The 43,357-nt window shown below is 67.6% G+C and carries 41 protein-coding genes and 2 pseudogenes; 14 read left to right on the top strand and 29 right to left on the bottom strand.

Translation table 11 applies throughout. The features are described from left to right. Positions 1–1,004 precede the first annotated feature (1,004 nt). From ACH4DZ_RS41310 to ACH4DZ_RS41300, 3 genes are all read left to right on the top strand, one after another. Positions 1,005–1,478 carry a transcriptional regulator gene (locus tag ACH4DZ_RS41310; protein WP_398294414.1) on the top strand — a complete coding sequence of 158 codons (474 nt, stop codon included), beginning with the start codon at positions 1,005–1,007 and terminating at the stop codon, positions 1,476–1,478. Beyond that, positions 1,475–1,852 (top strand): hypothetical protein, encoded by a 378-nt coding sequence (locus ACH4DZ_RS41305; protein ID WP_398294412.1) that lies wholly within the window; start codon positions 1,475–1,477, stop codon positions 1,850–1,852. Before ACH4DZ_RS41310 ends, ACH4DZ_RS41305 begins: the two co-directional genes overlap by 4 nt. A 630-nt stretch (positions 1,853–2,482) precedes the next feature. Continuing rightward, entirely contained in the window at positions 2,483–2,842 is a 360-nt protein-coding gene (locus ACH4DZ_RS41300; protein WP_398294410.1) for a hypothetical protein, read from the top strand. Positions 2,843–3,671: 829 nt separating this feature from the next. On the opposite strand, the gene ACH4DZ_RS41295 is transcribed toward ACH4DZ_RS41300, so the two are convergent. Genes ACH4DZ_RS41295 through ACH4DZ_RS41285 form a run of 3 tightly spaced genes read right to left on the bottom strand, consistent with a single transcriptional unit; the run spans position 3,672 to position 4,738 of the window. Then, positions 3,672–4,214: a hypothetical protein gene (locus ACH4DZ_RS41295; protein ID WP_398294409.1), complete on the bottom strand. Its 543-nt coding sequence runs from the start codon at positions 4,212–4,214 to the stop codon at positions 3,672–3,674. Positions 4,215–4,232: 18 nt separating this feature from the next. Continuing rightward, complete coding sequence (locus ACH4DZ_RS41290; RefSeq protein ID WP_398294407.1) at positions 4,233–4,505, bottom strand: hypothetical protein; 273 nt, start codon at positions 4,503–4,505, stop codon at positions 4,233–4,235. After that, positions 4,505–4,738, bottom strand: coding sequence for a hypothetical protein (locus ACH4DZ_RS41285; RefSeq protein ID WP_398294405.1), 234 nt, complete (start codon positions 4,736–4,738; stop codon positions 4,505–4,507). The genes ACH4DZ_RS41290 and ACH4DZ_RS41285 overlap by 1 nt, the downstream gene beginning before the upstream one ends. Before the next feature lie 257 nt (positions 4,739–4,995). On the opposite strand from ACH4DZ_RS41285, the gene ACH4DZ_RS41280 reads away from it, so the two are divergent. Beyond that, the gene (locus ACH4DZ_RS41280; RefSeq protein WP_398294403.1) at positions 4,996–5,406 is read left to right on the top strand and encodes a hypothetical protein; all 411 of its coding nucleotides are present in this window, start codon (positions 4,996–4,998) and stop codon (positions 5,404–5,406) included. On the opposite strand, the gene ACH4DZ_RS41275 is transcribed toward ACH4DZ_RS41280, so the two are convergent. From ACH4DZ_RS41275 to tpg (ACH4DZ_RS41255), 5 genes are all read right to left on the bottom strand, one after another. Continuing rightward, positions 5,403–5,690, bottom strand: a complete 288-nt coding sequence (locus ACH4DZ_RS41275) for a hypothetical protein (RefSeq protein WP_398294401.1) — start codon at positions 5,688–5,690, stop codon at positions 5,403–5,405. The two genes, ACH4DZ_RS41280 and ACH4DZ_RS41275, sit on opposite strands and share 4 nt — an antisense overlap. A 16-nt stretch (positions 5,691–5,706) precedes the next feature. Further along, complete coding sequence (locus ACH4DZ_RS41270; protein WP_398294399.1) at positions 5,707–6,045, bottom strand: hypothetical protein; 339 nt, start codon at positions 6,043–6,045, stop codon at positions 5,707–5,709. Positions 6,046–7,078: 1,033 nt separating this feature from the next. After that, entirely contained in the window at positions 7,079–7,519 is a 441-nt protein-coding gene (locus ACH4DZ_RS41265; RefSeq protein WP_398294397.1) for a hypothetical protein, read from the bottom strand. 340 nt (positions 7,520–7,859) lie between these two features. Beyond that, entirely contained in the window at positions 7,860–8,618 is a 759-nt protein-coding gene (locus tag ACH4DZ_RS41260; RefSeq protein WP_398294395.1) for a hypothetical protein, read from the bottom strand. Positions 8,619–8,721: 103 nt separating this feature from the next. Further along, positions 8,722–9,315 carry a telomere-protecting terminal protein Tpg gene (gene tpg, locus ACH4DZ_RS41255; RefSeq protein WP_398294393.1) on the bottom strand — a complete coding sequence of 198 codons (594 nt, stop codon included), beginning with the start codon at positions 9,313–9,315 and terminating at the stop codon, positions 8,722–8,724. Between the two features lie 129 nt (positions 9,316–9,444). Between tpg (ACH4DZ_RS41255) and ACH4DZ_RS41250 the strand changes: the two genes are divergently transcribed. From ACH4DZ_RS41250 to ACH4DZ_RS41240, 3 genes are all read left to right on the top strand, one after another. After that, positions 9,445–9,753, top strand: coding sequence for a DUF6300 family protein (locus ACH4DZ_RS41250; protein ID WP_398294391.1), 309 nt, complete (start codon positions 9,445–9,447; stop codon positions 9,751–9,753). Between the two features lie 86 nt (positions 9,754–9,839). After that, the gene (locus tag ACH4DZ_RS41245; RefSeq protein WP_398294389.1) at positions 9,840–10,202 is read left to right on the top strand and encodes a nucleic acid-binding protein; all 363 of its coding nucleotides are present in this window, start codon (positions 9,840–9,842) and stop codon (positions 10,200–10,202) included. Positions 10,203–10,204: 2 nt separating this feature from the next. Then, a complete protein-coding gene (locus tag ACH4DZ_RS41240) occupies positions 10,205–10,726 on the top strand; it encodes a DUF6233 domain-containing protein (protein WP_398294387.1) in 522 nt (173 codons plus the stop codon). Here ACH4DZ_RS41240 and ACH4DZ_RS41235 read toward each other — a convergent pair. Beyond that, positions 10,695–11,867: a hypothetical protein gene (locus ACH4DZ_RS41235; RefSeq protein WP_398294385.1), complete on the bottom strand. Its 1,173-nt coding sequence runs from the start codon at positions 11,865–11,867 to the stop codon at positions 10,695–10,697. The two genes, ACH4DZ_RS41240 and ACH4DZ_RS41235, sit on opposite strands and share 32 nt — an antisense overlap. Before the next feature lie 194 nt (positions 11,868–12,061). Here ACH4DZ_RS41235 and ACH4DZ_RS41230 point away from each other — a divergent pair, with 194 nt between their 5' ends. Then, positions 12,062–13,633: a hypothetical protein gene (locus ACH4DZ_RS41230; protein ID WP_398294383.1), complete on the top strand. Its 1,572-nt coding sequence runs from the start codon at positions 12,062–12,064 to the stop codon at positions 13,631–13,633. Here the strand turns inward: ACH4DZ_RS41230 and ACH4DZ_RS41225 are convergent. The 4 genes from ACH4DZ_RS41225 to tap all read right to left on the bottom strand — a co-directional run bounded on the left by ACH4DZ_RS41225 (position 13,630) and on the right by tap (position 18,496). Beyond that, positions 13,630–14,343: a TIGR02391 family protein gene (locus ACH4DZ_RS41225; protein ID WP_398294381.1), complete on the bottom strand. Its 714-nt coding sequence runs from the start codon at positions 14,341–14,343 to the stop codon at positions 13,630–13,632. The genes ACH4DZ_RS41230 and ACH4DZ_RS41225 overlap by 4 nt on opposite strands. Before the next feature lie 83 nt (positions 14,344–14,426). After that, positions 14,427–15,110, bottom strand: a complete 684-nt coding sequence (locus tag ACH4DZ_RS41220; protein WP_398294379.1) for a hypothetical protein — start codon at positions 15,108–15,110, stop codon at positions 14,427–14,429. Between the two features lie 568 nt (positions 15,111–15,678). Beyond that, entirely contained in the window at positions 15,679–16,236 is a 558-nt protein-coding gene (gene tpg / locus ACH4DZ_RS41215; protein WP_398294377.1) for a telomere-protecting terminal protein Tpg, read from the bottom strand. Between the two features lie 7 nt (positions 16,237–16,243). Then, positions 16,244–18,496 carry a telomere-associated protein Tap gene (gene tap / locus ACH4DZ_RS41210; RefSeq protein WP_398294376.1) on the bottom strand — a complete coding sequence of 751 codons (2,253 nt, stop codon included), beginning with the start codon at positions 18,494–18,496 and terminating at the stop codon, positions 16,244–16,246. Between the two features lie 190 nt (positions 18,497–18,686). On the opposite strand from tap, the gene ACH4DZ_RS41205 reads away from it, so the two are divergent. The 3 genes from ACH4DZ_RS41205 to ACH4DZ_RS41195 all read left to right on the top strand — a co-directional run bounded on the left by ACH4DZ_RS41205 (position 18,687) and on the right by ACH4DZ_RS41195 (position 21,128). Beyond that, positions 18,687–18,947 (top strand): type II toxin-antitoxin system Phd/YefM family antitoxin, encoded by a 261-nt coding sequence (locus ACH4DZ_RS41205; RefSeq protein ID WP_398294374.1) that lies wholly within the window; start codon positions 18,687–18,689, stop codon positions 18,945–18,947. Beyond that, positions 18,944–19,189 (top strand): type II toxin-antitoxin system RelE/ParE family toxin, encoded by a 246-nt coding sequence (locus ACH4DZ_RS41200; protein ID WP_398294372.1) that lies wholly within the window; start codon positions 18,944–18,946, stop codon positions 19,187–19,189. The genes ACH4DZ_RS41205 and ACH4DZ_RS41200 overlap by 4 nt, the downstream gene beginning before the upstream one ends. A 103-nt stretch (positions 19,190–19,292) precedes the next feature. Next, entirely contained in the window at positions 19,293–21,128 is a 1,836-nt protein-coding gene (locus ACH4DZ_RS41195) for a zeta toxin family protein (protein ID WP_398294370.1), read from the top strand. On the opposite strand, the gene ACH4DZ_RS41190 is transcribed toward ACH4DZ_RS41195, so the two are convergent. Further along, a complete protein-coding gene (locus ACH4DZ_RS41190; RefSeq protein WP_398294368.1) occupies positions 21,092–21,370 on the bottom strand; it encodes a hypothetical protein in 279 nt (92 codons plus the stop codon). The two genes, ACH4DZ_RS41195 and ACH4DZ_RS41190, sit on opposite strands and share 37 nt — an antisense overlap. A gap of 124 nt (positions 21,371–21,494) precedes the next feature. On the opposite strand from ACH4DZ_RS41190, the gene ACH4DZ_RS41185 reads away from it, so the two are divergent. From ACH4DZ_RS41185 to ACH4DZ_RS41175, 3 genes are all read left to right on the top strand, one after another. Then, positions 21,495–22,010 (top strand): hypothetical protein, encoded by a 516-nt coding sequence (locus tag ACH4DZ_RS41185; protein ID WP_398294366.1) that lies wholly within the window; start codon positions 21,495–21,497, stop codon positions 22,008–22,010. A 150-nt stretch (positions 22,011–22,160) separates the two neighbouring features. Further along, positions 22,161–24,824 (top strand): ATP/GTP-binding protein, encoded by a 2,664-nt coding sequence (locus ACH4DZ_RS41180; protein ID WP_398294420.1) that lies wholly within the window; start codon positions 22,161–22,163, stop codon positions 24,822–24,824. Positions 24,825–24,827: 3 nt separating this feature from the next. Further along, positions 24,828–25,412 (top strand): hypothetical protein, encoded by a 585-nt coding sequence (locus tag ACH4DZ_RS41175; RefSeq protein WP_398294365.1) that lies wholly within the window; start codon positions 24,828–24,830, stop codon positions 25,410–25,412. A gap of 388 nt (positions 25,413–25,800) precedes the next feature. Here the strand turns inward: ACH4DZ_RS41175 and ACH4DZ_RS41170 are convergent, their stop codons facing one another. The 15 genes and pseudogenes from ACH4DZ_RS41170 to ACH4DZ_RS41100 all read right to left on the bottom strand — a co-directional run bounded on the left by ACH4DZ_RS41170 (position 25,801) and on the right by ACH4DZ_RS41100 (position 43,144). Next, on the bottom strand, positions 25,801–26,409 hold the full coding sequence (locus ACH4DZ_RS41170) for a hypothetical protein (RefSeq protein WP_398294363.1): 609 nt from the start codon (positions 26,407–26,409) through the stop codon (positions 25,801–25,803). Positions 26,410–26,443: 34 nt separating this feature from the next. After that, entirely contained in the window at positions 26,444–26,983 is a 540-nt protein-coding gene (locus tag ACH4DZ_RS41165; RefSeq protein ID WP_398294361.1) for an RNA polymerase sigma factor, read from the bottom strand. An 8-nt stretch (positions 26,984–26,991) separates the two neighbouring features. Then, positions 26,992–27,228, bottom strand: coding sequence for a hypothetical protein (locus ACH4DZ_RS41160; protein ID WP_398294359.1), 237 nt, complete (start codon positions 27,226–27,228; stop codon positions 26,992–26,994). A 155-nt stretch (positions 27,229–27,383) separates the two neighbouring features. Next, positions 27,384–27,563, bottom strand: a complete 180-nt coding sequence (locus ACH4DZ_RS41155; protein WP_398294357.1) for a hypothetical protein — start codon at positions 27,561–27,563, stop codon at positions 27,384–27,386. Between the two features lie 110 nt (positions 27,564–27,673). Further along, positions 27,674–27,889, bottom strand: a pseudogene (locus ACH4DZ_RS41150) (HNH endonuclease); the annotation flags it as partial. 320 nt (positions 27,890–28,209) lie between these two features. Then, a pseudogene (locus tag ACH4DZ_RS41145) lies at positions 28,210–31,550 on the bottom strand (RHS repeat-associated core domain-containing protein). 466 nt (positions 31,551–32,016) lie between these two features. Continuing rightward, a complete protein-coding gene (locus ACH4DZ_RS41140) occupies positions 32,017–32,169 on the bottom strand; it encodes a hypothetical protein (RefSeq protein ID WP_398294355.1) in 153 nt (50 codons plus the stop codon). An 83-nt stretch (positions 32,170–32,252) separates the two neighbouring features. Beyond that, positions 32,253–32,918 carry an HNH endonuclease family protein gene (locus tag ACH4DZ_RS41135; RefSeq protein WP_398294353.1) on the bottom strand — a complete coding sequence of 222 codons (666 nt, stop codon included), beginning with the start codon at positions 32,916–32,918 and terminating at the stop codon, positions 32,253–32,255. Between the two features lie 297 nt (positions 32,919–33,215). Beyond that, complete coding sequence (locus tag ACH4DZ_RS41130; protein WP_398294351.1) at positions 33,216–34,457, bottom strand: lanthionine synthetase LanC family protein; 1,242 nt, start codon at positions 34,455–34,457, stop codon at positions 33,216–33,218. A gap of 254 nt (positions 34,458–34,711) precedes the next feature. After that, positions 34,712–34,846 carry a hypothetical protein gene (locus tag ACH4DZ_RS41125; protein ID WP_398294349.1) on the bottom strand — a complete coding sequence of 45 codons (135 nt, stop codon included), beginning with the start codon at positions 34,844–34,846 and terminating at the stop codon, positions 34,712–34,714. Positions 34,847–35,130: 284 nt separating this feature from the next. Then, complete coding sequence (locus ACH4DZ_RS41120; protein WP_398294347.1) at positions 35,131–36,060, bottom strand: LD-carboxypeptidase; 930 nt, start codon at positions 36,058–36,060, stop codon at positions 35,131–35,133. Between the two features lie 580 nt (positions 36,061–36,640). Continuing rightward, positions 36,641–37,840: an ATP-grasp domain-containing protein gene (locus ACH4DZ_RS41115; protein WP_398294345.1), complete on the bottom strand. Its 1,200-nt coding sequence runs from the start codon at positions 37,838–37,840 to the stop codon at positions 36,641–36,643. 87 nt (positions 37,841–37,927) lie between these two features. After that, entirely contained in the window at positions 37,928–38,809 is an 882-nt protein-coding gene (locus ACH4DZ_RS41110; RefSeq protein ID WP_398294343.1) for a PhzF family phenazine biosynthesis protein, read from the bottom strand. Further along, positions 38,806–41,682 carry an AMP-binding protein gene (locus tag ACH4DZ_RS41105; protein WP_398294341.1) on the bottom strand — a complete coding sequence of 959 codons (2,877 nt, stop codon included), beginning with the start codon at positions 41,680–41,682 and terminating at the stop codon, positions 38,806–38,808. The genes ACH4DZ_RS41110 and ACH4DZ_RS41105 overlap by 4 nt, the downstream gene beginning before the upstream one ends. A gap of 202 nt (positions 41,683–41,884) precedes the next feature. Continuing rightward, positions 41,885–43,144 (bottom strand): MFS transporter, encoded by a 1,260-nt coding sequence (locus ACH4DZ_RS41100; RefSeq protein WP_398294339.1) that lies wholly within the window; start codon positions 43,142–43,144, stop codon positions 41,885–41,887. Positions 43,145–43,357 lie beyond the last annotated feature (213 nt).

The following is a 43,357-nucleotide window of genomic DNA, read 5'->3' as shown; positions in this document are numbered from 1 at the left end:
CCCGCGGAGCGGGTACCACATCGCTGCGCGATGTGCAAGGGAGGCGGTCGCTGCCCTCCCGCCGCCCACGCGGCGCGTGGGCGGATCCCTTCGCTGCGCTTCGGGATCTGGTGGGGCCGACCGCTGCGCGGCACGGCGGGCCGCGCGGTGCGCGCGCCCGATTGAGGGGGTACCGGGTGCGGCTAGTCGGGTGCGCAGTTGGGGAGTTGGGGAGTCCTGCGGACTCCGGGGCGGGTCCGCTGCGCTCCCCCGCCTGACGGTCCTTCCGGCTGCGCCTCCAGAACCTTGAGGCCCGCTAGCGCGGGCGGGCTGGCCGAGAGGGGTGGGGGTCGCTCGTTCGTGTGGGTTCCAGTGTAGCGCGTGCATCACGTTGATGCAGCATGTACCGTTGGGGGAAATACGGGACACCCACCAACCACCCGGTCAGGGCGCCTGCTTTTTGAAAAGACGTCGGCGTGTGTATTCGGTCCATCAATCCACGCGAGGGAACACGAATTGGGAAGCTGCGGACTTCAGTCGAGGAACGGAACCTCGGATAGCGGAAACGCAGAATTCCGGCGTGCGGAGGTACCGGAGCCGAACGGCCCCTCGGGCCGGGCGGCGGAACCCACCACGGACGCTAGCCCCGCCTGTTGGTGCTTCTTGTCCGTCACGGTCGGCACCACCCGAGACTCAGAGCCGCTGGTGCCCTCCACGGCCCGCACGGAGCCCACTGAGCCGCACGCGAAGCCGCCTCAGCCACGTCGTGTCAGCCGGCACGTTGCGGCGGCGGGATGAGTGCGTATAGAGCGATCTTGAATCGTCGCAGCTCAGCGGCCATGTGATGTATCGCTGCGGGCTAGTTGAGTATCAATCCGGACGCATCTTTCCCCTGGAGGGGAAATGATCGTGTGCTGATCCGGGTGAAGTTCGGCGTGGCGGGTTCCCCTCCAGGGGAAACGCCCACTACGGTCAGGGCGCGTACATCGTTCCCCTCTAGGGGAAAGCCCGAGGTGAGGAGCGGTATGGGCCGGGCAAGGCCAGCAGCCAACACGAACACCGGCGAGTACCTCCAGCTGGAGCTGCTCGACAAGGACGACAAGGCCTTCTCGTGGAGCGGCGGCGGCCGGCACGTGAACGCCAGCAAGAAGCTGGGCGCGGCGCTGTACAAGAAGGACAGCGGGTACACGAAGAACGACAAGCTGGTGTGGAGCTACTACCTGTTCCACTCGCCGCCCGGAGACGAGCCGCTGCGGGAGAGTTTCCGCGAGATCGGCATCAACCTGGAGCTGCGTCCGAACGCGGTGAGCACGTCAGTGGGTAACCTGCATCGAGGGGGCTACCTCCTGGAGGCGGAGATGGTGGGCCGGGTGAAGTTCTACAAGATGAACCCCCGGGCGGCCTACGACGGCACCTCGGGGCAGCAGCGCAACGCCACGAAGCACGCGCGCCACCCGTCGACCACCTGCCCGCCGGAGAAGAAGAAGGAGGCGTCATGACCTCGCCGATGGCTGAGCCGTTCGCCCCGCGCTTCATGGAGGCCCCCGAGCTCAACGACCTCCTCCTGCGGTCCCAGCTCAAGCAGGGCGCCGACCTCAAGGTCCTCATGTTCTACGCCACCGCCGTCCCGATCGGGGACCCGGTGCGCAGCACGGCCACGGACATCGGCAAGCTGGTCGGCCTGAGCACCACGAGCGCCTCTCGCAGCATCGGCCGGCTCGCCGAGAACGGCTGGCTGCAGCTCGCCTACACCGCCGTCGGTGTGAAGTTCTACCGACTCGGCACCAAGGCGACCGGCCTACCGCCCACGTCCGACCCTGCGGACGATGCCGACGCGCCCCTGGCGACCGTCAGGCAGCTTCACGCCTCCTGACCCGGCCGGCCGCCCGGCCGGGTGACATGGCGCTGCACCCCACGGTGCGGCGCCGTAGCTGTGTCTGGGGCAGGTGGTGCGCGTACATCGTTCCCCCAGAAGGGAAGTTGCTGGTGGGCATGCCCTTCTGGCCGGTTCCGAGGACTGCGGCACACGCGCTGACCTGCATCGCCTGGACAGTCTCACCGGGGCTGTGAACACCGTTCCCCTCGAAGGGAAAGCCGCTGCTGGTGGCCGATCGGCAGTACCCAGCCGTATCGCTGCGTTCCTGCGTTCCGAGGTGCTGTAGCCGCGTACAACGTTCCCCCAGAGGGGAAACCCGCAGGTGGGAAGGGTGCAGCACGCGGGTAGCGCCGTGCAGCAGCCCTCTCTGCTGCACGAGCAGCGAACGGCCGCCGCCGAGCCGGGCGCGGGTCGGCTCCCCGCCAGCTGCAGCGGCGCGGTCCCGGGTGCTGCAGTACGCGTACAACGTTCCCCTGGAGGGGAAAGCAGCAGGCGAGCGGGGTGCGGCGCACGGTCGTCCTGCCGATCCTCACAGTTGCGTGGCGGGAGCGGATCACAGATTGCTGCCCGCGTGGCGGGAGCGGCGGTCTATCTCGGGGCGTACGGGCCTGCGGGACTCCAGGGTCGGTGAGGCTGCTGGCACTGCCGACCCGTACCCCGCTGGAGGAGACCGTGCTGGACCCCGAGGCGGAGATGCTGATCGAGACGGACTCCGACGCGTACGCGCTGTGGAAGGCGCTGAGCACGGTGGTGGCCACCCACCCGCTCGCACCCAGGCCGGTACGAGAGGACACCGCGACGGTCTTCCTGTCCATGCTGGACGCCGACGACCTCGGGTACCGCACCCGTGTCCCGCTCACCGGGCGCCAGCCCTCCGAGGCCCTGCTGATACAGCTGGTCGCTGCGGAGCTCCCCGCGGCGGCCGCACTGCACACCGGTGGACGAACAGGACACTTGGTGCGCTTCTTACGCAGGCGGAAGCCCTGATCGAGGCGGAGCTCGCGGGGTACGGACCCGAACCCAACTACACGGTGTCGATCGGCCGGGACGTCGGCACGCTGCCGCTCGACACACGGCTCGTGTCCGGGTCGCGGCGGTCGGCAGTCCCGTTGCAGCGCGTGGGGGGCGGAAACTTGCCGGGGCCCGCTGCTGTCCGATCGAGGCCGGCCTGCTGCCCGTGCAGCACCCTTGTGCGACACGGGTCGTGCGAATACTGCGCCACAGTCCCCGACCCCGAGCAGCAATCGGCCTTGCACCCTTCACCGCCAGGAGCAGCAGCCCGTTGCGCAACCTCGCTGCACCCTGCAGGCCGGAAAGGGTGCAAGGGCGCTGCACATGGCAACCGGTAGCAACGGCGGGCTTCACCAGGAGCACCGGAGCCCCTCGAAGGACGGGGTCATCGGTGCCGAATCTTGCACCCCAATAGTGGTTAGTACAGATAGTGCTTCTGGTGCGGGTTGTAGATCCTTCCCCCTGAGAGCAGAGCTCGGTCCGGGAGCAGCCAAGAGCACCAGCGCGAAGGACGACGACGGCACGACGATCGTGGAGCGGCTCCGATGGGATCAGTAGGGCCTCGGGCCCTCGAAGCGCTGTGCGGCGCTGTGGGGGCCTCCGGCAGCCTTGATCACCGCCTCGGCAGCCCGGAGGGCCTCAGAATGCCGCAGACGGCCGTACGGGGCCGGGAAGGATCATGCGGGCGGAACGCTGCCGGGGCGTCGTCACAGGCGAGAGCAGATCATCGGGTCCCGTTCTGCGAGTTCCGCTCTCAGAGGGAAGGATCTACAACCCGCACCAGAAGCACTATCTGTACTAACCACTATTGGGGTGCAAGGCCGGGCCGCGGCAACAGCTCCTGGGAGACGGTCTCGCAGTACGCGAGCGGGACCAGTGATTGGAAGAGGTTCCCCTCGGAGGCGTTCTGGACGGCCATGCCCAGCATCATCGAGAGGCTCTGGAGCGGTCCGTCCTCGCCGCCGTCTTCCTCCAGGCGGGCGAGGACCACGCGGTTGCTCTGGTCCAGGACGTCGTACCAGAAGTGCTTGAGGGTCTGCGGGTCCACCCCGGTCAGGGGTGTGAGCCACAGGTCGGCGTGCGACTGCAACACCTGCTCGGTGGGCCGGTAGTCCAGGACAACCCCACAGCCCAGGCGCGAATCACCGCCGATGGCGCCGGCTGCGCCCGGCCATCCGGGCAGGTCCTCGGTGTGCGCGGGGCACAGGTACGCGAACCAGGCCGGGTCCGTCCCGGCCTGAACGGCCGGTCCCTGCCGGATGGAGGTTGCCGTGGTGGAGCATTCCAGCGCGATGCGCATCGAGGTGATCTGACGGCCAGCGGACAGCTGCTGCAATACGGACGGCACGTTGGGCTCCTTCGGCGGCTAGACCTCGATGTACGCGACGACCACGACGGTGCGCAAAGCACTCACCCAGTACAGGAGGCGTACGCGCTCAACTTCGTCGGCGTACTGGCGCAGTTGGGGGCCGGCGGCGTCGCCGGGGATCGGCTCGCCGACGTCCGGGTCGACGGAGACGACAACCAGGGCGCGGTCCAGGGCGTGGAGTTCCGCCTCGCTGCTGATGTTCTCCAGCTGTTTCGCGGCGGAGTCGGAGAAGACGATCCGGGCGCGGCGGGGCCCGTGCACCGACGGCATCAGGCGACGGCCGGGCGCTGGGCAGCGAGCCGGGCGAGGTGGCTCTCGCGCAGCTCCTCCCATGGCGTGCAGTCCTCCACCGAGGGCAGCCCGTTTTCTGCGATCTCCTCCAGGACGGCGGCGAACTGGTCGGCGCTCTCGCGGGTCCTGGCCGCGTACGCGCGCAACCCGTCAGCGGCGCCGGGCTCCAGCTGCTGCCGGGCGTGGTCGGCGGGGGCCGGCTTCTCGCTCATTCGAGGGCTCCAGAGGGCAGAACTGGCGTGTCTCACCACGGTATCGCTGGGCAACCGAGCATGGGACCGCTCCGGAAGAACTCAGCCCACGGCTACGTTCCCTGCTGCTTGCGAGTGCGCGCGAGGCGGGCTCCTACGGGGCTCCGGTGAACGGTGGGTGTGTAGGGATGAGGCGCCCACACCAGGCCGTGTGCTGCGGGCGGCCTGGTCGGTGAAGGCCTGCGGGTCCCAGCGAACTCGTCCTAGGCTCCCCAGCCATGGATGACGCAACTCGCGATCGCACTGACCTTCACCAGCTCCTCCGCCTGATCGGCATGCTCGGGAACCCCAACGAAGCTGGTTTCTGGGATTCCTGGCGCACCAATCTCGACGGGTACTCCTTCAAGAAGATGAAAACAGGCATTGCCCTTGCAGCCCGCCCTGACACTGCACCCCGCACCGTCCATACGTTCGCCGGGTACGTCCTCAAGTTCTTCTCCCGCAGCACCCCAGAGGAGGAAGAAGAGCTGATCAGGCACGTCGGTGTCTACCTGTCCGGGCATCGGGAGGTCGAGCTGTCCGTCCAGTTTCTCGCTGACATCCGTGCCACGGCCTGGCGTGTCTACCGGGACTACGGTGGCTACGACCCGCAGGTCGTAGCCACTCGGTGGGCCGAGGCAGAGCTTTAGTCAGGCACGGGGCGCGCGGCAGCGGCTTCCTCCACCTTCAGGCACCAGGGTTCGCTGGCACACTGCCCGCCGAATCCGGGGGTGGCGCAGGTGCACTCCGGGTCGCGTTCCGTCACCTGCGTGATGCGGTAGAGCCCCGAAGCCATCTTGGCCAGGCGCAGCGCCTGGACCTTCGCCGCGGCCTTCTCGATCGAGGTGGCGTGGGTGGTGTAGATCAGGGTGGTGGCGCCCGGGTGGGACGGGTCGGTGCACCGGGCCACGACCTGGTATTCGTGCTTCGTCATCGCGCTTCCCGGGTGCTCAGGCGGGCAGGCCGGGGAGGACCTGGCCGTCGGTGATCTGGGTGCGGGCGGTCAGGGCGTGGCCGTCGCAGACCACGTAGCAGTCGCCGTTGTCGGCCTGGACGGTGTGAGTGGCCGGCTCGGTGCAGGCCGCGTCCAGCCGGTCGTACGGCCAGACGTTGAAGCACGTGAAGTCCGTGCACCAGGAGTCGAAGCCCGCGGTGGCTCGCGCACGGGCCTTGAGAGTGCCGCCGTGCTCGGGGCACACGCCCCACGGCACGGTGCACCGGCTCGGGTCGGCGGCGGTGCTCTGCAGGGCCTGGGCGTAGAACGCGGCGGTGGCGCTGTCGACGGTCACCCCGGCGATTCTTCCGCACTCCCCGGGCGCCCAGGGACGATCCCGGCGGCTCGTACGAGGGCGCGGCTCCGGGCGCCAGAAACCTCGGTCCCGGGGTGCTGCCGAGGTGGCGGTCCTGTCCGCTGTCCGATGACACAGATCGGCCCACTGTTCAGGCGGGCGAGTGTCCTGTACCAAGTTTGAGTGGCGTCGGGGGCGAAGCATTAGGGGCCACTGCGGCAGCCGTCCGAATGCGGTGTCGGTCTTCTGAGCAGCTGTTGTCGGCCCGGCGCGCCTGCGAGCGAGGAGCGCTTCGCAGGGCGAGTTTCAGCCGTTTCAGCAGAACTGAACGTGAACTGCGTGGATTGGCGCGAGAAAGCCGCAGGTCAGCGCTCTGCAGCCCTACCCCATAACTGGGGTACGAAGCTTAACCACGCAGGTGAGGACCCGAATTGGTCTAGTGGCCGATGCCCGCTCCATGTCGACATCAGGCTCAGTGGCCACGGCATACCGTCGTCCACAACGCGGAAGGGGATCGCCCCTGCCAGGGCGATCCCCGAAACGTCCGCACGGTACGAGAGCTATCGCACGAAGGACATCACCATGCAACCACAGCGCTGGAAGCCCGTCAGGCTCCAGTATCGTCTCCCCGAGTGGCAGGATGCGTTCAACACCGTCATCGCTGGCACCATGCTCTACCTACTTCCGCAGGTCCCGCTTGGAATGACCAGCTTGGCGTTCATACCGCTCCTCCGCTGCATCCGCTTCCGGCGCACTGTCTGAATCGGAACCCCTTAAAGCCCCCTGGCCGCGCTCAGCGGCCGGGGGCTCCGCGTTTTGCGGAAAGCCTCCGCACACACTGCCCTGCTGTCAGTGCCGACGCGCCCCGTATGGCTGTGGGCCCGAAGTTCAGTGTCCGCATTGACGCCCCTCAGGGGCGCCGGTGCTCGTGATCTGGTCGGTGCAGCCCCAGATCGGCCCGAGGAGCTCCCCCTGTTCAGGCGGGCGAGGGATCGCCGGATGGCTGGTGTCACTGAACTTTGACGGGTGGCATTCAGCTGCCCCGGAGGATTTCGTTGCGCAGTCCGTGCAGCAGGGTCAGGGCGTCGGAGTCGTCGGCGTCGGTGAACGCGTGGACCGCACCCAGGACCGAGATCCCGATCCGCTTGGCCGTGGCCAGGTCGTCGTCGGCCAAAGCCGCCTGCTGGCGCAGGGCCTCGGTCAGGAGGAAGGTGAGGCGGGCCTGCGGGCTGGCGTTCAGCTCCGTGACCAGCCGACTGGATTCGCCGCTGTCCGTGCTCGCGGTGATGCCGAACGCCGCGACCAGGATCCGCTCCAGCGTGTGCCTCCCGTACGCGGCCAAGAGCGCGGGCAGCGGCCGCTCTCCTTCACTCCCCATCCCCAGGGCTGCGAGGCCCGCGTCGTTGTTGCCGACGATGGCCTCCAGCGCCGCCAGGGCCCGCAGATGGTCATCGTCAGTCAGCTCGATCTCCATGGCATCGCACGGTAGGCCGGTCCTCGGGAGGCGCGACAGCGTTCGCGCGAAACAACCCATTTCAGGACCGGCAAGGGGCAGCCGCGGGTCAAAGACAAGTGGCAAACGGTCAAAGCTCTTCGGCGGGGCGGCATAAGGCACCGGATGCGGACCGTAGTCGCTTCGGGTGGGACGTCACGCTGATCGGCGAGGTGGCCCAGGCCCGGATCCGGGGCCGGGCCCGTGGTTCCGGGCCGGATCGTCAGCGTGACACCCCGACGTGACAGCCGGATCCGGGTGCGTGACACCGGTCGGCGTGACAGCGTGACAGTCACCCTCGGTGATCACGACGGATGCGGTGCTACGGCCGGGCGCGGGTGAGGAACGCGGCGAGCGCACCGGCGGCTTCGGGCTCGGTGGTGGCGAGCCGGGCCGCGAACGCCAGCTGGTCGACGTCGGCCCCGGGGACCAGGCGGGCGAGTTCGGCGAGCAGCGCGGCGTGCGCGAGGACCGGCGGTGTAAGAAGGTCGGCGGCTTCCTCGCGAGCGGCCGGATCGCGGTAGTGCCCGAGGTGCGCGGCCAGAGCGTGCGCGAGCCAGCCGTCGACGTCGGCCTGGACGTACCCGCCGGCTCGCCGGGTGAGTTCGTCCCGGACGGCTTCGTCCCCGGTGCGAGGTTCGATCTGTTCCAGCGTGCCCAGCTCGCGAAGCGCCTGGAACTCATCGGCGCGGGCGGCGATCCGGGCGGCTTCGCGCAGCTCGGCTTCCCGGGCGGCGGCGGCCGCGGCGTCGACGGCGAGCTCCGCCTGGACGACGTCGTCGGCGTCCGGGTCGTACACCGCGTCCGGGCCCGCGTCGGCGAGCAACTGCCCGAGGCGCTCCCACTCCGCGAGCTCCGCGCGACCGCGTTCGTTGTCGGCCAGGTGCTCGTACCGCGAGTCCTGGCGCGCGTCGAAGCGGGCGTCATCGAGGGCCGACGCGACGTCGGCCGCCGACATCCCCGTCGCCCGGCGACGCACGACCCGCCGTCCGATGCGTGCGGGGTCGGCTGGCTCGCGGGGCGCCGCCACGCGAGCGGCGAGAGGCCGGCGGACACTGCGCCGGGTCCAGGGGGTACTCATCAGGGCCTCGCATTCGGGGTGCGGAGTAAGGAGCGGGCCGCCGCCAGAGCGCTGCGCGGCTGCCCGTGAATAAGGTTTATAGCAGGCCCAGAATTACGTGTGGTCAGAACTCGATCTCTATCGACCGCACGTGCGTGAAATCTGCTCGGAGACCCTGGGCTCGGGATCCCCATTCCGTGAAATAGGACTCGGTGATGGCCTCCGCGACGACCGGATGGAGGTCTTCCTCCGTCGCACCGGCCTCCTGGAGATGGAGAATCTCAGCGGCGTAGGCAGGCGAGATCGCCGTGCTGATGAACCGCTCGCGGCCGTCGTCCGAGCTCCCCGTGCACTCGAATCCGAAGTAGGCGTAGACCTCCACCTGCATACCGCCAGTCGTCGCCGCACGCTCCCGCGCCTGCGCTCTGACCTGCGGTTGCCACTGGGATTCGGTCTCCTCCACCAGGGCTGCCTGGAGCCTCTTCTGAGGCTTCGTCTGCTGTCCGGCGCGGTAGCGCTGCACGGTGCGGGGCGAGACGCCCAGCTGTTCGGCGAGGGCCTTCGTCGACCGCTTGGCCCGCGTGTAGAGGAATTCGATCTGAGCCTTCGCGGATTTCGGCGCGGACCGGGTGAACACCTTGCGCTCCGCCCGCTTGAGGGCGTCCAGGAAGCTGTTGCGGCGCGGGGCCGGCTGCTGCGTGTCGTCGCTGTCGATCATTCATCCAGCAGACACCCGTGCCCCTGTGGACAGACTCCGTGGCGGGCGCCCCACCGTTGCGGGAAGGGTTGACGGCGTAGGTCAGCGGGTCTTGGGTGGAGGGCCACGTCCAGATCAAGGGGGCTGGCCATGGCGTTGCTGGAGTTCTCAGACCGGCTGCCGCAGTGTTCACGCTGCCGGGGCGACCTCATCATGAGCGGGGTGGCGCCGCAGAACGACGAACACGGGCGGCCGATCCACCTGGAGCTGTGCCCGGTGTGCGACACCGGCGACGTGGACCGCCCGGCGGCCGGCCTTCTCGTCCAGTGGTTCGCCAACGACTGCGGCCACGACCTGAGCCGTGTCAAAGAGGGCTCACACCTGCTGATGAAGTGGACGAAGGAGTGCATGGCCACCCACGGCTGGTACTTGCACGACACCCCGCCTGACCAGCCCTGAGCCGTCATCAGCAGAAGCTGCCGGGCGCGCAGTGCCGCTGCGTCGTACGAGCAGTGCAGCCGCCGGGTCGAACTACTGTTTGGGCCGTGGCGACAACGTACGACTACCCCGGCGACCTCATCGCAGCGCAGCAGGAACTCACCCAGATGCGGGCCGACCTCACCGCCCTGCACAAGCGGCTGCCCTACTCCGCCGAACCGACGCAGGCCTGGCAGCGCCCCGAGGGCTACTGGCTCACCACCTCCCGCGCGTACCCGGACTCGCCGGGCTGGACGGAGCAGGAGCAGCAGGAAGCCGCCGCGCTGCGCGAGCGGGTACGCGACCTCACCGCCGCGATCGTCACGCACACCTTCTGGAACGACGTCGCCGGACCCGAACGGCTCAATGCCCGCTCCCAGCTCAAGCACGCCCTCGCACGTGAGGACCGCGAGGGCCAGGAGGCGGCGTAGCCGTGGCGGACACGCCACCCGAGCCGGAGCCGCCGCCCATCATCGTGGTCCTGCCCGACGGCCAGGAGGTCACCGGCCGCCTCACGGAGCGCCAACAGGTCCCGGGCGTCTGGCGGTACAAGGTGGCCGTCCCGTCCTGGCAGAACACGCCTACGGGGACTGTGGAGCCCGTCTGGTACGTGGTGTGGGTACAGGTCCCCGACCATGTGAAGCCTGTGTCCGGTGTCTCGTACGACGACGTCCCCACGACCTGGCTGCCGCCGCCATCGACGGAGCAGCAGATCCTCGGGGAGCGCCGGCCGTCGGGCTGGGTCCTGCAGATGCTGGACGGCGGCCGCGGCCCCGGCCGGGGTGTCATCCATGCCGTCGACTGCGAGGAAGCACCCGCCGGGGCCCCGAAGCTGACCCTGGACCAGGCGCTGGACGCCGCAGAGCATCCCGGCACCCGGTTGTGCTCACTGTGTAGTGCGGTGGTTGAACTCGATCCCGTGCTCAAGGGTTTCGAACACGGCTTTCAAGATTGATCCGCAGGGCTGAGGCGGGGGTCCGTGACGCGATCAGCCGGTTGGTCAGTTCCACCGTGGCCAGGTACCACCAGAAGATCCAGTCGAGGAACGCTTCGTCGTACTCGCGTTGCTGACCGGCATTGCTGTGTCGCAGATCGAAGTTGTTGGCGATCTGGAACAGGGCGCCTTCGTCCTTCGTGTGGAGGTGCTCTTTGATCAGCGCGCGGCGTTCCTCGAGGATGCGGGCGAGGTTGAAGATCGCCGATCTCTTGCCCTCAGCCGATGTGTCGCGGCTGCGGAAGAGCGCGATGGCGTGGCGAACGCCGGCGGTGGTGTCGGACGGGCTGTCGGTGAGGGTGCGGTGTACCAGCTGGCTGCGAGCATCGTCAGTGACGGCGACCAGGCGCCCGAGGTCCTCGCCTTCCGTGGCGAGTTCGTACTCGATGCCAGCCGAGCGCAGGAGCTGGTTGACCTTCCACCGGTACAGGACGCGTGCCGGACCGTTGTGGAACTCCCCGTAGTGATGTCCACAGTCGCTGTAGCGGTGATAGCGCCGCATGCGGGGACGGCTCACCAGGTCGTGGAACACCTCGATCAGCCCGTAGAAGGTGTCTTCGTCCCACGTCTCCGGTGCCAGAGGCCACAGATCAGGGATGCCCAAGCGCCTGTCGATCACCTCGCAAGCATCCGGGAGCTCACTGTGATCGTCGACGCATTCCTCGCCGAACACCTCAACCAGATAGCCCTTGTCCTCGAACTCACCCACGATCTGTGCGAAGTCACGCCGTGTGTCTCGTGTAGTGCTGCCGTCGTGCGACAGCCCACTGCCTCGGCGCTGCGGCCAGTAGGGCCGCGGGGCTGTCGCATGCCGGAGCTCGCCCGCCCGGTTGACCAGTCCGGTGAACCACTCCCGTTTCCCCATCCCGGCCCGGCCGCCCCAGCCCGGAGTGGTCGACAACCAGGGGTCGTCCGTGGGCGGATCATGGTCTGGCAGTTCCTTGAAGTCCGCGACCGCGGTGGTGCCGGCCAGGGCCTCGGTGATGAGCCAGGTCGCTCGGTCCGCCCATGAAGAGTCCGAGGTGCGAAGGATGCGCTCGCCTTCGGACGCGAGCAGCTCTGCGGGCCACAGGAGTTCGTAGTTACTCAGGTCCAGACTCACCGCAACATCATCACCCATCAGGGATGCGTCCCGCCTCTGAGTAACAGATACCCCTCTCAGTCCCGGAGGAGGTCCTGAAAACTGCGGACATTTGATCACGTGAAGCCCATGCCCGGCGCCTCGTACGACGACGCCCTACGACCCGGCTGCCGCCGCCGATACCGGAGCAGCAGATCCTCGGGGAGCGCCAGCCGATGGGATGGGTCCTGCAGAAGCTGGACGGCGGCCGCGGCACCGGCCGGGGTGTCATCCACGCCGTCGACTGCGAGGAAGCACCCGCCGGGGCCCCGAAGCTGACCCTGGACCAGGCGCTGGACGCCTCGAACATGGCTTCGGCGGTTCGGAAAACCACAGCAGCGGAACGCAGTGATCGCCACACTTGCACGATGAGCCTGTTCCACGCCGACTCCTACAGCCCCGACGACATGGTGATGCACCCTCGCCATCAGGCGATGCAGCCGGTCCTGGTCCAGCTCATTCAGCAACTCCGCGAGTGCGAGACGATGGAGGATGGGGTCGTCTTTCAACGGGACCTGCTCGATCGCCTGCTGGACGTGGAAAAGGACCGTGCCGGGTTCAAGCGTGTCGTCAAGCGGATGGGCGGCGGCAAGGGGCCGCACCCAGAGGCACCGGAGCCCCAGTCCGGCCGTGACCTCGCCGCCGTGACGACCTGGCGGTTCGAGCTAGAGGTGTGCGACCGTCTGGCCCGTCAGCTGCGCTCGGTGGGTGACGCGCTGGCCTGGCGCGCCTTCAACTTCCACCGCCCGTTCATCCTTGCTCTGTGTCGCAACCAATCGCCCGGGCTGATGTACGGCAAGACGGGGTTGAAGGCGGAACGCGAACGCATCGAGCGAGCCTTCAAAGAGGACGGGGCTTTCGCACTCATGCACGACCTGACGAACTGCCTGCGCATCGGCGACATCACTGTCTGGGACGGTGTGCACTCACCCCGCACGGAAGAGATCAAGACCAACGAGAAGAACAGCAGGAGCGCGCAGCTACGGCGGATCAACCAGGCCCGCGCTGCGGTGCTGGACGGCGGCCCGCTGCCAGGGAACAACGCCTCGGAACTCCTGTACGACCTGGACCTGCCGCTGCGCACCCACCTGGACGTGCTGCGCGACGCCCTGGAACGGGCCGCAACCGATGGCATCTACGCCACGCCGGTGCCCGGCAGCCGGGCCCTGTTCGTTGTCGACCAGTACGCATGCGCCCAGCAAGGCATGTCCTCCGAGCAGTTCAACGAACGTCATCAGCACGCCGTCGACGGCGCCTTGCAACGGGCAGGGATCCCGGCCGGCCGGGAGGACTACAACATCCACGTCACCAGCCTGGACAGCACGGCACGCGACCCGCTGCGGGTGCCCTGGGCGAACTACCCGCTGCACCCGGTGACCTGCGCCCGGCTGATCGGCGACTACGCCGTGGCGACCGTGGAGACCTCCGGTCCCGTACTGACCCGCCTGCTCCAAGCCACCGGCCTGGACGCGCGCTGGGTCCGCCCGCCGGGCAAAGCGAACCTCCAGCAGGGCGAGGTCATCATGGAGATCCACCAGCAGGAACGCTTGCGGTCCGTGACACTGCCGGGCGGTCTGACGATGACACCTGGCTGGACACTGCAGATGCGCCGCTCTGAGCTGGACCGCTATCTGATGGAGCTCCTGCAACCAGGCTCGTGGGCCGCGGGCATCAAACACGTCCTCGCCGCACGGCAGGCCGGGCAGCCGTGGCCGCACTACCGCAACGAGCACGAGATCTGGGTCTAGGCCGCGCGCTCCACCACGCACTGCTCGATCCAGCGGGCCAGGACGCTCAGGGTCGCCAGGTGCTCCAACGCCTCCTGTTCGGTCCAGGTCACCGCATCCTCGTGAGCAGCAACGTTCCGCAGGGCGAGGAAGGCGCCGGCCGCGAGGTACTTGGCGCCGTCCTGGCGGGCGCGCCATGTAGGTGTGTTGCGGTCGCCGTCGAACCGCAGGCGCGGCTTCCCTGCGACGGGGTCCTTCATGTCGAAGGCCTGCATGCACAAGTCTGTCTCGCCGATGTCGTGGCGCCCCAGCTTCTGCTGGAGTCGGCGGTTGACGGTGCGGGCAGCAGCCAGGACGGCGTCCTGCCGGGCCTCTGCGCCCCACAGCGGGGCGGCCGGTTCCCATACCCAGGGGTGGAACTGGTCGGCGGGCAGAGCGGGTGCATCCGGTACGAGCCGGGCGGCCCATTCGTCCATGTCGGCCAGAATGCCCAGGCCCCGATGAACCTCATTGCGGGCCATGGCCTCGCCCGCCATCTGATCGAGGTTGATCTTTTCGGCAAGCCGCGGGTCCAGGAGCCGCAGGATCTGCTTGACCGTGGGCTCTGCGCGGTGCAACTGCTCCCACAGCGTCGGATCACCCACGTAGTCGCCCGGCCTTGTACTACGTTCGTAGCGCAGGGCCAGGTCGACGAACGCCTCAAGCTGCTGCCGCATCCAGTCTCGATCCACGGACCGCATCCTAGGAGTGAGGTCTGACAATCTCTGCTTCAGGGAAGCCTGGCACTACCAGGAGCTGCAGCAAGCCCTCTATTTCATGGAAGGAAGAGGAGTAAGACGGCCGTGTAGAGGCTCACAGCCACGGTTGTGCCATACGCCTCGGGCCACCTGATCGCTTTCTGCTGGTCGTTTTGGAACGCGTGCGCGGTTCGCTGAACTCCCAGGAAGATGCACGCCATGGCCAGTAGGAGTCCGGCCCCAACCACGATGTTGACATTCAGCGCGGTCGGCTTGAAGTGAACATCGTAGACGCGAAAGACCATGGCAGGCACCGGGGGAATCACCCCCAAAATGGCCAGCCAGTAAGCCTGCCGGTAGGCATCCTCGGGTGTCTTGATCCATTGATTGGCCAACCACGGAGTACGCACGGCTAGGTCTGTGGGACCTGTGCGCCAACTGTCCCCCACCGCAAAAGACGTGAAGTATGCGCCCGCGATTCCGCCTACTCCAGTGATCAGGGAAAAGAGCAGCCGGGAATCGGGCACATAGATCGCTGCAAGGACTTCGAAGGCACCAAGAACGGAGACGATCGACACGACCACGGCCACCGCTATGTACATCACTGCTGGTGGCAGGTTTGCGGTTTCATGCTGTTCCGCACCTATGGCCGCCAAGCCGATTGATCCCGTGAGACTGGCCATCGTGGCGATCACGAGCAGCCCTGTCGCCAACGTGACGAGTGTTTTGTCGCCCGGATTCGGTGAGGTGAAGAGGACCATGACCGTGGGGATGGCGAGGGCCCCAAACGCGCCAACAATCGGCGCGTAGGCGGCAGCCCCTTTGCGCACGTCGTAGTGCCCATCAGGGAGTAGCCCAGGGCTTAGACCAGGGGGTGGATCCGGGGGTTCTTCTCCTGCCATAACGGAAGACTAAACACTCCTGCCGGTGGGAGTGATTGAGAACGTCAACTGCGTTACAGACACGGGATATTCCGACGCCTCGTTTCGCAGTTCCCAGGCGGTGGACACACCCGAGCCGCAGGGAGCCCTCTTTCAAGTTGAGCGCGGGAGCAGAGGGCGCGTACAGGTTGCACCTTCTCACGCAGGAAGAACGCGGCCATCTCCGGCGGGGAGACGATGAAACCCCCCTCTCGTACATGTGCGCCAGATCCTCGTCCCACATGTAGCCGGTCGGCATCCGGCGGTCTCGCGACGCTCGATGTCCGCGGCTGCCCGGACCAGCTGCTGGCCGATGCCCTGCCCAATTAGGTGTCGGCATCAGGTCCATGCGGGCGAGGCCCGGACCACAATGTGGTCCGGGCCTCGCGGGCTGTTCGGGCAACGGCCCCTAAAGATCGAACTCCAGATGCTCGATGTCTGTGAGGCGCACTTCCTCCAGCTGTCCGGCGCGGCGGCCGTTGTCCTGGAAGTACACCTCCTTGAGTGCTTCGGCCGCGATCTCCTTGAGCTCCTGGTCGGTGGCGCCTGCCTCCTGGGCATCGAAGAGGCGTGCGGCGTAGTGGGGCGGCAGCGCGATGGTCAGGTGCCGGATGCGGTCCTGGTCCGTCGATCCGATCGGTGCGGTGTAGCCCATGCGGGCGCGGGTGTCGATGACGATGCCGCCCGTCGTCGCCGCCTTCTCCCGGGCCTTCGCCCGGATCTGCGGCTGCCACCGTGCCTTCACCTCGCGCTCCAGGCGGGCGGCGAGGTCCGGGCGCGGCTTCTTGATCTGGTCCTTCACGTACCGCTCCACGGTGCGCTGGGAGACCCGCAGCATCTTAGCCACCGCCTTGGTGCCCCCCAGCTGCTTGACCAGGTACCGCATCTGCGCGCCCGCGCTCTTGGGCGCCGGGCGGGTGAACGCCTTCTGCACCGCGGCGTCCAGGCCGTCCCCGAACAGGCTCATCTCCTACCTACTCCCCGTTGTCGACGTTGGTGACGGTGCCGTCCTTGATGTACCGGGCGAGGTTGAGTTCCGGCGCGTTGAACTGCTCGCGGACGCCTTCGCCCCATAGCAGCTCCTGGGTGCCCTCCCACTTGACCAGGCCCGGGTTGATGCCGAGCTTGAATCCGCCCGGCAGCGGCTTGCCGTCCTTGTAGGGCAGGAAGTCCAGCGGCGATTCGCCGTCGACCGCGTACACGACGCAGTCGGAGAGGATCGCCACCGGGTACTGCCCGGTGAACGCCGCATGCCGGATCATCTTGCGGTGCAGGTTGATGCGGGTGCGGGAGATGACCGCCGCGCGGATGTCCGGCCGCCACGTCGGGCGGGACAGCGCCCGCCACGGCTCGCCGGACTTCCAGCCCTCGCCCCGGGGCCGCTCGCGCAGTTTGCCCAGGCCGCCCTTGACGGTCCCTTTGACCGCGTCCACGACGATCGCCAGCTCCGGGTCGCGCTGGCGCCAGCCGGACATCGCCGCCAGGAAGTCGGCCGGCTCCGTGTCCGCGTGGACGCCGAGGTCGGCCATGGTGGCGAGGAAGGCGTCGCGCAGGCGGTTGTACCAGGAGTCCAGGTAGCGGCCGGAGTCGTAGCGCACCCACGCCTCAAGCGGTGTGACGTCGTAGCCGAGCTCCACCGCGTACGCCACGGTCGGCGTCGCGTACCAGGCCGGGCCCGTCGGGCGCTCGCCCGACGGTGTGAACGGGCTCGGCAGCAGACTGCCGTCCAGGTCCACCAACTTGTCCTTGCCGACCTTCACCCTCGACAGGTCGACATGGGACAGGTCGACCAGCCACGCACCGGGCAGCTTCGCATCGAACACCGGAGCCTTCACCTGCGTCGGCGCACCGAGACCGACGGTCAGTCCGTTGGCTCCGGCGGCGAACGCCATGTTCACGTCGATGCCCACCAGGTGCCGCCGGGTGTATTCGGCGTCGGTGAACGGCCGCGCCCAGTCGTACGCCTCCTCGAACAGCTTCTCCGCCGGGGTCCGCGTGTGGAAGCGCGGCAGATCCTTCAGGAGCGGGTGCCCGTCCGGCGCCTCGCACGGTGCGCAGTCCACCGGGTCCTTGCCCAGCGAGCCGGGGTTGTGCTCGGAGTGCCGCTTACCGTCGGCGTCCGGTTCCGAGGCGCGGGTCGGCGGGTGGAAGCCGGTCATCAGCTCCAGGCTGGTGACGGCGGTGGAACCGCGCGGTGTCATCACCCGGGTCGCGTACACACCCAGGAGCCGGGCGAGGTCCGCCGGCGCCAACTGCCCGGCGTGGCCCCAGCTGCGGGGATCGAGCGCGTTCCACGACGGGATGCACAGCTGCACGCAGGCCCGCTCCGAACCGGTGGCCGGGCGGTAGATCCGCGCCCACGGCCCGAACCCCCGCTTCGTCAGCTTCCACTCCGCGCGGACCAGCTGCTTGATGACCTTGTGGCCCTCGGGGATCCGCCCGGCGAGGCGCTCCTCATCCGTGAGGGTGGCCGGGAGACCGTAGCGTTCCAGCGCGGACTCGGTGAGGACGATCAGTGGGTCGGCGTCCTTGCCCGGGCCGGACAGCTTCGGCTGACCGAGCAGGGCCTCCTTCAGCGTCCAATCGACCAGAGACGGGAGGGACTTGGCGGGCACGTCCAGGACCAGGCCGCCGACGCAGTACGCGAGGACCTGCCCGTCGTCGTCGTCGTCGACGTCGACGACGGCGAGCGGACCGTTGGCGAAGCGCGGGTCGGCGCCAGCCGGGGTGTTCGCCGGGGCCGCCTTCCTTGATGCCGGGCGACGCGACGTCGACGACGGCCTGGCGGCGGGCGCCGGACGCGATGCGGCGGCCGGAGCGGTGGCGGGACTGGGCTGGGTGTTCTGTTCGGTCGTCATGACCGCAGCCTCAGGCGCCGGACCTGTGGACAGAGTCCGCGCTTCCGGCGCCGGGGCGGGAGCGCCCGCGAACGTTGCGGGAACGGCCGTGTCCTGGCTGGGCGTTGGGGCGTTGACATCAGCAGCGGGGTAGAGCTCCGCGAGCTGTTTGAGCAGTCGTGCGTACGCCTCACGCTCCGGGCCGCGCGGCTCCGTCGGCTTCTTCACCGACTCCCAGGCGGACACCGTGGCCCGCCGCACCTTCAGAGCGCCGGCCACGTCGTCCAGCGTCAGGCCGTGCGCGACCCGCAGCCGCTTGCGCTCCTCCGCCGACGGCAGAGCAGAGCGGGACGCAACCAGCGCGTCGACCGCATCGAACATCTCGGACATGGAACACCTCCTGACCCACACCCTACCCTATGAACCGTAAGAATCGCGTACTTCGACCGTACGAATACCGTACGGGCCCTTCTGTCGGGTGAGGCGACGTGTCAGGCTGGCGTTCACAGTGGGGCCTGCTGCGGCACTGCCGCCACTATTCCGGTCTGTGCGAGGTGCACACTTATGTAAGGTGGTGTGCATGACGGAGACGACTTACTCGATCGTGGAAGCCCGCGCCCGCCTGGGCGCCATCGCACGCGAAGTCAGCGCCACCCGTGAACCGGTCGCCATCACCGACCACGGGCAGACCATCGCGATACTGGTCTCCCCCGCCGATGCCCTCGAACTGCAGGAGATGCGGGCCCTGGCCGCCTACCATGCGCGCCAGGCCCGCGGCGACGATGCCGGCGTCCCGCATGACGAGGCGTACCGCCGCGTGTTCGGCGGAGCTGAGGCGTGAGCTACGAGGTCATCTGGGAGCCCGAGGCCCTCGCTCAGGCGGAGCGGCTCGCCAAAGACGACCCGGCCGGGGTGCGTCAGGTGTTCACCGCCGTCGACCGCCTCACCGACGAACCGCGTCCCGACGGTGCGTTCGGCAGCGCCGACCTGCTGCGTATCCATGTCGGGATCTACCGCGTGATGTACGAGATCAGCGACCAGCAGGTCCGTGTCAGTGTGATCCACCTCGGACGCGTTCGCTGAACAGAGGGGGTGCGCTGACCGGCCCGGAGCTTCCCCGGGGCTGGTCAGCGTTCGTACGGCGGTGACAGGTGACGATCGGTACGGGCGAGTTCGAGGGGTTGCAGTGAAGGACGCGGACGTCATCCCGGTCGTGCTGGCAGCAGACCAGCACACGGAGATCTTGGCATCCCAGATCCTGCCGGCCTGGACCAGCGGCGCTGTCCCTCAGGAACGGCCCGTGGTGGTACTCGTCGCCGGGCAGCCCGGGGCCGGAAAGACCGAGATCGCCGACCTCGTCCAGGCGGTCCTGGAGCGCCGCGGCGGACCGGCCCGGGTCGGCCGGGACCTGTACAGGCCCTTCCACCGCCACTACGCCGACGCCCTGGCGGCCGACGTCCGTACAGCCGGAGCCCTGGTACGCCCCGACACCGCACGGTGGCAGGCCGCCGTCGAAGCCCACGTGCGCGAGATGGGCTTGGACGCCGTGGTGGAGTCGGCGCTCGCCGACCCGGACGAATTCCGCGCTTCCTCCCGCGCCTACCGCGCGGCCGGCCACCGCATCGAGGTGGTGGCGCTGGCCACCGCGGAGGCGCTGAGCCAGCTCGGGATCGTGGACCGCTTCCTCAGTGACGCCGCCGTCGGCGGCGGCCGGTACGTGTCATGGGAGAACCACGACACCTGCGCGAAGGGCCTGCTCGCCACGCTGGCCGTCATCGAGACCGAGCAGCTCGCCGACCGTGTCACCGTCCTACGGCGCGACAACACGGTTCTGTACGCCAACGAGCTCACCCCCGAGGGCAACTGGCGGCGCCGGCCGGCGGCGGACCGGGCCGTGCGGGTGGAGCGGGCACGGCCGTGGACCGCGCCCGAGACCGCCGCCTTCCGCCGCGACCTGGCCCGTACCGACCGGCGCGTGCACACCGAACAGGTAGGCGAGGACCGGCGCCTGGCGGTGCAGCGCGACAGCGAGCGCGCGGCCGCCTGGTCCGAGCCGGTCCGCCGCACCGCCCAGCCCACCGCGAGGCCGCCCGGGGTCGCCTACCACCGGCTGTCGGCCGATGAACACCGCTGGGTCTTCGACGAACTGATCACCCCGACGGTCCTGGCAGGCATCACGCCCCAGGACGACCCGCGCGCCGTGTACGTGATCGGTCAGCCCGGGGCGGGGAAGCTGCTGGCCGCCAGGATGGTCCGGCGGGCGATGCGGACCGGCACGGCACGACTGGTCGGCGACGACTTCAAAGCCTCGCACCCCGACTACTTCCAGTTGCTGCGCGACGATCCCCGCAGTGCAGGGGCGGCCATCCGCAGCGACTACCGGGCGTGGTTCTCCCAGGCGGAGCAGTACGTACGCCACCGCCGCGGCGATGTCCTGATCGAGGCGGCCCCCGGCAGCGTTCAGGAGTTCCTCGACAGCGCCCTGCCCTTCGCGGCCGACGGCTATCCGGTGGAGCTCGTCGTGCTGGCCGTACGGGCGGCCGACAGCCGGCTGGCTACCGCACTGCGCTACGCCCGGGCACTTCAAGTCGGCGGCACCGGCCGGTTCACCACGCACTTGGGGCACGACACCTGCTTCCAAGCGCTTGCCGATATCGTCACCGTCGCCGAGCGGCACCCGCAGATCGCGGCCATCACCGTGATTCGCCGGGACGGGCAGGCCCTGCTGCGCCACGAAACCGACGGCTCCCACCGGGCATCGTGGGCACTCGCCGCGGAACGGCTGCGCCCCTACACCGAGCAGGAAGCCATGGCATTCCTCCAGCTCCACCACGCGCTGCGCCGGGCGCTGCCCCGCCACCGGGCCGAACTGGACGACATCGCCGCGCTCGCACGGCCTCTGATGCCGCCCCGAATGCAGCCGGCCAGCATCGACCGGTCGCACCCGCCTGTCGGGCTCCTGCCCGTACGGCGGCAGACCTTGGGCTACGACTCCTTGAGGTCCCTCAGCCAGGCCGCGTAGACACTGGCGATCCGGGCCTCCTCCGCCGGACCGGCGGTCGCCAGCCGCTCCTGGTCGGCAAGCGCGGCCGCACGGCCGGCCTTCAGCGCGTCGATCCGTTCATCGTCGGGCACCGGAGCGCGGCGTTCCGTGACGATCTGCGCGTTGTACCAGCCCACCACCTCCCGCACGATGTCGTCAGCCTGCTGGTCCTCACCTCCGCCCAGGCCGGAGAAGTCGGGCTCATCTGGTGTACCGGGCATGGCACTCCTCCTTAACGATCATTACGAAAGCGTCATTGTCTCCTTCTGCCGTGACACGGCGATGACCATCCGAGGCGGGATCAACCACATACTCTGGGTGACTAGTTGCTGCCAGAATTGCCCCATGACCGACTGGGGAAGCTTGATCGGCGCAGGTAGCACGGCAGTGGTCGGGATCGCCGGCATCGTGGCGGCATATAAGGCTGGAACACGCCAGCAGGAGGCGACCCTGCAGGTAGCACGCCTCCAAGTGGAGAGCCAAGAGCGACTGGTCCGGGAGGAGCGTCATCAGGCCAGGCTGGAGAAGGCCTATATGCCGCTGCTCCACTACCTGTCGTCGGAACAGGCGGACCAGAGCCTCACCTTCGAGGATGTTCTCCGCCAGGCGTGCCCGACGGAAAACGTCGTGTTCCTCGCCTCGTGCGCCAGCCATAGCGTCAAGACAACGTATGACGAGTGGCGCGATGAACCCGACTCACTCGCCCGCCAGACGTTGGTGGCAGGCATTCATGCTCAGGTCAGGCGGGAGCTTTTGAACATCGATAACGATAACGGCGTCCCGACCGTGCGCAATCTACTTCCGCAGGTCCTGCGACTGCCTGATCCCCGTCGTACCACACGAGACAACACCGGCCACTGAACTGAAGGACAGTTTGCAGGCTGCCGCTACCGCCGGTCTAGCGAGAGGCCGGATACCAGCGGTCCGCAGGGGCGGATCACGTGTGGTCTCTCTCGTTGGGATGGGCCCCAAGTAGGTTGAACCCTAGGTGATCATCTTTCGGGGGTGGATGTGGCAGGCCGGGATCTCAGGGCCCTGTTCAGTACGAACGACCGCAGCGTGCAGGCCGCGGAGGCGTTCACGAACCGGTCCTCGCAGTGGGAGACGGTCGCAGCCGCGCTCACCGAGCACCTCCGGCACGTCAGCGCCCCCGGCTTCGACCCGGAGGACCTCGAGGCGCCCCGCAGCCATCTGCTCGTCTTCCACGGAGTGGGCGGGATCGGCAAGACGACTCTGTCGAGGACGCTAGAGGCGGCGCTCGCCGACGCCGGACGGCGGCCCTCCCAGTGGGGCGCACCGGGCTGGCCGGCCGACCGGATCCTGCCCGTACGCATCGACCTCGCCCGCTCCGCCGGCACCGACTTCGAGCAGGTCGTGCTGACGATTAGGGCCGCCCTCACCCGGATCGGGCGCGCGCTGCCCGCCTTCGACCTGGCATTGCGCCGCTACTGGGAGGCCAACCACCCCGGCGAGCCGTTGGAGGAGTATCTGCGCCGCGCCGGGCTCGGCTCCCGGTTCGGGCAGGCGCTGCCGCAGCAGATGCAGTCCGCGCTCGCCGACGTCGCCCAGGCGCTCATGCTGCCCGGCACCATCGGCTCGGTCGTCGGCCAGGTCACCGGCGCCCTCATCGGCGCGCTGCGCGAACGCCGCCAGACCGTACGGGCCCTGGCGGGCTGTGCCCGGCTGGCGGACCTGCTGGAGGCCGAACCCGACCTGGACGCCCTGTCCTTCTACCCGCACCTGCTGGCGTGGGAGCTCGCCCGCCTCCCCGAAGGCAAGAAGGTCGTGCCGGTCATCCTGCTCGACACGTTCGAGGACATCGGCGACCGCACCCGACGCGACCTGGAACGGCTGATCCAGCGAACGGTGTGGCTGATGCCGAACGCCTTCTGGGTGATCACCGGCCGCTCCCGCCTGCAGTGGGCCGACTCGGCTCTGCAGGGACAGCTCGACTACACCGGCCCCGCCGCCTGGCCCGGCCTCGCCCACACAGCCGTGCCCGCCGCCCGCACCCCCGCCCGGGCCCCCACCGGACGGCAGGTGCTGATCGGCGACTTCTCCCCCGAGGACTGCGACGACTACCTCGCCCGCCGCCTCACCCGCAACGGACAGCCACTGATCGGCGAGAACATCCGGCAGGTCATCACCGCCCGCTCACACGGCCTGCCCCTCTACCTCGATCTGTCCGTCGCCCGGTTCATCGAGCTGCGTCGGAGTAACAGCACCCCGCAGCCCGGCGACTTCGACCACGACTTCCCCGCGCTGATCGCCCGCACCCTGTCTGACCTCACCCCCGACGAACGCCACGTCCTGCGCTCGGTGAGCCTGCTGGACGCCTTCGACGTGCCCCTCGCTACGCGCGCTGCCGGCCTCGCTCACGAGGGGCCCGCCCTGCGGCTGACCGAACGGCCCTTCGTCCGCGACACCCCCTTCGGCCTGTGGCCCTTCCACCTCCACGGTCTGATCCGCTCCGCCGTACGCAACGCCGACGACACCACCGACGACCGCTGGACCGACAGCGACTGGCAGCAGGCCGCCCAGCGCGCCTTCACCACCCTGGGCGAACAGCACCAGACCGCCGACGGCCCCGGCCGGCTGCTGCTGATCGCCTGCCTGCGACAGGGCCTGCGCCTGGCCCGCGACCACCGCCTGAACCTCAGCTGGCTCACCCCCGCTGCCTGGACGTATGTCAGCGACTCCGTGTGGGAGCCCCTCGCCCCACCCGACACCGACACCTCAGCAGGACTCGATACGGCAGCCGACGCCCTGGTCGAACTCCTCAGCGCGCTCGCCCGCCGCCAGCACGAACACCGTGCTCACACCGTCAGCCGGCTCACCGCCGTCCTCGATGCCGGCCTGCTCCCCGCCGACCTGCAGCACATGGCCCTCTACTACCGGGCCAAGTCCCTGCGCGACACCGGCCGGGCCGCCCAATCCCGCCGCGACTACCAGCAGGTTGCCGACCAGGGCGGCCGCCTCGCCCCAGCCGCCCGCCGCGGCCTGGCCCACGTCGCACGCCTGGCCGGCGACTTCCCCACCGCCCTCGCCGCCGCCCAGACCCTCGGCTGGGAGGGACGCCACCAACGCGTGCTGGGCGACCTGCACTGGCTCCAAGGCCAACCCGAGCGTGCCGCCGCCTACCTCGCCGGACGCACCGAAGCCGAACAGCACGGCAAGGCCGGCGAGGCCGCCCACAACCAGGCCCTGCGCGCATTCGCCGTCGCGCTCTACGCCCCCGACCAGGCCACCGCAGAAATCGACCTCGCCCACCAGCTCCTGGCCGGCCTCAACCTGCGCGCAACCACCCTCAACGTCCTCCGGGCCGAACTCGTCCGCGACGCCGGCAGCGACAGCGTCGACCACCAGATCGCCACGCTGCGCACCGAACTCGACATCGCGGGCCTCACCTCGCTCTCACCCGCAATCGAGCTGGCCGGCGCCTTCCACCAGGCCGTCCTCGACGACCACACCGCACTGAACGCGACCCTCACCCGGCTACGCGAACAGACCTCCGCTGAAGAGCACGCCTACTTCGTCGACATCGCCCACTTCATGGCCGGCCTCCCGCTTCCGGCCGGGCATCACCCGCCAACCTGGCTCGATGGCGAGCAAGCCACCCGAGACCGGTGGCGTGCACTCGTCACCGCCCGCCGCGACTCGCGCACCACGAGGTGACCCATGGATGCCGGACTGGCGGGTCTTCTCGGTGGTGTCATCGGTGCGGCGGTGGGAGCCCTCGGGGCAGCCGGAGCGGCCTGCATCACTGCACGCAAAGCTGAGCAGCAGGCACGCGTGCAGGCCCAAACCCATTTGGTCCAAGCGCAGTTGCAGCTCCGGCTGGAACACTTGAACCAGCGGCGTGAACCCCGGGCTCAGTCCTACACCGCCGTGCTGTCCCTCGCCACCGAGATGCTGCAGCTACTGGAACGGGCGCTGGGCTGCCAGGAGATGAACGATGAGATCGGATTCCACGCTCTCGCCCAGGAAATGGAGGAGAAACTGAAGGGGTTCCAGCCCCTCTACACCCGGGTGCTCGTAGAGGGACCGGACTCCATGATCGAGCCGACTCGCGGCATGGAATACGCCCTCCACGAGATCCTCCACCCCATCGAGGACCCGTTCGGAGACTTCCACGACGGCGACGTCTCCGAATTTCGCAACACCGCCCAGCAAGCCGTCTGGGTGTTCACCGAAGCCGCCCGGAAGGCACTGAACGACGATGATCTGACGGCTCGCCTCACCGCACCGCTCGACCGGCCGTAGCGGCACCCTGCCCCCTGGTTGAGCGCAGACAGCCCGATGACCGCGGAAGGTCAGACGCTTGATCACGATGCTGCCGTTTGGGTCGCTGCCTCGTCCCGCATCGACACCGTGCTCAGCCAGCGACCCTGACTGCGGGGCCCGGTCCGTCAGGCGACCTCATCGGCCTGCACCAGGTGCAGCCTCGTACCGCGGTGTCGGGGGCGGTGGCATTCCCGTACCTCCTGGGACGTACGTGCTGGCGGTTCCTGATGGTCTTCGTCGTCGCCATGCTGCTGGCCGTAAGGGTCACGGTCAGCAGCATCGCGGGTGGCCCGCAGGGTGTGCGGCATCGTGCGGGCCGGGTCAGCACGGCCCGCTTTGGTGCACGGGCCGGCTGCAGTGCAGCTGGTCAGTTGGCCACGTTATCGCCGACGCCCCTGAACAGGCACCAGACAGCACGCTCCACGCGCTGGAGGCAGCCCGTTGCCCGGAGCCATTCCTCGACAAGATGCTGTGGCAGCTGAGTGCGCCCTTCCAGCATCGATGTGCCGATGCGTGCGGTCTGCTCCCGTAGTTCCCGGAATAGTGCGCGGACCTGCTCTCGGGTCAGGTTTCGCGCTTGCAGTCCGGTGTGCAGGCGTTGCAGTGCAGCGAGCACACTCTGCGCCCCGGCATGGACATCAGCGGACGGATCAGCACCGGACTGGACCCTTTCCACCATCAGCCTGATGTCTCGGAGCTGGGCGAGCGCCCGTTCAAGCCGAGCCCCCGGAGGTGTGGAACCAGGAGTGTCAGGGCTTGTCGTGCAGCCAGTAGATGCGGTCAGCTTGAGGGGTTGGAGGCCGTGGAAAAGCTCGCGGCACAAAGGAGCCAGGGCCGCGCTTCCGGCGCTGGTGTCGAGAGCGCCGACAACAGCACTCGTCAACTCGGTACGGTGACGGGCCAGCAGCTGGTCCAGGCGCTGTTCGGGATCGTCGCGGCCGCCCTCGCGGAAAGCGCGGTCGACGTGGCTGTTCATGTGCATCCCCCTTTGTGGAGGTTGAGGACGACGGTCAGAGGCCGAGGAGAGTGATCAGCCGTTTGCGGGCGCGGCTGATGTTCTGACGTACGGCGGCGGGGCTCATATCCAGATGTGTGGCGATTTCCGCGTAGGTGAATCCGTCGATGTCCCAGGCCATGACAGTGCGCATCGTGGGCGGTAACTGTCGCAGGGCGTCAAGAACACTCTGCTGGAACTCGGACACGGTCACGGTAGTCAGAGGGCACGTGCCGCCGGGGCGCTCAGGTACCGCATCCGTGGGCGTGATACGGGTATTGCTCTGGCGCCAGTAGCAGCGTTGGGCGGTCACACGTAACCAGGCCCGCGGATGCTCCAGCGTGCGCCACAGATCCGGCAGGAGTTTGGCGATAGCCTCGTGGGCGGCATCGGCCGCCTCGTAAGCGGTAGCGCCCTGATGCATGAGAAACACTGTGACCGTGTGCATCTCCTGCGTGTAAAAGACGCTGAAGTCTTCACGCCGGAAAGGGACAGGAGCGGCGCGGGTTTCCTCGGCCGCGGTGTCGACGGGTGAAGGCGGTTGCTCGACGGCCATGTCGCACCTCACCTCCCGGACTGGCCGGCAGTTGCGCCGCCGATCACGATGTCGATGTCGTGTTGCGCGGTCTTCTCGGTGAGCCGGCTGCCCGGTGGCAGCGACCGGGCCCGCTCTGACAGCCCCTGCTGGTTGAGTTCCGCACGCCGGACCTGCGCGCGCAAGGTGATCCAACGGTGGCCAAGACTGAGGATGTACCCGCCCGCGGCAAGTCCCGCCGTGGCCGCTGTCGTCAAGAGATCCATACCCCCACCTGAGCTCGATGAGACGGCGTCCGTCACGCCGCGTTCCCTCTATAAGCGGCCAGAGCACCTTGTTGTGACACGGAAGCCCAGAGGCTGCGCACTGATTCGCCTTGGCCCCGCCATCATGTTCGTGGCGGTGGTCGTGCCGCAGCCGCCTACAGGCGGCTCTGCACCCAGAACGTGGCGAGGCCGGCCGCGCCGGAGCCCAGGCCGTAGCAGGCGCCGCGCAGCAGGAGGCTGACGGCGGCCCGCCGCCGCGGCCGGGCCCATCGCACGAAGCGGTGAAGGATCGTCGGGTCCTTGCGTGCGGGGCGGCTCTCGGGGCTATCGTGCATAGCAGGTGTTCCTTTCATCGGGTGCATCGTTGCGAGGAGCCCTTTTCGACCGTGGCCTAGGAACCGTGGGGTCGGAGCGGGGCTCCTTTGCTTTGCGCCTGGGCTGGTCACTCGCGGCGCTGCGCCGTCCAGGCGGAGGCCCCGCTGTCCCAGGTTTCTGCCAGGGGCACCATGCGGTCGATGTCCAGGCCCGACCCGGACGTCACTCACATCGCGTCGTAGTAGGACCACCAGCTGCCGCCCCGGAGCCAGCAGTTAGGCCCGATTCGGGGTGCTTCGACAGCTTCCGCGATGAGCACTTCCGCACGCGTGGTGCACCGGTCGGTTCAACAACAGTGACTGCGTGGGCAAAATTCTGCACCACGACGTGCGTGTGCCCCGGACCAACGAGTCCGGGGCACACGGGCTGTCGTGAGTGCTGTCTGAAGTAGCGCTCAGCGGTTTGAGCGTCGCGAGAATGAGGCGATCAGCAGTCCTGCGACAGCGCCCGCAGCTCCAAAAATTACGACGGCGCCGAGCACGGTGCCGTTGAGAAGGCCACTTGCAGTGGCCACAGCCCCGAGTGTTGCTGCGACAGCGGCTGTGCCGAGGGCGGATGTCATAAATCGAACTGCCGGACTCATTTCGCCTCCAGGCTCATCATCTGTTATCCGAAAAGCAGGGAACCGACCGGTCCTGCGAGCCCACCCGTCAGTCCTCCGAGCGTTCCATTCACTCGTTCCGCCTGAGTTCCCCCGGCGATGGTTGCTCCTGCCGCCCCCGCGCCCGCGCCCCAGAGGCCAGATGTGACGACTCCTGCAGCTACACAGCCGATACCGGCTGTGCCGGCACAGGCCAGGCCGACGGCAGCAAAAGCTGCAGCGCCCGCCAATGTGCCCGCCACTATGCCGACAGTGTCGGCGAACGAGAACAGTCCGCTGGGGTCGATGCGGTTGACGGGGTCGCCTTCGGCGTAGAGGTAGGGGTTCTTCTCCTGGCCGGAGGGGTCGGGCTGGGTGAAGCGGCCGATGTTGGGGTCGTAGTATCGGGCGCCGAGGTGGTACATGCCGGTGGGGTCCTGGTGGCCGCCGGCGAACCGGTAGGGCTGGGAGGCCCCGGCCTTCTCGGTGGTTTCGGCGCGGGTGACGCCGCGAGGGCTGTAGGAGTACGTGTTCACCTTCGTGCCGCTCTCGTCGGCGAGCGCGACGACGGAACCGAGGGCGTCGGTGAGGTAGTAGTACGCCTTGCCGTCACGGGTCATGGAATTGAGCGTGCCCTCGGCTTCGCGGACAAATCCCGTGTCGACACCGGCGGTCGTCTCCGCGGCCAGGCCGATGGGGCCGGGGTGGTAGTAGGTGTCGCCCAGGCGCAGGCGTTCGCTGGAGTCGGTGGAGCCGTATTCACCCGAGTAGGTCTTGCCGCCGACGGTGAGGGAGGTGAGCTGGGAGAAGTCCGACCACGTCTCGGCAGTACGCGTGCCCTCGGGGGTGGAGGCGCCCGCGGTCTCGTTGCCGGCCTTGTCGTAGGACCAGTTGGTGGTCGAGCCGTTCTTGCTGGTCAACTGGGAGGCGTCGTCGTAGGTGTAGGTGGTGCCGCGGGGGCAGCCAGGCTCGACACCCTGGGAGGTGAGGTTGCCGGCGGCGTCGTAGCAGTACTGCCAGGAGGAGTTGAGAGTGGTGCCCTTCTCCTCCTTCGCGTAGGAGAAGCGGCCCGCGCTGTCGTAGCTGTAGGTCGTCTTCATCCCCGAGACCGCATCCGTGCTGGTGCGGATCTTCGCTCCGTCCTTGCCCGCGTTGGCGTAGCTGTAGGCGAGGCTGACCAGGGTGCCCTTCGACGAGGTGGCCTTGATCGTCTTAGGTCGGCCCGACTCGTCCGGGTCCATCGTCTGTACGGTGCCGCCCGGATAGGTGGTCTTCGTGCGCGCGTCGTTGCTGTTGTACTCGTAGGACGTGATCCGTCCGGCCGGGTCTTTGAGGGTGTCCAGGCGGTTGGCCTCGTCCCAGGTGTAGTCGACCGTGCCCTGCGGATCGGTGTAGGTGTCGACGTTGCCGGCCGGAGTGTAGGCCAGCACCGTCTGGGAACCGTCCTGCAGGGTGCGGACCCTCTCGCGCGAGAGCGGGTCGAAGTCGTACGCGATGGTCCCGATGTCGTCGGTGCGCTGCTTGAGGTTGCCGTCGCCGTCGTAGGTGTAGGTGACGGTCGTGTTAGTGGTGGAGACTTCCTTGACGCGGTCGCGGTGGTCGTAGGTGTAGACGCTCTTGATGCCGCGGCCGTCGATGGCCGTCTCCGTGCGCCCCAGCGCGTCGTAGGTGTAGGTGACCGGGTTCGCGTTCAGAGGTGCTGGCGGGGTGACCTTGGTGAGGTTGCCCTTGGCGTCGTACTGGAACGAGGTCACCTTGGAGCGGGCGTCCTTGGCCGTGCAGCGCTGGCCCTCGAAGCCTCCGCAGGTGGGGGTGGCCGGGTTGTAGGTGAAGGACCGCGTGCCGCCGCCCGTTCCGGTCACCGCCACCGACATGGTGTTGCCGGCCGTGTCGTACTTGTAGTCCGACTTCTCGCCGTCGGCCGTGGTCATGCTGCCGGGCAGGTCGGAACCGGCGATCGTCTGGTAGCCGGTCACCGTCGAGGTGGCGCCGGTGGGCAGCTTGGCGGACGTGGGATTGTTGCGTCCGTCCCACCCGTAGGTCGTGACGTTGCCGCCCACACCGCCCACGCCCATCGCGTCGGTGGCTGTCTGCACGTTGTTGTTCGCTTCGTACGTGCGCGAACGCTCGTGCCCCAGCGGGTCGGTGACCTTGGAGACTCTGCCCTCATTGTCGTGTTCGTACTTCGTGGCGTTGCTCTCGGGGTCGGTGACCGTGGTGGTGCCCGCCGCGAAGGGGTCGGTGGCGCTGTAGGCGTAGCGGTAGGTGGGGCCGGTGTGGCCGGTGTCGTTGAACTCGGTGGCGCGCAGCATGCTGGTGACGCGGTTGGCGGCGTCGTAGGTGAAGACGGTGACGCGGCCCTCGGGTGTCGTGATCTTCGTCAGGCGGCGGGAGGAGTCGTAGTCGAAGAGGGTGGCCTTGCCCTCGGTGTCGGCCGTCTTAACAAGGTCGCCGGCGGGGTTGAGGTCGAAGACGGCGGTGCGGCCGGTGTGGTCCTTGGCCTGCCACTGCGAGGCGTCCGTCTTGACCAGGTCGACGGAGCGGCCGGAGCGGGTCTCGGTGAGCTTGAAGCCCTTGTTCTCACCGCCCTCGTCGTGCTGGGTGACGGTGATGACACCGTTGTTCTTGTCCGTGACCTTCGTCAGCGTCCCGTACTGGTTGTAGGTGTCCTTCGATCCTGACTTGCGGTCGGTGAGGGTGAAGGTGCCGTCCGCGTTCTTCTTCAGGTCTTTGGAGTACCCGGTGGGCGTCTTGAACGTGCCGTCGGTGTTCTTCGTGAACGTCCACGACGCGCCGGTGGAGTCGTAGTGCACGAACTCCGTGTCGCTGACCTGCGCGTAACGCTCGTACGTCTGCCACCAGCGCTGGGAGACCTTGCCCCAGGGGGCGTCCAGCGAGTTGTAGGTGCGGGCCAGCTGAAGTTTCTGCCCGATCCCGGCGACGTCGAAGTCGGTGGCGGCCAGCATCAGGTTGCCGGTGGAGTAGTCCACCCGTGCCACCAGCGAGTCGCTGACACGCACGTCCGTGATCTCGTGCCAGGACACGTCGCCCTGCCCCTCGGGCACGTAGGCCGCCGCTGCCGCCGCCCGGGCGGACCCGCCCGCCGTGCCCGAGCCGGCACCCGTGCCGGTGGGCGAGGTCGCGCGCTCCTTCTGCGCTTTGCGCCAGGCTGCCCGCTCCGGTGACAGGGGGCCTCGGCCACCGGCTCGGCCGGCTTCGTCTCGCCGACCTTGACCGCCGGCGGGGTGGCCTTGCCGGTGTCCTTGCCCCACACAGAGACCGGCTTGGGGTCCGCTGGATCGGCGGCCGGGGCCGCTACGGCCGGTACCGCGCTTGCGGCGAGCGACAGCACCGCCGCAGCTGTTATGAGGCTGTGTCTTGTGCGGAAATGGGCATGACTGTGCGCACGCGAATGCGACATTTCCCCCCCAGGGAAAAGTAGGCTCAGTGACCCCTTCGGTCACTGAGTGCACACAGCATTCACCACAGAGGAATCGAACGGCCGGTCGTTCCCCCAAACAAATTTTCCATGTGTCGATAACGCGCCAAGAGGAGGACAACCCTTAGATACAGGCCTCATGCGGACATGTTGCAGTGAATATGCCCCTGTCCTGCCGCGACGCTGAGCCACCTCCCGGGCAACTGCCGTGGCGGCATCCGGCGGACGCCATCTGCACCCATGCATGCTGGCAAAAAACCGACCGGGCAGCCTGGCAATGTCCACAGCGGCCATTCACGGACTCTCGCGGTCTGCGACTGCGGCAGATCGTCACCGGCATCAGCGCGTCGTGCCGTAGAGGGATCAGCCGTGGCCACCAGCCGGTCGGCGAACACTAACTGTTGGCGGGCATCGGCACCCGCGGCCCGCTGCCTGGCCCCACCTCGCGCAGCAGGTCGGCGGGCGCGATGTCCGGCCACTGGTCCAGGATGCTTCCACCGATGGCCAAGACGTCCCAGGCCCGGTCGGCCGTCAGGCCATGAAGCACCCAGGCGAAGCCGCTCGGCTCCCGCCGGTCCCGTCGCGCGGCCGCGGTACAGGCAGTCCGCTTCGCTTTCTGGGCGCCGGACGCTACCCGGCGGGCTCGTACGTCACGGATTCCAGTGGACAGCCGCCGGCGACGTCCCGCAGGGCCGCGAGTTCACCGTCGTCGACGGTGAGATCCCAGCGCAGCTTCGTACCCACCCACTGCGCGGTGTACGTGCAGCGCACTGCGGCGCCAGGGGCGGGCGGCAGCCAGTCGGCCGGGTCCTTGTCACTCTTGCTGCGGTTGGAGCTGCCCGTGACGGCCACCAGCGATGTTTCGGCGCCCTGGTCGTTGGCGTAAGCCTCCCGCCGGGCTGCCGGCCAGGCGGAGGCCCCGCTGTCCCAGGCTTCCGCCAGGGGCACCATGTGATCGATGTCCAGGCCGGACGCGGAAGTTACCCAGGTCGCGTCGTAGTAGGACCACCAGCGGCCGCCCGTCAGCCGGCAGGCGGGGCCGATCTGGGGGGCGTCGACGGCCTCGGAGATCAGTACCTCCGCGCGGGTACTGCAGCCGTCGGAAGGATTCTGGCCGGCGTTCCAGTGCTTGAAGGATGTGCGCTGATATCCCTCCCGCGACTCGGTGCCTACAGCCAGGCGCTCGACGGCCGCGGCGAGCGGCACGCTCTGCGCGGCGTGGGCCGGCGGGGCGGCCGCGTACGGCAGGACGATGAGGGCGGCGGCCGCAAGGCCCCGCAGAGCAGACTTGATCATCTGCTGTTGATAGCGGCCGACCAACCGCGACATGCGGCAGTCGCCCTGCAGGTCACCCGCGCGGGGAGAACAGTCGTACCGGAGAAACGAACCTGCGCCCGCCAAGCGCAGATCACCTGTGCGGCGGCGGTTGCGGTGTCGCGTGGCATTGGTGCCACGACCGCGGTCACGGCGCGGTCGTTCCCTCAGATGTCCAGGTGGGTCAGCTGCAACTGGGCCGTCTGCTGGGGCTTTTCTCCATCCCGTGAGGGTCCGCTGGAGACCGTCTGTGAACCATCTGCGGCACCCACTGGGCGCTCAGGCGGTGGGTGGGTGGTCCGGGAGGGGGACGGCGTAGTGAGGGTCGCGGTTGGTGGTGATGCGGGCGTGGCGCAGGAGTTCACGGATGATGCCCGCGTTGCCCATGGCCCATCCGGTGGTGGGGGCGAGGTCACTGGGTGTGTCACGGTGTTCGACGTTGGACCAGCGCACGCCCTCGGCGTCGGTCGTCGCGCGGGCCGCGAGGTCGGCGACGAGGAGGTCGGCGAAGTCACGGCCGTCGCCGCGTTCGACCTGGCGGTCGCAGGCGAGGGCGAGGACGCCGGCGGTGCCGCAGCAGCGGCCGTTGTTGTCCCAGAAGCCGGGGCGGATCCGTTGCGGGAGGCCGGAGTCGACGAGGGTGTGCCAGCAGCGGTTGGTGAGGGCGGGCCAGGCGGGATCGTCGGGCAGGACCCGGGCCAGCAGGCGGAACGCCTGGGCGTCGCCGGCCGGGCCGTGGCACCAGCCGTAGTTGTGGCGTTCGATCCGCTCGTGCTGCTGTTGCGGATCGGAGTACGGGACGAGGAAACCGCCCGGGCCCGCTTCGTTGCGGGAGACGACATCGGCGGCACCGGCCAGTGCCAGGTCGACGAGGTCGGAGCGGTCGGCGGCGCGGCCGACGGCGCCGAGCGCGTAAACGATGCCGAGGGTGCCGTGCGACAGGTGGAGCATGCGGTGGACCCGTCCGGTCTGGACCTCCCACTGCACCCCGGCCGTGGTGGACTCGGCCGTGCGCGCATAGCGGTCGACGGCCAGCTGGGCGAGGTCGAGATCGCCGCACTCCAGCGCGGCGAGCGCTATGCCGGCGTTGCCGATCATCAGCTCGAACCAGTCGTTCCACCCCGCGCCGTCGTAGCGGGACCGCAGAACGTCCAAGGCACGGCCGGCGGACGCCCCCGCCGCGGTGTCGCCGAGCACACGGTGCACGCCCCGCAGGGCGACAGCCATGCCGGCCACTCCGGTGTAGAGGCCGCTGTCCTCCCAGTCCTCGACCGCGGCGGCGACACCACGGGCACCACGCAGAGCCATGTCCGCGTACCGGTCGTCGGCGAAGTACCGCCACGCATCGAGAAGAGCCGATATCACCCCTGAGCTTCCGTTGTACAGCACCGGAGTGACTTGCTCGTCGATGAGAGTGTCTGGCCAGGCCACACCGTCACCGGTGTCCCGCGCAGCCTTCATCAGCCATTCAAGGGCCCCGGCAGCAAGCGACTCCACGTCATCCGACGCAACGGTGATCATCTGCCCAGCGTTCCACAGCGCTGAGCCGCCCCACGACCCACATCTAGCCGTCTCCGGTCCAGAGACTCCCCAACGTCGTTGCCAGCTGAAGAGCTCAGGTCAGTTGAGCAGGTGTGATTAATGTAAGCAGCTGAGTAGTAGCACTGGTGGCTGGGCAGGGGCTTCCCCGCCCAGCCACCAGTCACTCTTGTCAGCGCTGGTATTCAGATGTCTGCGAGACGGCCGGGTCCTGTCGCCGCCTGGCGATACTGCCGTTACGGCTGCAGAGGAATCGGGATGTAGATGATGGGCTGCAGGATTTCGAGTCGGGCCGGGTAAGCCCGGACGACCTGGTCGTACAGGTCGGCCACCGATGGTGTCCTGATGGTGATGACCAGAGCGTAGGACACTTCGGTAGCGGTCCCGGCTCATCAGGCCGCACGCGCCCTCCGGGGCGAGCGGGTTGCGGAACGGCGCCTTCGGGCGGGTGAAGGTGACGCCGGCGTCGGCGAGGGCCTGGACGTACTCGCCGACCGCGTCGGCGAACAGTTCGCTGGCGCGCTCCTGCTCGATCTCCGTCAGGACGGCGGTGCCAGGCCCGGAGCAGGCATCGTTGCGGGCGTGGCAGGTAACCGTGACGGAGCAAGACGAGATGACGTGGACGCACCCGAACGCCACAGTGGAGTTGCCTGCGCTAGGCGCGCAAGCTCAGCACGCCAGATGTCGCGTCAAGTCCAGCGTGTGCGCCCAGAGGCACGGTCATCTGGGTCGGTCCATGGCCGAAGGGCAAGCCGGTGACGACGGGGATGCCCAACTCCCCCAAGCGGTCGAACAGAATCTCGTCGATCTGTTCAGCAGGTCGGCAATCCTCCCAGGAACCGCAGGCGATGCCCCGAGCCTGGTCGAACCAGCCGCCTCGGACGAGTTGCGTGAGCATCCGGTCGATCCGGTAAGGACTCTCCTTCACATCCTCCAACAGGACGATCGAGCCTGCGGCCGAACGGAACTCGGGGGCCCCGGCGAGCGAACAGATCAGAGTGAGGGTGCCGCCGGTGGTCACTCCCTCAGCCTTGCCAGGCACAATGCAGGTGCCGCCCGATAGCTGAGAGGACTCGCCTGGAGCGAACAGGCTGTTGGCGAAGCTGCGGACGGTCTGCGGACACGGCCTTGGCTCGCCGAGAATCGGCCCGGCGACGACCGGGCCGTAGTAGGTACGCATGCCAAGATGCAGCGCCAATGCTCGGTGCAGGGCGGTGATGTCGCTGGAGCCCACGAAGGGCTTCGGAGGATTGTCGGCAGCAACCTTTGCAAGCTGCTCCCAGTCGAGAATGTCGAGCAGGCGTACGGATCCGTATCCGCCGTGCGCGCAGAGTACGGCCCGGATACCCGGGTCGGCCAGTGCCTCTTCTAGGTCGCTGGCGCGCTGTGCGTCTCCAGCAGCCAGATATCCGCGCACTGGCCCCAGGATGTGTCGGCCGAGCACGGGCTCTAAGCCCAGGCCCCGCAGTAGTTCAAGGCCACGTTCGAGGCGTTCCGGGCGGACTGGTCCGGCGGGTGCGATCACCGCCACCTTGGCACCGAGAGGGACCGGGGCGGGGTTGGTCGATAAATGTTCATGTGGCACGCGGCGAACTCTACAGCGTGACGCGGTCGTGGATCTTGGCGTGCGGCTGTTTGTGCTCATGAAGCGGCGTCAGTTTCATCGGAGCATGGGACGCGAGTTTTGTGAGGCGTTACGGGACTTGTGGAGGTCGCGGATCTCCCTGTACAGGCTCGCCGGGCAGGACCAGTGGCATGTGTATGACGACCGCCGCGCCCACAGCTGAGGGGGTGCGGCGGCCGTCTCTGTCAATACCACTGGGCCACCGACAAGTACTGACCACGCACGCGGCGTTGGCGCCGCAACGAGAGGCCGCCGACACAGCCCGCCTGACGGCCGCAAGCCCACATCGCCCGTGGTGTGTACGGATCGTGCTCTTGGTGTGCGCCCTCGCCTGCGCGGTGTGACCAGGTCGTCCCGGTCGACAGGCGAGGGCGTTGGGCCGCTCGCCGCAGGCCTTCCTGCCCTCGGTCTCCCAGTCCTCGACGGGGCGCATCGAAGCTCCGGTCGGGCAGGGCGACTTGGCAAGGTCACCCAGCTTCAATGCGTATATGGCGGGTCATCGACATATCAACGCACGACCGTGCCCTGCCCAGTCCCGCTGCTATGGATTTTCAACCGAAATAGTGACGCTGGCTTCATACTCGGCGAGGAGAGCAGCCACCCCCGTGTAATCGTCCGCCTGTACCGCGATGGATCCCACTCGAGCCTTCGAATCGTCCAAAGGCAGAAGGAGCTGACCGGGATCTGCGGTCCAGCTCACTTCGATAACGCCAGGTGACCCCAGGGATGGCATTCCGTCAATCTTCACGTACCGTCCCGTCGGGTGCTGAATGAATGCTATGCCAGCGGATCCCGTGCTGTCTTTAACCGGAAGGTGGAGCTTCCCTTGCAGGCCGTCCACCCAAGCGCGGGCCAGGTTAATGCCCATCGCCTTCCGGATCAGCAGAGAAATCGAATCCCCCGGATACCTTACGGCAAACTCGATCGGCCAGCACTGGGAGCCATCCTTTTTCCACTCTGCGTGCATCAATCCGCGCTTGATGCCGACAGCTTTCGCCAGGGTAACCTGGGCTTCAATCAATTCTTGGGATTCCGCGGCGGACAACGGGGCAGGTACGATGTGGCGTACCGGGGTGAATCGTCCGCCACCCACCACGGTCTTCTCAGTGATGTTGTGGAATGCCTCCCCGTCCGAGAAGACCGACTCAACGGAATACTCCTTGCCCGGGACCCAGTCTTCGATGATATATATCCAGTCAAGGTCCCGATCGATACTCCCGCTGCCTTCTTCCGCGCTCGTGGCAACACGCCAGGCATGGTCAATTTCCTCCAGGTGGGAGATCTGGACCACACCGATGGATGCGTGCCGGTTGGCGGGCTTGAGGACGACAGGATTGCCGTCCCAGAAGCGCTTCACGTCAGCTGAACTGCGGACGATTTCGCTTCGAACGGTCGGAAGGCCGCTCTCCTCAAGCACCCGCCGCAAGCTTGACTTGTCGGTACTCGCCTGGGTGGCGAGGCTTCCCGCGCTGGGGAGCGCGTATTTGTCGCACAGCCACTGTGCTGCCAGTGCTCCATATTCACGCCCGGCCAAAATCACGTCGAACGGGGTGGTCTTCCAAAGCCGGGAGACCACCTCTTGGTAATCAGCATCCTGCTGGTACCTGGCCTCGACGCTCGGGACCGTAGAGGGTACATCCGAAAGGAGGCTCGGTTCCTCAAGTACCGTGACGGACACTTCGGGATCCTCCATCAGGTCACGACCGAGTTCCGAGTACCAGCCGACCATAAGAATCTTCATGGGTTTTCTACCTCCACCTGGTTTGAAGCAGTGGGCGCGCTCTCAAGAGCATCTAGCGTCGTATTCGAATCAGTCACGTTGGTGCGATCAGACGGACGCCCGTACGGAGCTGCCCTCTTCGGGTCCCCATATTTCACTTGTGTTTACGCGGCACTCGCTGGTGACGGAAACACGCCCCCGAGTGCGAGATTCGAGCTCCAGCGCTCCGCCACGAGGAGAGGGCTGCAGGGCCTTCAGTTTCTGACGTCCCAACCGCTGGGTCCAGAACGGATATAACGCTAAGTGCGCCGAAACGCAGACCTCGTCCTCGGGTATCGCGATCCTCGGCGCGAACATGCGGGAAACGATGTCGTAGCCCAGCTCCTCGCCGACCACTGACGGGTACTCCGCGGTCACGATCACCCCACGGCATGCCAGGCGCTCGATGGCGGCTATGTTCGGCTTGAAGCCCATCACCTTCTCGCCCTCGTCCAGTACGGCGAGATAGTCGTCCCCCGCGACGTAGCACTCTTTGGGCTCCATCCCCAGCGCAGCCGCCAGTTGTTGTGCTGTCTCAGAGTCCATAGAGTGCAGCGTCGTCTCGGGGAAACTCACCCGCACCTTCCCGTCGGCCTGATCGGCTGTCAGTACGCCGGCCCTGGTGTGCCATTCCACGGAGTGGCCGTCACCCAGCCGCCCCAGCAGCCATGCACTGGCAGCCAGTGTGGCGTGGCCGCAGATGCGTAATTCGCAGTTCCGGGTGAACCATCGGAGGTCGTAGCTACTTAAGTCGGCTCGCTGGGTCAGGAACGTGGTGACAGGCTCGTCCAGCAGTCGCGCAAGTCGCAGCAGGGTCGAATCCGGCAGCTCGCGGTCGAGTTGCACGACCGCCGCCGGGTTGCCCTGCAGGCTGCCAGAGACGCAGGCGTCAACGACCCCGTACGGCGCGCCGGTCAGCATGTCGAATTCACTGTTGGATGTCCGATTCATACTTCCTCCTTGGTTGCGTCCTGGTTGCGGCAGATCTGTCGACCGGCCTTCTCCTCGAGTGCGCGTTCCTCGACCAGCGCCTGGGCGGCCGCGAGCAGGCCTGGCTGCAGCAGCGCGTATGGGTTATTGCGGAGCGCCGGTACGGAGATCTCCTCGAATGCCCGCACATTGATGACGGCGGCCTCGCACATGCCCAGATTCCGTCGGGAAACCGCGTGCCCGCCCAGGTCGAAGATGCTGGCCGTGTTCACTCCGAGGACCTGGGCGTCGCGACTGTCCGGAACGTCTCTCGCATAGACGTAGGCGCCGCCCTGCCTCGCGCCCACGTCATCGGTGATCGTGCCCTCCACGTACACATGGGACTGGTACGGGACTCCGGCCAGGTGCTCGGACCTGTGCACCTGGGCGTATGCATGGGTGGCGAGAAGGATGTATTTCGTGTTTCTTGCCGAGAACCACCCGAAGATGGAGTCATCCCCGAAGGTCGACCGCTCGCTCCAGTCGATGTCCGCGAACGCCTGCGCGTCAGGGCCGACGACCACGAACGAGTACACCGGGTGCCGGGTCCGGCGGCCCCCGAGCGCCTTCATCACATGAGTGGCAGCCATGCCGGATTCGGAGGGATTACGCTTGAGATCCACCGTCCGGGTACCGATGAAGGACAGGGTGTAGGCCGGCAGCGCCACGGTGACCCGCTGGGAGACGCGGTCGATCTCGGACAGCAGCATGGAGATTGCATCGTGCGGTGAGACGTTCTTGAAGTCCGGCAGCGAAGCCTGCACCACGAGGAACTCGGCACCGCCTTCACATGCCTGGTCAAAGACTCGCCTCAACTCGTCTTTGCACGCCACCAGATCTGCGCCGGTACGGCCGACCATCCCGGGAGCCCCAGACGTGCGCTCGGTCCTGCTCATGCCGGCGGCGAGTCCACCGATAGTGGCCGCCCCCATGGAGCAGAGCTCCGCGGACAGGACGTAGCCACGGTCAGCCGTGGCGACCTGCAGTTCAAGTTGTCCCAGCGAGTCGAGTCCGAGGTTGCCCAAGGTTTCGTCCGCGGCCGGCAGGCGACCGATCAACCCTGCCAGAGTCGCTCTGAGTACGTCCTCCGCAGATTCGGCCGTGGGTGTGTGGTGCGCCTCCCGCTTGACGTGCTCGTCAGCGATGGCAACGGGATCCGCCATCGGCCCCGAGTGCTGTGCCATGGCCAGCAGCGCCGCTTCGTTGACCTTTCCGTTCGCGGTGGCTGGCAGGGCGGCTAAGGCGTGGAAGCGACGAGGCCACCGGTCCTTCGGCAGGCGCGACTGAATCTGCCGTTCCAACTTGTCGATGTCGACCGTGGCGGGGGTGACGAAGCATTCCAGCGCGTCCGCAGTTGCATCCGCCGGCCCGGGGACTGCGGTGACCCGACACTCGTCACACAGACCTATTTCCTTGACTGCGGCCTCGATCTCGCCGATCTCGACCCGTACGCCCCGCAATTGCACCTGCCGATCGCGGCGCCCGATGAACTCCAGGTTCCCGTCGTCCAGCGCACGTACGAGGTCACCGGTGCGATACACCTGGTCCGCGGGCTGCTTTCCTCCATCTCCTGGGCGCACGTAGAACGAACGCTGTGTCTCCGCCGGGGCGCCGATGTAGCCGTCCGCGACCTGGGCGCCTCCAATCCACAGTTCGCCGATGGTTCCGGTGGGAACTTGTTCGAGGTCTGCGGACATGACGTACAGGTCCACGTTGGGCATCGGCGTTCCGATGATGTTCGGCAGAGTCTCTTGCTGTTTGGAGCATCGGTGCCAGGTGACCGCGACACATGCCTCGGTGGGCCCATAGGAGTTGACGAGGGTCGCAGTCGGGAGTACCCGCGACACGTCCTGTCGGAGTGGATCAGGAAGGGCCTCGCCGTTGCAGACGATGGTCGAGATGGACTTCAGGCGGTCCGCCATGGGTGGAACAGCGTCCAGGAGGTTCACAAACGGCCGCAGCAGTGTGGGCACGAGCTGAAGCGTCGTTACGCCCTGCTCGATCAGGTATTCCGTGACCTGAATCAGGCCGCTGTCGATAGGACGCGGAGGAATGATCATCCGGGCGCCGTGCACGAGAGGCAGGAAGATCTCGGGGATGGAGAAGTCGAAGGACGGGCGCGAGAGCTGCGCGAAGCGGGCATCGGGAGTGAGAGACAGCTGCTCGCCGTACCAGCTCAGGAGATTGGTGAGCGCGGTCATCGAGAGCGCCGCGCCCTTGGGCCGGCCTGTGCTTCCCGACGTGTGCAGGATGTACGCGAGCCCCGGCGCTTCTCGCTGAAGCGGATCCGCGTCGCTCAGGCGCGAGACGACGGACTGTCCCGAGGGCGAGAGCCTCACGCGGGCCGCGGCATGGGTACGACCGGCGATCTCCGTGACTCGCGTCTCCGGCTCGCCCTCCGCGACCGGCACGAAGTGACAGTCGTGTGCCAGAGTCGCGAGCACTGCGACGATGTATTCGATGCCACGCGGGAGCTGAACGATGATCGCGGAGTCCGGCAGGAGATCGAGCGACTGGAAGCGGTGTTGCAGTTCAAGGACGCGGCTCATGAGCTCTTCGTAGGTAACTGCAGTGTCGCCGTGTATGACAGCGAGTTCGGCGGAATGACGCGCCGCGGCGTCGGTTATCTGTTCGTAGACGCCCTGGATCCCGTCGAGTGAACGTCGGTCCCCGGACAGTGTTGGTTTAATGTCGGGCCATTCTATGGACACGTGTATGCATTCCTTCGCTTGAAAGTGAAACACGCAGGCGGAATCGGCGGCTGGGGGGCTGCTGGTTTCTTCAAACATGGAATTGGATTCATCCCCATTGCGTGTGGGGATATGGCGTGCGCATTTTTTGCGGCGAGGCATCATTGCTCGGATTTTTTTGGTCGACCCCATGCTGTAGCTGGCCCTGTTTCTGCAGACCCAGAAATGGGCAGGTTGACTCAAATGAGGAAATCAGCGCACGTCAAAGTTGCCCTATGCGGATACCAGTTATTTACGGAGACGCAGGTAAGGTCGGGGTGCAACGAACATCTGAGGGAACACCGGCTCGCGACCGCTCTGTCCCTGATTAGCTTTTCATTTCCGGCGTACGCCCCGGGGTCACATCCGGACTGGGATTTTCTGCATCGGGCGGTCGGGTGCGCTCGCCCCAACGCGTGACGGCCGGACCCAGCAGGCCAGCGAGTGCGAGAAAGATGCCCAGCCAAATCCATCCCCCGCGCCCCGCGCCCAGTACGGCGCCGACCAGGATTGCTGGCGCCGCGGCTCGGGCCGCGTCCCTGCCGATGCCGGCCAGTCCCTGGTATTGGCCCTGCGCATGCGCAGGGGGCAGGCCGAACTCCAGGGTGAAGGTGGCAGAGGCGTGCCACAGCTCGCCGACCGAGTGCACAATGACGGCACCGCACAGCACCGCGAATGCTGCCCACGTCGGCAGTCCTGCCGCCAACCCAATCGCAGAGCAGCTCACCAGGAAGTACAGTCCGGCCCGGCGCAGCGCGCGCCCGCCCTGACGCAGAGTCGGAACCTTCTTGCCGATGTGCACCTGCAGCAGCGCGACGATGATCGCGTTGATCACCAGGGCTACGGAGGCGGTCCACCGAGGCGCGTGCGTATGGTCGACCACCCATAGCGGTAGAGGCAGCATCAGCACTGACATTTGCAAGGTCATGGCACCGTTGAGGGCGGTAGCTGCAAGAAACGGCACGTCACGAACGGCCGTCCAGCGCTTGCTCTTCGCTGGCTTGGGCAGCGGCGCGTAGCGCGGCAGCCGCCTGGCGATCAGCAAAGCCAGTACATAAGTGAGCGCGTTGCCGAGCAGCAGCGCCCGGTAGGCGTCCGGGGTGTCTAGGCCGATAGCGACTGCGGAGGCCACCGAGCCGAAGGAGACTGCGACATTCATGATCACCCGGGTGATCGCGCGGTATCGGGTGGCCTCGGCGAGATCATGCCCGCCTACTCTCCGCGTCAGCGCCCCTGCGGTGGCCAGTGATGCGCTCATCGCGAGCAGGTCCACCACTGAGATCACTACGAACGCGATGAAGTTGTGCACGAACAGGTAGGCGAAGGTGGCGAGGGCCTGTACCAGCATCGTGGCCCGCAGCACCGTGCCTGGGTCCCGCCGATCAGCCAAGTCGCCCACGGGGATACCGGCAGTCATCCCGATGAGCCCTGCCACCGTCAGACCCACACCCACCTCAGCGGCTGACAGGTGCGCAACGCGTGTGAAGTACAGGACGGAGGAGGTGAGCAGTAGGGCAACACCGAACCAATTCACCAGAAGCACCCAGGCGAAAAGCCGCTGCGGTCCGCGCTGCGGGAGCGCGGCCAACAGCCTGCCTAAGCACCCTTGGGCACCCCGCTTTCCGCTGGCGTCCGCCCCGTCTGCATCCGCTTGGCTCTGCCCCGTCATGACTGGCTTAAGAGCGCGACGGTGCTCTCGCCATCATTGCTCTCGATAGGCGACGCATACGACTTGGCAACCTGCGACATGAAACATCCCGCCCTCGACAGACACGCTCAGCAGTACGCCGATGACCCTAAG

It is taken from the genome of Streptomyces sp. NPDC017991, from assembly GCF_044328075.1.
In the GTDB taxonomy this organism is placed as follows: domain Bacteria; phylum Actinomycetota; class Actinomycetes; order Streptomycetales; family Streptomycetaceae; genus Streptomyces.
Note: the sequence above shows the minus strand (reverse complement) of the source record. Positions and strands in the feature narration are given on the sequence as shown.

Coding starts and splice junctions, on each gene's coding strand:
- ACH4DZ_RS41310 (WP_398294414.1), top strand. CDS start 1,005: ATGGGCCGGGCAAGGCCAGCAGCCAACACGAACACCGGCGAGTACCTC.
- ACH4DZ_RS41305 (WP_398294412.1), top strand. CDS start 1,475: ATGACCTCGCCGATGGCTGAGCCGTTCGCCCCGCGCTTCATGGAGGCC.
- ACH4DZ_RS41290 (WP_398294407.1), bottom strand. CDS start 4,505: ATGCCGTCGGTGCACGGGCCCCGCCGCGCCCGGATCGTCTTCTCCGAC.
- ACH4DZ_RS41285 (WP_398294405.1), bottom strand. CDS start 4,738: ATGAGCGAGAAGCCGGCCCCCGCCGACCACGCCCGGCAGCAGCTGGAG.
- ACH4DZ_RS41280 (WP_398294403.1), top strand. CDS start 4,996: ATGGATGACGCAACTCGCGATCGCACTGACCTTCACCAGCTCCTCCGC.
- ACH4DZ_RS41275 (WP_398294401.1), bottom strand. CDS start 5,690: ATGACGAAGCACGAATACCAGGTCGTGGCCCGGTGCACCGACCCGTCC.
- ACH4DZ_RS41265 (WP_398294397.1), bottom strand. CDS start 7,519: ATGGAGATCGAGCTGACTGACGATGACCATCTGCGGGCCCTGGCGGCG.
- ACH4DZ_RS41260 (WP_398294395.1), bottom strand. CDS start 8,618: ATGAGTACCCCCTGGACCCGGCGCAGTGTCCGCCGGCCTCTCGCCGCT.
- tpg (WP_398294393.1), bottom strand. CDS start 9,315: ATGATCGACAGCGACGACACGCAGCAGCCGGCCCCGCGCCGCAACAGC.
- ACH4DZ_RS41250 (WP_398294391.1), top strand. CDS start 9,445: ATGGCGTTGCTGGAGTTCTCAGACCGGCTGCCGCAGTGTTCACGCTGC.
- ACH4DZ_RS41230 (WP_398294383.1), top strand. CDS start 12,062: ATGGGATGGGTCCTGCAGAAGCTGGACGGCGGCCGCGGCACCGGCCGG.
- ACH4DZ_RS41220 (WP_398294379.1), bottom strand. CDS start 15,110: ATGGTCCTCTTCACCTCACCGAATCCGGGCGACAAAACACTCGTCACG.
- tpg (WP_398294377.1), bottom strand. CDS start 16,236: ATGAGCCTGTTCGGGGACGGCCTGGACGCCGCGGTGCAGAAGGCGTTC.
- tap (WP_398294376.1), bottom strand. CDS start 18,496: ATGTCCGAGATGTTCGATGCGGTCGACGCGCTGGTTGCGTCCCGCTCT.
- ACH4DZ_RS41205 (WP_398294374.1), top strand. CDS start 18,687: ATGACGGAGACGACTTACTCGATCGTGGAAGCCCGCGCCCGCCTGGGC.
- ACH4DZ_RS41190 (WP_398294368.1), bottom strand. CDS start 21,370: ATGCCCGGTACACCAGATGAGCCCGACTTCTCCGGCCTGGGCGGAGGT.
- ACH4DZ_RS41185 (WP_398294366.1), top strand. CDS start 21,495: ATGACCGACTGGGGAAGCTTGATCGGCGCAGGTAGCACGGCAGTGGTC.
- ACH4DZ_RS41175 (WP_398294365.1), top strand. CDS start 24,828: ATGGATGCCGGACTGGCGGGTCTTCTCGGTGGTGTCATCGGTGCGGCG.
- ACH4DZ_RS41170 (WP_398294363.1), bottom strand. CDS start 26,409: ATGAACAGCCACGTCGACCGCGCTTTCCGCGAGGGCGGCCGCGACGAT.
- ACH4DZ_RS41165 (WP_398294361.1), bottom strand. CDS start 26,983: ATGGCCGTCGAGCAACCGCCTTCACCCGTCGACACCGCGGCCGAGGAA.
- ACH4DZ_RS41160 (WP_398294359.1), bottom strand. CDS start 27,228: ATGGATCTCTTGACGACAGCGGCCACGGCGGGACTTGCCGCGGGCGGG.
- ACH4DZ_RS41155 (WP_398294357.1), bottom strand. CDS start 27,563: ATGCACGATAGCCCCGAGAGCCGCCCCGCACGCAAGGACCCGACGATC.
- ACH4DZ_RS41135 (WP_398294353.1), bottom strand. CDS start 32,918: ATGATCAAGTCTGCTCTGCGGGGCCTTGCGGCCGCCGCCCTCATCGTC.
- ACH4DZ_RS41130 (WP_398294351.1), bottom strand. CDS start 34,457: ATGATCACCGTTGCGTCGGATGACGTGGAGTCGCTTGCTGCCGGGGCC.
- ACH4DZ_RS41115 (WP_398294345.1), bottom strand. CDS start 37,840: ATGAAGATTCTTATGGTCGGCTGGTACTCGGAACTCGGTCGTGACCTG.
- ACH4DZ_RS41110 (WP_398294343.1), bottom strand. CDS start 38,809: ATGAATCGGACATCCAACAGTGAATTCGACATGCTGACCGGCGCGCCG.
- ACH4DZ_RS41105 (WP_398294341.1), bottom strand. CDS start 41,682: ATGATGCCTCGCCGCAAAAAATGCGCACGCCATATCCCCACACGCAAT.